This window comes from Flaviramulus multivorans, from assembly GCF_021728415.1.
In the GTDB taxonomy this organism is placed as follows: Bacteria; Bacteroidota; Bacteroidia; order Flavobacteriales; family Flavobacteriaceae; genus Sabulilitoribacter; species Sabulilitoribacter multivorans.
Map to the genome: position 1 here is coordinate 692055 of NZ_JAKKDV010000002.1, position 57671 is coordinate 749725.

The following is a 57671-nucleotide window of genomic DNA, read 5'->3' on the forward strand; positions in this document are numbered from 1 at the left end:
TAAAATAGCACAGTTTACCGCAATAAGTGGTAAGAATATACCAAGTGAATTGTATAATGAAGGTGAAAACTTCTCAACGACAATTTCTACCAATTGTACCATGGTTGCAATAGTTGCAATAAACATGATAAATGATAAGAAACTTAAATCGTAATCTGCATATTCAGCACCTAACCATGATAATGCTCCTGGTTGTAACAAATACTGGTCTAGTAACCAGTTTAAAGGTACTGTAATAGCCAATACGAAAATTACCGCAGCTCCTAAACCAACAGCAGTACTTACTTTTTTAGATACAGCAAGGTAAGAACACATTCCTAAGAATGTTGCAAACACCATGTTATCTATAAATATTGATTTGAAAAATAATTCTATATGTTCCATTTATTCTTTATTATAAATTCAGAAATCTGAATTATTAATGATCTTCAATTAATGCTTTGTTTCTACTACGTTGTACCCAAATAATAATACCTACTACTATAAGTGCCATTGGCGATAGTAACATAAACCCGTTATTTTCGTAACCTATAGCATACAATCCTGTTTTTTCAATAGGATCTCCTAAAACTTTAAATCCTAGTAAAGTTCCCGAACCTAATAACTCTCTAAAGAAACCAACAACAATAAGTATTGCGCCATACCCTGCTGCATTACCAATACCATCTAAAAATGAACGCCAAGGACCATTTCCTAAAGCAAACGCCTCAAAACGTCCCATGATGATACAGTTAGTAATAATTAAACCAACAAAAACGGATAAGGTTTTACTTAACTCGTATGCAAAAGCCTTTAATACAAGGTCTACAATAATTACTAGAGCAGCCACAACAACTAGCTGTACAATAATTCTAATTTTTGATGGAATAATGTTTCTCATTAAAGAAATAACCACGTTTCCTATGCCTAAAACAAATAATACTGAAACAGCCATTACAATAGAAGCTTTTAACTCTGCTGTAATTGCCAATGCAGAACAAATACCTAATACCTGAATAGTAATTGGGTTATTATCCGCTAATGGGTCTAATATTAATTTGCTGTCTTTTTTTGAAAGTAAGCCCATAAATTAATTGTTTTTTAATTTTTCAAAATAAGGTACATAAAGCTTTAAATCGCTTTTTATCATAGCTGTTACTCCATCACCTGTAATGGTTGCTCCCGCTATAGCATCTACCTCATTATCTGTTTTATTTGTATTCTTTGGATCTGCATTTCCTTTAGCCACCGTAACTCCTTTAAAAGTCCCGTTATCTTTTAAATGCTCACCAATAAAATCATCCATAAAGAAACGTTGCTTAATGTTAGCACCTAAACCTGGAGTTTCTCCTTTGTGGTCAAAATATGCGCCTTGTATTACCATATCTTCGTCCAAAGCAACATAAGCCCAAATGGCATCCCAAAGGCCTTTACCGTATATTGGTGCGATGTAATAGGTTTTACCATCTTTTTCTCCAACAAACAATGGTAATTTTCTAACCTTACCAGCTTTAGCATTTGCTTGTTCCTTCTTTACATCTATTAAATAGGCTTGATCATTTTCAGTAACATTATCTCCTTCAATCACTAATTGTTTTGTAATGTATTTATTAAACAATTCTGGGGCATCAGTTGTAGAAACAAAATTAGCGCTACTTTCATCATTTTCATTTACGCCCATAGCATAAAGAATATTCTGTTGCTTTTCTAATCTTTTATTCTCATCGATATTTGGTTTTAATGATGACGCCGCAAATGCTAATAAAGCACCAACAACTAACACCATCCCAACAGCAAATAATATAGTATATGAATTTTTATCTGTTCTATTTTCCATCGTTATGCAACTTTAGCTTTTAAACGTTTCATTCTTTTCTTCACGTTGGCTTGAACAACGTAATGATCGATAGTTGGTGCAAACACATTCATTAATAGAATTGCCAACATAACACCTTCTGGGTAGGCTGGATTAAACACACGAATTAATATTGATATAAAACCAACTAAAAACCCATAAATCCATTTTCCTTTATTGGTTTGCGATGCTGTTACAGGGTCTGTTGCCATAAACACAGTACCAAACGCAAAACCACCAATGATTAAATGTTCCCAATAAGGCGCACTCATTAATCCATAAAATTTGCTAGTATCTGTTATCCAACCTGAGGCCGTTACTTGATTAAAAATTAATCCCATAACAATAGCTCCTAAAACTGAGGACAACATGATTCTCCAACTTCCAATTTTAGTGAAGATTAAAAACAACCCTCCTAATAAAATTAATAAGGTAGATGTTTCACCAACCGAACCTGGTATAAACCCTAAGAACATTTCGGCAGTAGAATAAGCCATTTCTTTACCTTGTGCTAAACTTCCTAAAATAGTTTCTCCTGAAATCGCATCTAAATTTTGACCTGCTGCAATGGCCTGATCTCTATCAACGGCTCCATGAACCCAAACTTTATCACCACTCATCCATGTTGGATATGCAAAGAATAAAAAGGCTCTAATGGTTAATGCTGGATTTAAAATATTCATTCCTGTACCACCAAATACTTCCTTACCAATTACAACACCAAAAGCAACTGCTACAGCCAACATCCATAATGGAATATCAACAGGAACAATAAGTGGCACTAGCATACCAGTTACCAAGTAACCTTCTTCTACTTCATGTTTTTTAATTACGGCAAATAAAAACTCAATAGCTAAACCAACACCATAAGACACAATAACTAATGGTAATATTTTCCAAAAACCAACCATAAAGTTATCTAAGGTCCAAAATTCAGCGCTCAAAAATCCGCCTGAAACTGCCTGAATATTACCTACTGCTAAGTAATGTTGATACCCCGCATTGAACATTCCAAAAATCAAACATGGTACCATGGCCATAATAACGGTGTTCATGGTACGCTTTAAATCGTCCGCCGCTTTTATATGAGTACCGCCACGAGTTGTTTCATTTGGTAAATACAGAAAAGTATGAATCGCATTAAATGCTGGAGCCATTTTGGAACCTCTATACTTCCTTTTTAAGATATTTAATCTAGTCTTTAAATTCATTATCCTATCTCTTTAAGCATTAAATCTAAACCTTGTCTTATAATTTTTTGATGCGGTTGTTTAGACACACAAACAAATTCTGTTAGTGCAAAATCTTCGGGTGCCACTTCGTACATCCCTAAAGCTTCCATTTCATCAAGATCTTGATACATACAAGCTTTTAATATTTGCATTGGAAAGATATCTAAAGGAAATACTTCCTCGTAATTACCTGTTAACACAAAGGCTCTATGCTCACCGTTTGTGTTAGTATTTAATTCATATTTTTTGTTTGGGGTTAACCACGAAAAGGTTAAAGCTCTACTTGTAGAAATCTTATTAAAAACAGGTTTATTCCATCCAAATAACTCATAATCATCACCTTCTGGAATCACGGAAATTACATTACTGTAATAATCTAATGCACCATCTGGTTCAATTTCTTTTCCAGATAAAACATTCCCAGAAATAACACGGTCATGTAAACTATCTTTCTTAATGCCCTTATCATAAATTATGGTTGAAACTTCACTCCCAATTTTAGTTTTAAAATACCGTGGTTTATCAACCGAAGAGCCAACTAAAGCCACAATACGTTGTGCATTAAACTTCCCCGTTAAAAGCAACTCTCCAATAATAACTAAGTCTTGAGGATTAACAGTCCAAACTACTTCACCCTTATTTACAGGATCAATTTTATTAATTTGAGTACCTACATTCCCTGATGGATGTGGTCCAGAAACCTTATGAAGTGTAATTCCAGATAAACCAGCAAGTGGCGAATTAGAATTTTTACCTACAGATACATGTACTTTACCTGAAGTAAGCATACCAAGTACTGTTACAGCCGCTTGTAATTCTGCCTCTTTTCCTTGCAATGTAAAATCTAAATCTGCAGCCAATGGCGCCGTTGCATAAGCTGATATAAAAATCGCTTTTGGAGATTTATCAGGGTTTGCTATAACATCATATGGGCGCTGTTTTATAAACGGCCAACAACCTGATGCTAATAAATGTGCTTTTAAACTTTCCGCATCAGCTTTATCTAAATTAAAAGCTCCAAAATCTTCATAAGATTGTGTTTTATCAGCTTCAATTTTAATGGCATCTATGCGTCTTTTTGGTCCACGTAATACCTCAATCACTTTGCCTGAAACAGGTGAAGCAAATTTAACTGCTTCATGAGATTTATTGTAAAACAATGTACTTCCTGCTTTAACAGTAGTGCCTTCTTTTGCAACAAGTTTTGGTATGATACTATGGAAATCTTCTGGTCTTACGGTGCAGTAGTTACTAATAACTGCTTCTTCAACAGTTTTTTCAGCTTCACCTTTAAGTTTAATGTCCAGACCTTTTTTAATACGAATGTCGTTTGACATATTATTTTTATTGAAATTAGTTGTCTAAAAATCGTGGCAAAAATACAAATTAATACCTATATTATTCCTTTAATGCACGTTCAAATTTTTGCTTCTTATTTTATTTATATTTATTCTAAATAACTAAAAAAGTTTAGGCACAGATTTTGTTTATCTTTACATCTTAAAAGTAGTAAAAATGCCAATAAAGCTTAAACAAATTTTCCTTTTTGTTTTAACACCTTTTATTTGTTTTTCGCAAGTTGAAGAAGTTAATCCACCTGATTATATAAAAACAATTAACTTTAAAGGTAATACCCCAGAAACCCAATTACCTATTTTAAAATTAGGCGAATATTTGGTTTTAGAATTTGATGCTCTAAATGGCAAAGAGGAAGACTATTATTATAAAATTGATTATTTTAATTACGATTGGACGCCTTCAATTTTAATAAAATCGGAGTTTTTGGATGGTTTTGATAACCAACGCATCAGAAATTATGAGAACTCTTATAACACCTATCAAATTTACTCGAATTATAAATTAACCATCCCTAATCAATTCACAAAAGGATTGCGTGTTTCGGGCAATTATTTACTATCCGTTTATAATAATGATGACCAACTCGTTTTTTCAAGAAAATTCATGATTTATGAAGATAATGTTAGCGTTGGTGTTAATATCAAACGAGCTCGAGATATTCAGTTTATTGAAGAAAAACAACGCGTTGAAATAGTTATTGCCTCAAACAGTTTACAGCTTAACAATCCCAACCAAACGGTAAAAGCTGTAATTGTACAGAACAATAATTTAAAAACAGCCCTTACCAACATAAAACCACAATACACAGTTGGCAATCAGCTTATTTATAAATACGATAACGAAACCAGTTTTTATGGCGGAAACGAGTATTTCTACTTCGAAAATAAGGACATTCGAGCCGCCAATACGGGAATTCAATATATCGATTTACAAGACCTATATCATAATTATTTATATACCAATATTACAAGAGCCAATCGACCGTACACATACAACCCCGATATTAATGGCAACTATGTTATTTTAAATATTGATGCAGACGACCCGAGTATAGAAGCCGATTATGTATGGATGCATTTTTCGCTAGAAGTTACCGAAGCTACCGAAGCTATAAAAGGCAAAAATATTCACGTTTATGGCAACTTTAATAATTACACGATTGACGAAAGCACCAAAATGGATTATGATGAGCAAAACCAAGTGTATCGAAACAGCATGCTATTAAAACAAGGGTTTTATAATTACAAATATGTGCTTGTTAACAACGATAACACCATAAACGAAGGCGCCATAAGCGGCAATTTTTGGCAAACCGAAAACAATTACAAAGTGCTTGTGTATTATAGAGATTTAGGTGCACGTTATGACAAAATAATTGGTGTTGGCGAAGGTTCTTCGGTTAATATCTCGAATTAATAGCACCGTTTAACTAATTTTTCTTACTAAGACGTTAAAATTTAACCTCAACTGTTTTATATTTCTTATTTTAGCACCCGTAAACACATGGTTTATAATAGTTAACATGGTACAACAAGTTACAAGAGGCATAAAAATTTCGGTTGAAACTACTTACGAAGGTTCGTTTTATAAAAATTATAAAATACAATACGCCTTTGGTTATACGGTAACTATCGAAAATCAAAGCAAAGACTCCGTACAACTTAATGCGCGTCATTGGGAAATTTTAGATGCCTTAAATAATGTTGAAACTGTTTCGGGCGAAGGTGTTATTGGCAAAAAGCCTGTGTTAAAACCAGGCGAGTCTCACACTTATACATCGGGTTGTTTACTAACCTCACCTTTTGGCGCTATGCAAGGTCATTATAGTATGGTAAACTTTACTACTACCAAAAAGTTTAAAGTAACCATCCCTACGTTTAAGTTAAGCGCACCTTTTGCAATAAACTAGTTGTCACTTCAAGCGATTTTATTTTTTTATAAAAATTGTATCGGGAAGTGGGCGTTCCCTGTTTCCTGAAACAAGTTCAGGAAAAACAGGTCGGGCTTTCTGTTTTACACGGTAACTTGCTTCAATCCCTAACGTAAAATTTAAGTGTTTTTTGAAAGTTCGCTTATCAATTCTTAAATGGAAAGTTGCGAGTTTGTGCACAAAGATTTTCCGAATGAAAATCAGAAACTAGCAAATGAGCAACAAAATAGGTTAAACTAAATCTAGCGATTTTTTATACACTTTGATAGCGGTAATTTTTATTTTCCTACCATTCCTAATTCGCTTTTTATGTCAGTTCGCTCAGTTAGTTTTGTTGGGTTTATACTCCAATTTTCCGCAATTTTCATAACAAGTTCTTCATCCGCATAGTCCAAATCTTCCCTTTCCCAATATTCATCCATTTTAGCCTCTTCTGAAAGTGAATTGAACAGGTTTAGTTCTTTTTCAGGTATAGTCGGTGTTCCGTATACTTTTATGTTTTCCATACTTTCGCCAACGTATGAATAAATTCTTTCCATTTTTCCGTTCACTGATTTCATCCAGTTATGATATTCAACAACCCTGTGTGTTCCGTAAAAATGAGCTTCTCCGAATTCAGAACTTAATTTATTGAGGAGTTTCTCAAGTTTTGCAATACTTTCTTGACTATCTCCAAGAGGCAATCCCATTCCAACTGCTAAAGTCCAATCACCAACTTGTGGTGTTATAAACACACTATTGTTATACGCATTTTCAATTCCGCTTTTCCAATTAGAAGGTCTTAAATTCTTAAGCTCAAGTATTTTTGATAGTTTTGATTTATTATCTGTTTTTACAGCAATCCAAACAATTTTATACCCAAAGTCAATTGCTTTGTCTTGTTCGGTCAGAACTTTTTTCGGTTCAGATTTGTATTGCGTTGTTGCTCCATTTCTTTTTGCAGACCAAACAGAAAATGCAATAAATGCTACAATTCCAGATAATATCAATATTTTCATATAGTTCGTTTTTATCAGATTACCGCCAATAGTTAAAGATATGAATCGGTTTCAATCAGCTATATCGATATATAAACGAAGTTAGCCGAAATTATTTATAAATCAAACACAAAAGCTTCAATTTGTTTACTAAAACTCACTCTATTCTTTTAAACTTAAACACCTTTTCGTTTTGCTTTACATGGAAAAATTTGCAGTTGGAGTAATGTATAAATTCAAATTCTAAATCGTAGTTAAACGAGTCATCTTCAACAGTAAACACATCATGAATATCAATATTTCCATAAGGTGATACTCGCCTAAAATGATACTCTACATCATGTCCGATTTTGTGCAATTCAAACCACGCACCAGCAGCAATTCCAGACAGCCATTGTGCTTTGTCATGCAACCCTTCAACAGGCTTAGGGTGTTGTGTACCAACTAAATTAACCTCGTGATCTTTCAGTTTATCTAAAAAACAACGTACATTTTCACTTTTTTGTGAGCCTTCAAACTTTGAAATAACACCAGTTTCTGACACTTCATACACATGGTTTTCAGTATCAGACAACAACACATTACCAACAGTACTGGGTGTAAACCATTTTGATTTAATCAACTTCTTTTTAATCTTTAAATCAGTTACGGAAGCAATCAAACTATCGGTTACAAAACGTGCGCAATTACAAGCATCTTTTATAAAGGCTGCGTAACGTATAAAGTGTTTTTCTTGCATTTGGGTAATGTGAGTTCTGGCTTTTTTATAAACCACCGCGTTACATACTGATGCTATCAATTTACCATCACCATGTGTTAATTTGGGATGTGTTCCCAAAAACATTAAAATCTCTTCAAGGTTGATGATTTTATCGTTTTCAATATTGGCTTTTAATGGAAATCGTAATTCGTTGTCTGTATCAGCACCACGAACTCTCCCAGTTGGTTCCGGTGTAATGTAGCGTCCAAAATCATGATATTCTAGAATACCAGTTTCTTTATTTATTAAAACCAACGCAGCATGTCCTGCGCGCAAATAATTCTTTTTACCAACACCAATAAATCTTAAAAATGGTGAAAACCATTCTTTAGAAACCATAACAATAGTATCTGGATAAGCCAGCGTTAAAATAATACCTGTACTACTCATTTATTGTTTGAGGAAGGTTGAATGTTTCAGTTGAAACAAGGTTATTTCGAAGATTTTCGTAGCACATTTCAATGGCATCTTTTGTTTTTTCCACTTGGGTAATGCTTGTGGTTTTTACAAAACCCCGATTCATAATCACTCCATAATCATCATTTCCTTTCCCTGCAGTTTTATGAAAGCGTAAGATCGTATTGGCGCTTAGTTGATGCTCCTTTTTAAAATCTTTGAACCAGATTTGGCGTTCTTCTTTCATTGCTTTTGAAAACAATGTGGTAGACGACCATAACTTTGGTTCTAAAGGCAATTGGTTAACATGTTTACATTGCCCGTCCCAAACGAGTTCAAATAATTTAAGATTGGCATTCCAATCCGTTATCACCATGGTAAAGGGTTCAATATCTTCAAAATCATAAGTATCAACCAAAATCGAGATATCATCAGCCACTAAAAAATCTTTAGCAACAACACCCCTACTTTTCCTATAAATCGGTTTTCGTTCATGACGTTCAAAACCACCATTTAGCACACAAACAAGTCTATTTTTTTCACTTATACCAATCCAAGTTCCACCCGACAACTCATCTTTCGGAAAAAGTAATCTAGCACCATCAACATCATAAAATTCAGGAGGTAAAGAAATTCTATTAGGTGCTTCATCTCTATTTGAGGTCAAAATAAAATCGTTATTCCCTTTTGGAACAAAAGTTACTGTACACATAGATTTTCTAGTCTTAAAACTAGGATGCAACTTACAAAAATTAAATAAAATTTAACGTGCTTTTAAGTAATGTTCATCCTGATAAATCATTTAAAAATTCTTAAATTTGCGACCTATTTACTGAAAATTCAATAATAAAAAACAAAAAATCATGGGAAAAGGCTTTTTTAATGTACCAATTGCCGTAAACGAACCAGTAAAATCTTATGCTCCTGGAACACCAGAAAGAACCGCTGTGTTAGAAGCATACAAAGCAATGTTTAATAGCACTATTGATGTGCCTTTATATATTAATGGAAAAGACGTTACAACTGGAAATACCAGAACCATGTCGCCACCACATGATCATAAACATGTTGTTGGAACGTATCACTTAGCAGAAAAAAAACATGTTGAAGAAGCTATTGACACAGCTTTGGAAGCTAGAAAAAACTGGTCTCAAATGCCTTGGGAACAACGTGCTGGCATCTTTTTAAAAGCTGCTGAATTAATTGCTGGTCCGTACAGAGCTAAGATAAATGCTGCTACCATGATAGCGCAGTCTAAAACCATTCATCAAGCAGAGATTGACGCTGCGTGTGAATTGATAGATTTCTTGCGTTTTAATGTTCAGTTTATGACTGATATTTATATGGAACAACCAGAAAGCACAAGCGATGCTTGGAACCGTATTGAATACCGTCCGCTTGAAGGTTTCACTTATGCCGTAACCCCGTTTAACTTTACCGCTATAGCTGGAAATTTACCAGCTTGTATGGCATTAATGGGGAATGTTGTAGTATGGAAACCAAGTGACAGTCAGGTGTATTCTGCTAAAGTAATTATGGATGTATTTAAGGAAGCTGGAGTTCCTGATGGCGTAATTAATGTTGTTTTTGGTGACCCTGTGATGATTACAGAAACCGTATTAGCAAGTCCTGATTTTTCAGGTTTACACTTTACAGGTTCTACTCATATTTTTAAAGAACTTTGGAAACAAATTGGAAATAATATTCATAAGTATAAAACCTATCCAAGAATTGTAGGTGAAACTGGGGGAAAAGATTTTATCGTTGCTCATAAATCAGCAAATGCAAAACAAGTATCAACTGCTATTGTTCGTGGTGCTTTTGAATTTCAAGGACAAAAATGTAGTGCCGCATCTAGGGCTTACATTCCTAAAAGTTTGTGGGCAGATGTAAAAAAATATGTTGTTGAAGACGTAAAGTCCTTTAAAATGGGATCACCTGAGGATATGAGCAATTTTATAACGGCGGTAATTCATGAAGGTTCGTTTGATAAGTTGGCTAAATATATAGACCAAGCGAAAGCCGATAAAGACGCAGATATTATTGTTGGTGGCGGATATGATAAAAGTAAAGGCTATTTTATTGAGCCTACTGTTATTGTGGCAAAAGACCCAAAATACACGACTATGTGTACGGAGTTATTTGGACCTGTAATTACTATTTACGTTTATGAAGATGACGCTTATACAGAAACTTTAAAACTGGTTGATGAAACGAGCGAATATGCTTTAACGGGTGCTATTCTTTCAGCAGACAGATATGCTATTATACAAGCTACTGAGGCTTTACAAAATGCGGCTGGAAACTTCTATATTAATGATAAGCCAACTGGTGCTGTTGTGGGTCAACAACCATTTGGAGGTGCCAGAGCATCAGGGACTAACGACAAAGCTGGTAGTGCACAAAACTTATTGCGATGGGTATCTCCAAGAATGATAAAAGAGACTTTCGTAACTCCAACTGATTATCGTTATCCGTTTTTAGGTTAAGAGTTTTTAAATTATATATTTTAAAAAGCTATTTCAAATAAGAAATAGCTTTTTTGTTTTTGGTATTTACTAGAAGTAAGCTAAACTTCATCATCTCGATGTCCTTTAATATCATCAATACTATCTTTCCGAGATTGGTTTTTATTCTTTTTAATGTCCAGATATAAATACCTCTGTTCAATAATTAAACACAATCCAATTAATAAAAAAATGAGACAAAAAGCGTAAATAACTAAAGTTGCATTAGATATAGCTTCTTCATTAATTTTGTAAAAAGAATAACCCGTACTAATTGAGAAATAAATTAATAACAGTGAAAAAATAACATTTGATACCCAAATCGGTAAATCTATTGAATGTTGTTTTTCTTGCTCCTTGTTATAAAATTTCAAAGTCTTAAAATGATAAATAATGCTTAAAACTCCAGCAAAGCAATACGTAAGACTTACGTAAAACGCATAACTTAAGGTTGAATTCCTAATAGAAAGCGAAGTGTAAAGTCCTAAAATCATCAAACCTGTTATTACAATACTAGAAACTGAAAGCACTATTTTAAAAACCTTCTTTAACTTCCTGTGTTTCATGCAAATTTAGCATCAAATAGGTTAGAAAAATGCTTTAATAGTTTTTCTTTCACTTCGTTCTCATTAACCTCTTTTTTAGCCAACTCGACATTTAATGATGTTACGGCTTTACCACGAATACCACAGGGTATAATATTATCAAAATACCCCAAATTAGCATTCACATTAAGGGCAAAACCATGCATGGTTACCCAACGACTTGCACGAACACCCATTGCACAAATTTTTCGTGCAAACGGTGTACCAACATCCAACCAGACACCTGTTTCGCCCGGGCTTCTTGCCGCTTTTAAACCATATTCTGCTAAAGTGAGAATAATCATTTCTTCCAATAAGCGTAAATACTTATGAATGTCAGTAAAAAAATTTTCTAAATCTAAAATAGGATAGCCCACAATTTGTCCAGGACCATGATAGGTAATATCACCTCCACGATTTATCTTATAAAAGGTTGCACCTTTTTCGGTAAGTTGTTGCTCGTTTAAAAGTAGGTTCGATACATCGCCACTTTTACCCAAAGTATATACATGAGGATGCTCGACAAACAAAAAATAATTATGGGTTTTTAATCCAGCCTCTTCACGTCTATTTTTAATTTTAGTATCTACAATGCCTTTAAACAATTGTTCTTGGTAATCCCAAGTTTGTTTATAGTCTTTATAACCTAAATCTTGTATTTCAATGTTTTTATTCATTGACAAATTTTACGTCGAAATCCAAAATTTTTGGTTTTTTAATAAAATCTAACCACCTTACTTTATACGTTATTGTTTTCTTATCGCCCGAAAGCTCTGCTCCTTCAACGGAAAACGATTTTATCTTCTTTGGGAATGTATATTCTACAATATAATAAGCACTATTAAAATATTCGATAAACTCGTTGTCTGATTCTTCAAATGTGATTTCTTCTTCAGCGTCACTTACTGAGGTTTTTCTTGAAAAACTAGAATCAGTAAAAACATACTCTACATCGTTTTTTTCATCAAGCATAAACTTACCAAGTGGAGAGCCCGTTTTCATAGCACTTACTTGATCATTTTGTGCATTCAAACTTTTTGCTTTTTCAATTTTCTCCTGAATTCCTTTTAAATCACTAATTGATTTAAAATTAAGCCCAATACCAAAATCAAAAACACCTGTGCCTTCATCCATTTTCATTTTCATATACATATCCTTTACTGCCTCTAATGCAAGACGTTTATCTTCTGGAAGTGCAGCAACACTATCCTTAAAAGTTTCCATGATTTCACTAAAAACCATCATAGTATCAATTACCTTACTCTTTTTTTCTTCTGTAGAGTCAGTTGAATCTTCACCACCCATTGCTACTTTCATTTGTTCCATTGCACTTGCCATATCATAAGTCAACAAAAAATTACCGGAACCGTCTTCATTAAATACAATACTTTCTTTTACGGTACAACTTGTTAAGCTTAATACAAATAGTACCAAAATCCGTAACAGAATTTTGTTCATTTTTTTTAATTTAATATTACAGGGTAAAGATACGTTTTATGATAAAAAAATCCTGATAACTTTTAATGTTTTAGTGAAATTAGTTCTTAGGGTTATTCAGTATTACTAAGGCTGCGATAACACCAGGAACCCAGCCACATAGCCATAATAAGAAAACAATAAAAATGGAGCCGCAACCTTTATCGATAACAGCTAAAGGCGGGCAAATGATGGATAATAGAACTCTCCAGAAACTCATGTTTTGATTTTTTAATTGATGATTTACATATTTGACGTAAAAGCAGGTTGTTTGTTACACACCTACTGCGCTAAGCGCAGGCTTTTTGCGTTAGCGATTGAAGCAAACTACCATGTAGTGCGTAAAGCGCGACCTGATTCCTGAACTTGTTTCAGGACAAAGGTTACGCCCAAAAAAATCATAAATCTAAAATCGTAAATCGTAAATCAAATGTTTATCTTTGTGCCTTTAAAATTTACACAGTATTTAGACTATGTCGCAATTATCAGAACAAGAACTTGTTAGAAGAGAGAAGTTAGCAAAATTACGGGAGTTAGGAATTAATCCGTATCCCGCAGATTTATACCCAGTTAAAGACACATCAAAATCTATAAAGAATGACTTTAAAGAGGATAAAAAGGTGATTATAGCTGGTCGTTTAATGTCGCGACGCATACAAGGGAATGCTAGTTTTGCAGAATTACAAGATGCCGATGGACGCATACAAGTGTATTTTAATAGAGATGAAATTTGCAGTGGAGAAGATAAAAGTAAATACAACGATGTTTATAAAAAATTACTGGATATAGGTGATTTTATTGGTATAGAAGGGCATTTGTTTACAACGAAAGTTGGTGAAAAAACCGTAATGGTAAAAGATTTTACCCTATTAAGTAAAGCTTTAAGACCGCTGCCTTTACCAAAACTAGATGCTGAAGGTAATATACATGATAAGTTTGACGACCCCGAAGCGCGCTATCGCCAACGATATGCTGATTTAGTTGTCAACCCACACGTTAAAGAAGTGTTTGTAAAGCGTACCAAATTATTTAACGCCATGCGCCAGTTTTTTAATGATGCTGGTTATTTTGAGGTTGAAACACCTGTTTTACAGCCTATTCCTGGTGGTGCCGCAGCGCGTCCTTTTGTAACGCACCACAATGCTTTGGATATTCCGTTATACATGAGAATTGCAAACGAATTGTATTTAAAGCGACTAATTGTTGGTGGTTTTGATGGGGTTTATGAGTTTTCAAAAAACTTCCGTAACGAAGGTATGGATAGAACCCATAACCCTGAGTTTACAGCTATGGAAATTTATGTGGCTTACAAAGATTACAACTGGATGATGGATTTTTGCGAGCGTTTACTTGAGCACTGTGCTATAGCCGTTAATGGAAGTACTAAAGCAACATTTGGTAAACACGAGATAGATTTTAAAGCGCCTTATGCCAGAGTAACTATGGCAGATTCAATAAAACAATTTACTGGATTTGATATCACAGGAAAAACCGAAGAGGAGATTAGAGCTGCTGCCAAAGGTATGGGTATTGAAGTTGATGATACTATGGGCAAAGGCAAGCTTATTGATGAGATTTTTGGTGAAAAATGCGAAGGGAACTACATACAACCTACATTTATTACGGACTATCCAAAAGAGATGAGCCCTTTGTGTAAAGAGCATCGAACGAATCCTGAATTAACAGAGCGTTTTGAGTTGATGGTTTGTGGTAAAGAAATAGCTAATGCATATTCTGAGTTAAACGACCCAATAGACCAACGTGCTCGTTTTGAACATCAATTAAAACTGGCTGCTAAAGGCGATGATGAAGCTACTGGAACTATTGACTACGATTTTTTACGTGCTTTAGAATATGGTATGCCGCCAACATCTGGAATGGGTATAGGCATGGACCGGTTGATTATGTTTTTAACCAACAACCAATCTATACAAGAGGTATTGTTCTTTCCGCAAATGCGTCCAGAAAAGAAACCTTTAGCCATTAGTGATGATGCCAAAGCAGTTTTAGAAATTCTTAAAAAAGCAGAAAAATTAACGTTGAATGATTTAAAAGCGCAATCTGGTTTATCTAATAAAAAGTGGGACAAAACCATCAAGGAATTAACAAAAAATAATTTGGCCAAAGTTGAAAAAACGGATGATGGTTTATTTGTTGAAGTGGTATAAAAAGATTATAGTATTAATTTATAAAAGGAATTGCATAAGGCAGTTCCTTTTTTTAGTTTAAAATGTTATCAATTTCATCATGATAAGTTTCATAACTAATCAAATTATTATGACCACCGCCTTCAATAATTATAAAATTTGTTGAAGATTTTGGTGATACTTCAAATAGTTTTTTTGCAGAATCATAAGGTACAATCTGGTCGTTTGTACCATGAAGCATGGTTATTGGGCAACTTACTTTACCAATAAATTGATAAGTTGGAAATTTATATTTCAATAATAATTTTACAGGAACAATAGGGAATCTAGATTTTCCAACATTCACCATACTATAATAAGGCGTTTCTAAAACGAGTTGTTTGGGCTTGTTTTTTGATGCTAAATAAGTAGCCATACAAGTGCCTAAAGAACGTCCATAAAGCGTAATATCCTTTTCATTATAGTTTTGTAACAAATAGCTGTAAAAAAGATCTGCATCTGAATAAAACACAGCTTCACTCAATGCGCCTGTACTTTTTCCGTAGGTTCGATAATCCATAATCAGTACATCATATTGTTTTTCAACAAAATATTCAGCAATGGTTCCCCAACGAGATAAATTACCGGCGTTTCCATGAAAGTATAGAATAACACCTTTGGGGTTTTCACTTTTAAAATGAAGCGCATTTAGTTTGGCTCCATCTTCTGCCTTTAAATTAATTTCTTCAAAATTCTGCTTAAAGTTAAAGGCGTAATCTTGTTCTAAAACCGTAGGTAAAAACAATATTTTTTCCTGTAAAAAGTATAGCGATGCAGTAATCATAAGACAAATACTTAATAAAATTAAAACTAATTTTTTAAGCGTTGGTTTTAGTAGGTTTAGAGGTGTGTTTGACATGAATACTTGTGGTTGATAAATCGATATCTTGTGGCGTTGAATTAAGTATGTCGTGAATCATTTTATGATACGATTCAAAATTATTTAGGTTTTTATGTCCTCCGCCAATAACGGTATGTAATTTGGTGCGTTTAGGATTAATCTTAGATAATTTCACACTGGTTTTATAAGGTATGAGTGTATCATTAGTTCCATGAATTATATGAATAGGACATTGCACATACCTCAGCCACTTATAAGTTGGTAAAGGGTATTTAATTAACAACGACAATGGCATAAAAGGTGCGTAACGCGCCGTAACTTTTGTAAGGCTATAATAGGGAGCATCTAGAATCAGCATTCTAGGATTATTCATAGATGCCAATTTTGCTGCAAACCCGGAGCCTAAAGAACGCCCATAAAGTATAATTCTATCTTCAGTAGTGAGTTCTTTTATCTTATTATAAACTTCTTGCAAATCTCTTTTTATCGCTTTTTGTGAGCGTCTGCCAGTACTTTTCCCAAAGCCTCGGTAATCTACCATAAGCACGTTATAACCATGCCTACTAAAATCCACCGCAAACTTCCCCCAACCTTTTATACTTTTCGAGTTTCCTTTTAAATATAAAACAACGCCTTTGCTTTCTCCCTTAGGAAAAAAGCGAATGCCATTAATTACTGCACCGTCTCTAGTTTCTAAATTGTATTCCTTAAATTCCTGGTTTTCGTAATTAAATTGAAAATCTTTGGGAAGTTTTTCTGGTTTAAACAGCATATAATCTTGTAAATAGTATAAAGCTATGCTGATAACTATGTATACGACTAAAACTATAATAAGTGTATGTAACCAATATGGCATTGTAAAAACCTTGTTTGAATACTAATATACAACAAATAAAAAATTATTATATTGAATTTAAACTTTGCCTATTTTTGCTCAATGCTAAAAAAGTTATTCTGCATTCTTGCCTTTATTTGCGGGCCAATTATACTAGCACAGCAAAAAGACAGCTTGTCTTTTAAAAATGGTGTTGATAATCCAAGTCTTCTCTCAACTCATCATTTTGGTATTTTCAGTTCTAGAATTAACTCAAATTTTAAATTTCTTCCTCACAAAAAAACTGTTCTAACCATATCAACTGCTAGTGGCAATAATTTTCACCCCTTTGTTGAAGCCTATTTCCCTAAAGACCCAGAAGTAAGGCAACAATTAAGTCAAATTATTTGGCATGACCGTCCTTTTACTTTTATAAATCAAGAAACTACCCCGGCCGATTATATGAATATTGTAATTGATGCAGTGATAAAAGAGTTTAGAATAGGTGTAAACATCCCGATAAGCAAAAAACATGAGTTAGGTATTACACTTCGTAATTATTTAATTACAAAAGGAAAATACCCATTTTCGTTCTTTACAAGCGACGAAAGCTTAGAATGGTTTCATAGTCATGTAGCGGGTGGCGAAGACCCTTATGGGAGAAGATACTACGGACTTAATCAGGTTAATTTTGAATATTTAGACCGAAACGGGAATACCCTTAAACTAAACCAAAATGACTTTTTTATTGGCGGTTTAGAAATTAATCACTTTTATTATCCATCACTTCCTATCAATCAAACCAAAAATATTTATTTCAATTTTGGTAGCCATTTAGGAATTAATACTTCAAAATTTAATTCATCTATTGATGTTGGAGTTTCTACAAATGCTATCAAAAAAATAACTTTTAAAAACAATTATGAGTTCAGTTTCGCGGTTGGGGCCAATATACTTCGCAAAAACCTAATAAATTTTAAAGAGGTAATAGATTTAGGCAACAACAAGTTTTTAGCAACACTAGAATCTAATCTCGAAATAGTCAAATACACAAAAAAAGGAAACTTCAATGCCATTGGGCTTAACTACCAAATACAATCACGTTACAATAAAAAAGAAGAAGCTGATTATTATAAATTGCTTGGTAAATGGCGTGAAATAAATGGCGGTTGGCAACACGGGGTTTCTACGCTCTACAAAGCCCAATCCAATTGGAGCCTAATTTACACTTACGGCACACCAAACTGGCAGTTGTCAATTTACCTTAAAGAAGACTTCTTAGTTAACAATGCTCCCGACTTTCAAACTGGTATAGGTTTAAAAGTTCCTTTCTCACCATAATTTTTTGGGCGTTCCTTAAAACAATTTAAGGTCGGGCTTTCCATGCTACGCGGTAGCTTACTTCAATCCCTAACGCAACAACTCTCTTCTATTAATGTTAATATGTAGTTAAAATACTTACCTGCATTAAACCATTTAAAAGTTATCAAGTCAAAAGAGAAATTAAAACAACAAATCCCTAATAAAATGAAAAAACTTATAGTGATTGCAATCGCCTTAATATCAATTAAAGGTATTGCTCAAGATGAAAAAAAGAAAGCACCAAATCAGCATGAAAGAAGTCAAAAAATGGCAAACCTTACTGCTGAGGAAATAGCAACACTTCAAACAAAAAAAATGACATTGCATTTAGATTTAAACGAATCTCAGCAAGCAAAAATTCAGAAAATAAATTTAGACAATGCAACCAAAAGAAAAGCGATGATGGAAGAGCGCAAAGCTAAAAAGGAAAGTGGCGAGTTTAAAAAGCCAACGACTGAAGAGCGTTATAAAATGGAAAATGCAAAACTAGACCATCAAATTGCTATGAAAGCTAAAATGAAAGAGATACTAAATGAGGAGCAATATGCTAAATGGGAAAAGTCTCAAATGCGTATGGCAAAAAAAGGTAAAGAGAAAAAAGAAGGCATGAAAAAACGCATGCACGAAAAAAAACAAAATTAGATTGTTAGTTAGTTGATTGATTATAGTTAGTTAGTTTAAAACGCATCACGACATATAGTGATGCGTTTTTTTAGTTTTATAGTGTTTTAGCAACTACATTTACTGCTTGAATAGTAAAATCTAAATCCGCATAGGTTAAAGCATCTGTTATAAACCAAGTTTCAAAAGCACTTGGCGCAATGTAAACACCTTGGTTTAACATTCCATGAAAGAATTTTTTAAAAGTATCATTATTACCCTTTGTCGCAGTTTCAAAATCTACAACTTCACTTTCATCAAAATGCACCGAAATCATAGAACCCACTCTATTTATTGTATGCACAATGTTGTTTTCGTTTAAAACTCTGGCTATACCTTCGTGCAAATATTTGGTTTTATCCGCTAGTCTATTGAAAATTTCAACATCATTATTCAATTCATTTAACATGGCTAAACCTGCAGCCATTGCTAAGGGGTTTCCACTTAAAGTTCCCGCTTGATAAACAGGCCCTATGGGCGCTAAATAATTCATAATTTCATTTCTCGCTGCAAAAGCACCAACAGGCAAACCTCCACCAATTACTTTTCCAAAACAAACAATATCTGCTTTTATATTGTATAATTCTTGAGCACCGCCTTTTGCTAGACGGAAACCCGTCATAACCTCATCAAACACCAATAAAATATCATGAGCATCACATAAATCTCGTAACTCTTTTAAAAAGTCATTTTTAGGAGGAACACATCCCATATTACCTGCAACAGGCTCAATAATAATACTAGCTATGGCGCCTTTATTCGCTTCAATTAATTGCTTTACATTTTCAATATCATTATAATTAGCCAATAAGGTATCCTTTGCTGTACCCTGGGTAACACCAGGACTATTGGGTGTTCCAAAAGTACTTGCTCCACTACCCGCCTGTATTAAAAACGAATCAGAATGCCCATGATAACAACCTGCAAATTTTATAATTTTATCTTTTCCAGTAAAACCACGAGCTAATCTTACAGCACTCATACAAGCTTCGGTACCTGAATTTACAAACCTAATTTTATCAATATTTGGCACCATTGATACTGCTAACTCTGCAATTTGAGTTTCAATCTCTGTTGGCATTCCAAACGAAGTTCCTTTTTTAGCTTTTTCAATGACAGCATTAACAACGGGTTTGTAAGCATGACCCAAAATCATGGGCCCCCAAGAGTTTATATAATCAATTAATCGATTTCCATCTTCATCATATAAGTATGCTCCTTTAGCTTCTTTAACAAAAACAGGCATTCCGCCTACACCTTTGAACGCCCTAACAGGTGAGTTTACACCTCCTGGAATAACTTTTTCTGCTTGTGCAAACAATGCACTACTTCTTTTATAAATCATTAATTCAATTAATTTTCTGATGGTTTTACCACTAATATTTGCCCAATACTAAGGGTGGTATTGCTTAACCCATTTAAGTTTTGAAGTTCTTTTACTGTTATATTATAACGCCTAGAAATGGAATATAAAGTATCACCTTTAGAAACCGTGTAGGTTACAACATCTTCCGTTGGTTGTTCATAAGTAGTATAAGTATCCCCTAGCACTTCCTTATCAAATTCATGCAGATTGTAACGCTCAATTAAACTAATTAGCTTATCTGGATACTTTCTATCGGTAGCATAACCTGCAGCTCTCAATCCTTTTGCCCAACCTTTATAATCTTCTTTTTTTAAATCGAATAAATTGGAATAACGCTTTCTTTCAGTTAAAAATAAGGAGTGATCTCTAAACGAATATTTAGCATCAATATATTTTCTAAAACATTCTTGTTTAGCATCATCATCATGGTAAATTTTTGCTCCAGTCCATTCATGGCATTTAATTCCAAAATGATTATTAGCCTCCACAGAAAGACGACCATTTCCTGAACCGGATTCTAAAATACCTTGCGCTAACGTAATGCTCGCAGGAATACCATATAATTTCATCTCCTGTTTAGCTATTTCTTTAAACTCATCAATATACTGCTCAGTTTTACTTGCGTAAGTTTTTGGATTTTCAGGATTAGATTTGGTAGTTTCCTCGGTCTTAATTTCAACTTGTTCCACATTTTTACTCGGTTTTCTTTCAACAATAGCTTTTTTGGAGCGACAGCTAAAAAACAAACATCCAAAACATATTATTAATAGTATTCTCTTCATTAAATTACTTTATTAATGGTAAATTTTTCTTTTTTAAACTTACATTCATCCCTTCTATTCCTTGCAATCCTCCTGTGTGAATAGCAAGAATTTTAGAGTCTTTTGGAAAATAATTTTTATCAATTAAATTCATTATTCCAAACATCATTTTGCTGGTATAAATAGGATCTAATGGAATGCTATAATCATTTTTAAATTCGTTTATAAAACTGATTAAGTCTTCATTTATTTTAGCGTATCCTCCAAAATGATAATCAGTTATTAATTTCCAATTGGTTTTGGATACAAATTTACTAATATCTTCATTTAAAAAATCGCCTTTTAATGCAGGAAAACCCAAAACTTGTTGACTAGGTTTTGAACAATTGATAAGGCCCGAAATAGTACCACCCGTACCAACAGAGCAACAAATATAATCGAAGGTTTTATCTTGGTCGTTCAATATCTCCCCGCACCCTTTAATTGCCAACTCGTTCGTTCCGCCTTCTGGAATTAAATAAAATGCCCCAAATTCGGTTTTCAACATACTTAAAAAATCATTGGAATTTTTATCTTGATAAATTTCTCTTGAAATAAACTTAAACTGCATCCCGCATTGCTTTGCAAAGTTTAAGGTGGGGTTGTGTTCCATTTTATCAAACAACTCCTCTCCTCTTATAATACCAATCGTTTTAAAGCCTAAGTTTTGACCTGCAGATGCTACCGCAGCGATATGATTTGAATAGGCACCACCAAAGGTAAGCAAGGTTTCAATCCCTAATTTTTTAGCTTCAATCAGGTTGTATTTAAGCTTCCTGTATTTGTTCCCAGAAACAAATGGATGAATTTCATCCTCACGTTTTACAAATAACTCAACGCGCTTTTCTTTAGGTAAACTGATGTATTGGTTAATGCTATTTTGAGGCCTAAATATCATGGTTGCAAAGATACTTTAAAAAACTCCAAAATTTCCGCGTGGTTAAATAATCTAGGTTGGCTTCGTTTATGTATGCTTCGCGTTCAAACGAAATGTTTCTATAGGCTTTATTCCAATCTTTATATTGAAATAACCTTATTACAAATTCTGTTATATAAACCATGTAAAAAGGTAGAATAATCATCTCCAACTGTTGTTTTAGATGTATTTTTTCATGGTTTAGTAAAACCTTGTTTTTTTTCAATTGCTTTGATTTTAAAAATACAAACGGAAAAAAAGTAAAGCCATAGTAACCATTAGGAACTAAGTATTTCGATATAAAAATCATGATTATAGCAATTCAAAAATCAATCCAAATTACATTATCTTTGTGAAAGATGAAAAAAATTATCCCCATTGAAGAAGGAGACTTTTACCTTACTCCCGAAGGTTACCGATGTTTCACAGAACGGTATCACCTAAAAAGAGGGTATTGTTGTGAAAGTGGATGCAGACATTGCCCTTATGGGTATAATTTAAAAACTAATACCCAGAAAAAATAGAATCGTTATAATCAAAAAATTGCCATTTGTTGGTATGATTATTGATGCTTTAATAAAGAATTAAGATTGATTGGATGTTTTAAATTTCCAAACAGTCATTTTAATAATTAACTTTAAAAAATACAGCTATGAAAAAATTATTAAAAGTATTTCCTCTTCTAGCTTTGCTAATTATTGTATCGTCTTGTAGTTCTGTTAAAGTCGCAACAGACTATGACAAAAATGCGAAATTTAGTGAATACAAAACCTTTGCGTTTTTTAAAACAGGTATTGATAAAGCTGAAATTAGCGATTTAGATAAACGCCGAATTTTACGTGCTATCGAATCAGAACTTTTAGCAAAAGGCTTTACAAAATCTGAAAACCCTGATTTATTAGTTAGTCTTTTTACAAAATCTCAACAACGTGTTGACGTTTACAACAACTCTTGGGGTTATGGTGCCTGGGGTTGGGGCGGTTGGGGTGGCTTCGGACCCGGTTGGGGCTGGGGTTGGAATCAACCTAACGTTTCAACGAGTACACAAGGTTATTTGTATATAGACCTTATAGATGCCAAGAAAAAAGAGTTGGTTTGGCAAGGTATGGGTACTGGTTACCTAAGTAGAAATATGGAAAAGAAAGAAGCTCGCATTAAAGAATTTGTCTTTAAAATCATGGAAAAATATCCCCCGGGAGCCCAACAATAAATTTCTAAAAGCAACTCGGTGAGTTGCTTTTTTATTTAACAACAGTTTATAAAACGTTTTATACAGAATTCGTATTTTTACCTTAGAATACTTTAAAGGATAGTAATGCTCGACAATATTGAATCTAACGACATATTAAACCGTTTACCTAAACACTTAAAGCAATTTATAAAGCCGCAAAACTATGAAGATTATTCTGCCATAGATCAAGCGGTATGGCGCTATGTAATGCGTAAAAATGTCGATTTTTTAACTACCGTAGCGCATAAGTCGTATTTAGAAGGTTTGAAACTTACTGGAATTTCTATTGATAGTATCCCTAATATGTATGGGATGAATCGTATTTTAAAAGAAATTGGTTGGGCAGCAGTAGCAGTTGATGGTTTTATTCCACCCAATGCCTTTATGGAGTTTCAAGCCTATAATATTTTAGTTATTGCCAGTGATATCCGTCAGTTAGAACACATTGAGTACACACCAGCACCAGATATTATTCACGAAGGTGCAGGACATGCTCCTATTATTGCCAACCCTGAATATGCAGAGTATTTAAGACGCTTTGGTGAAATTGGTTGCAAAGCCATTTCATCTGCAAAAGATTATGAATTGTACGAAGCAGTAAGGCACTTATCTATTATAAAAGAGGCTCCTAATTCGTCTGAAGAAGACATTGCTTCTGCTGAGAAAAAAGTGGAAGAACTGCAGCAAAACATGGGAGAACCTAGTGAAATGGCTCTTATAAGAAATTTACACTGGTGGACCGTTGAGTATGGTTTAATTGGCACTCTTGAAAATCCTAAAATTTATGGTGCCGGATTGTTATCCTCTATTGGGGAGAGTGCTTGGTGTATGACAGATGCTGTTAAGAAATTACCTTATGATATTAACGCAACATACAAAGACTTTGATATTACAAAACCTCAACCACAACTATTTGTTACGCAAGATTTTGCTCGTTTAAGTTTGGTTTTAGAGGAATTTGCAAACACTATGGCATTGCGAAATGGTGGATTATCAGGTGTTAACAAACTTATAAATTCTAATGCTTTAGGGACTGTAGAGTTGAGTACAGGTATTCAAATTTCTGGAGTTTTTACTCAGGTTATTGAAGCCAATGGAAAACCCATTTATATTCAAGCAACTGGCGAATCAGCCTTGTCATATAGAGAAAAAGAGCTTGTTGGTCATGGTGTTAAAACACATCCAAAAGGGTTTGGATCACCCATTGGAAAACTAAAAGGCATCAATATTGCGATTGAAGATATGAGTCCTAGAGACTTAAGTGCTTATAATATTTATGAAGAAAAAACAATAACGCTTGAGTTTGAAGGTGGTATAAAAGTTTCTGGTGAAATTATTACTGGAAAACGAAATCTTCAAGGAAAAATAATCCTTATTAGTTTTAAAGATTGCACCGTTACGCATGGTAATACCACCTTGTTTAAACCCGAATGGGGTATTTATGATATGGCTGTTGGAAAAGAAATTGTTTCCGCTTTTTCAGGACCTGCTGATTTGAATAGTTTTGATTTAATAACCCACAAACCATCATCAGAGACCATTCATGTGAAAAAATCAAAAGAACGTTTAGAATTAGAAAGTTTTTACCAGCAAGTAAGAGATTATAGGGAAGGTAAAAACCGAACCATTTCAAGAACCAAAGTCTTGGAACAACTTATTGAAAAACATCCCAACGATTGGTTATTACCTATTGAACTTTATGAATTGGCTTTTAAAGGCCATGAGAAAACACTCTGTAATAGTATTTTACAACATTTAGAAACCATAAAACAAAACCGTCCCGAAGTTGGTAAGTTAATTGATGATGGGTTAGGAATTATAAAGCAAGAAGTAATCACGAAATAAGCTTTAGCAATTCTAAAGTTTCGATTATTATGAAAAATTTCAATTGTGCTCAGAAAAGTTTAAACAAAGGTTTTTAGCCGAACCTTTTTAGTGTCTTTTTAGTAAACTTACTTAACACTAATTTTCCGCTAATTTCGGCACGCTGTTCGAGTAATGTGTCCCAATGTTCCGTGTTTTCCCAAAAAACAGATTTCATTGCTTTTAAAGCTTCAGGATTATAACTGCTTAGTTTTTCAGCCAAAGTTTTAACTGCTTCATCTAACTCCTCAACGGAATTAAAAACATCACCATATAAACCTTTTTCCTTTGCATAACCTGGAGAATAAAATTCTTCAGCATTAATAGTCATTTGTGCCATTGCCGTTTTTCCTATTTTTCTTGAAACTGCAGGCTCAATAACAAATGGTCCAATACCAATACTTAACTCACTTAGTTTTATAGAAGCATATTTAGTTGCCAAACAATAATCAGTAGCTGCAGCTAAACCAACACCACCGCCAACGGCTTTTCCTTGGATACGACCAATAATAAGTTTTGGGCATTTACGCATGGCGTTAATCACATTGGCGAATCCTGAAAAAAACATCTTACCCTCATCTTCGTTTTCAATAGCTATCAACTCATTAAAACTTGCGCCTGCGCAAAAGGTTCGCTCACCTCCACTTTTAAGAACTATTACTTTAACAGCATCGCTATTTCCTGCTTCATAAATAATTTGGCTTAACTGCGATAAAACATCACTAGGCATTGAGTTTCTATTGGGATGAAAAAACTCAATATATCCAACTTTATTTTCAATTTTTAAGGTAACGTACGGATGTTCCATAGATTCTAAAAAAGTCTTTTACTTTATGATATGAAGATACGCAAAACTACAACTTTATATATTGTAATTCTTCGTTTTTTAAAATGGGGGTTTCGTTATACTTTAAAGTCCATCCTAACGAATTTGTTAGAATATAAAACTTTGAAAGCTCGCTAATCAATCTGTTTTTAGCATTCGTTTTTAAATCGGAAGCTTCAATCTTTCTAGTTAAAGAAGCCTTTACTATGTTTTTAATATCGTTATAATCTTTGGCCTCAAAAGGGTTTAAAAAATCTGCCTGAACATCATAATACTCCAAATCTGGATTAATTTTAATTTCTTCTTCTGGAATACTTAAAATAGTAAGTGTTTTGTTTGCTTGGTCTATTTCAAATTCAATTTTACTTAAATCGTAGGCAATAGTAACGTCTGCATTAACAACAACTAATGCTTTTTTTTCAGAAGTAAAAAAATCTCCAAAAATATCTTTTGAGTTTTTATAGTTGAAAACTTCACTAAAATGCCCTTCGGTTACAATAAGTTTTCCAACATTATTTATTTGTTCTTGAATAAGCGCTGAACTTTCTTGAAGTACAATTTTATCTTCTCTCTTTTCTCCACAATATTTAAAAGTGAATAAAACAATTAAAGTAACAATAACACCAAATAGAATTTTTCGCATATACGAATTTAAACAAAAAAACATTAGTTCCCTGCAATATGAAATCAATCGAAAAAATCAAAACGACAATTAAATTAAATTATTTCTCTGAGCTTTTTGCACAGCCTCTAACTTGTTGTGTACTTGTAGCTTTTTGTAGATGTTTTCAATATGTTTCCTAACGGTTCCCGACGACAAAATAAGGTTATCAGCAATTTTATTATAGTTCAACCCTTTACTTAATTGCTCTAAGACATCAATTTCTCTTGAAGTTAATTGAATGTCTTCTTTATCTTCTTTGTTCTGAATTGTTATTGGGTTTCGAAGTAACTTTAAAGTCTTTAAAGCGATGGAAGGATTCATAGCAGCACCGCCATTTATAGTGTCAATAATACCATCGTGTAAATCTTTTGCATTTATTTCTTTCAACAAATACCCATCAGCACCAGCTTTTATGGCATTAAAAATGTTTTCATCGTTATCAAAAACAGTAAGCATTATAATTTTAATATGTGGATACTTTTGTTTTACAACTTCTGTTGCTTCAATACCATTTAATATAGGCATTTCAATATCCATCAATATTAAATCGAGATTATGATTATCTTCCAACTTCCTTAATAAGTCTGAACCATTCGCTGCTGAAAATTTGAAACTTAAGCTTTTAAAAAAAGAAAGCTTTTCTTTTACGGCATTAATTAAAAAACTGTTGTCATCAGCTATAGCTATTTTAATATTCATACAATTAAACTTACTTTTGTACCACTATTAATATCACTTTCTAAATTAAACTTAGCGTTCATATCATTTGATCTTTTTTTCATATTATTCAATCCATTTCCATACGCAATTGAATCTTTATCAAACCCTTTACCATCATCATAAATTGAAAATTCGATATACTCATTTTTAGTTTTAATATCTATATTAATGGTTGAAGCCTCTGAATATTTAATAGCATTGTTAACAGCTTCTTGAATAATTCTATAAATATTCATGCCTTTTACAGATGCAAATTCTAAATCCTTAGAGAGTGCTTTATCAATATTAAAATTAAATTTAGCAGAGTTTGAGGAAATATTGGCTTTCTCAATAAAGTTTGAAATTCTAACCTGCAAATCTTCTAAAGTAATACTGTTTTTATTCATCGCCCAAATGGTGTCTCGCAATTCATAAATTGTATCTTTTGCAAAAGCACTAATATCTTGCAACTTATTGTTAAGCTTCTTGTTTGATATTTTAAAACCGAACTGTAAATTTTCAATTGAAGAAATAATAAAAGTCAATTGTGCTCCAATGTTATCATGTAAATCCCTCGAAATCCTAAGGCGTTGTTCGTGCAATCTATTTTGTGTTTCTATCTTAGTTAATGCTACTTTCAGCTCATTTTCCTTTTGTAATTGTGCGTTTTTCAATTTTTGTTGATTAAATAACAAATATCCTAAAATTGCTAGTACTGCGGCTAAAACACCCAGTCCAATAATTTGTGTGTTTTTATGATTAATGTGAAGTTCTTTTTCAGCTAAATTAGCTCTTTGAGAAAGAATTTCTTTCTCTTTTTTTTCGGTTTGATATCTTGTTTCCAACTCACTTGTAATATTTTGCATATTCTCTTGAGCCATTGTTTCTTGAGTTTTTACATATAAGTTTGTATAATAAGAAACACTGTCTGCTTTAGACTCGTAGGCATAAATTGGTATAAGTTGTAAATAAACCAACAAAAGCTTATCCGTAATCCCCTCTTTTTTAAACACTTTCAAGTTATCTAATAAAATAGGTTTCGATTTTTTAAATTCTCCCAGTTGATTATAAATACCTGCCAACGTTAGCTTAGAACTTTCTAATTCAGTTTTCAAATTTGTCTTTTCTCTAATTTGAATCGATTTAAGTATATATTTTTTTGCCTGCTGAAACTCTTTTTTATCATTATAAATTGTTCCTAAGTTATTGTAAGCTGAACCTAGAGTTGGAAACGCATTTACTTTTTCAGAAGCCTCAATGCCTTTTTTTAAATTATAAATTGCTTTAGTCGTGTCTTTTAAAAACAAATAAACACTAGCCTTATTTACTAATGCATTACCCAAAAACTCATGTTGGTTATTTTTTTCGAAAAACGCAATATTCGAATTAAAATATTCCAACGCCTTTGAGTAATTTTTCAAACTCATATAAATGGCTCCAATGTTACTTTTTAATGAGTTAGCAACAACTTCTACATTCTTTTTTTCATAAAAGTCAAGGGCTTTTAAATAGTAAACCATAGAAGTATCTAAAAGTGTTTTTTTATAAAAAATATTTCCTAATTTAAAATTTAGCGAAGCCATACCCGCAGAATCCTTTTGAAAAGTTCTGATTTTTAAAGATTCTCTAAAAAGCTTTTCAGAAGTAGTATAATCTCCTTTTAAATAGTAAACAACTCCGTTGTCGCTTATAGTTTGCGACAAAAACGAAGAATCTTTAAGTTTGTGTGCTAGTTTAAGTGCCTTTTTTCCATAAACTAAGGCTGAGTCTGTTGAGATAGAGCTGTAATACCATGTTAAATCACCAAATATTTTTGCTTTTAACTTATCATTTGTTGGTTTAGTTAGTTCTAATTTTAGACTGTCTATAATTTTAGTAGTATTTTGAGAATAACAACAAAAACTAGTTAGTAAAGCAATAAAATAGAGAATACTTTTTTTCATTTAAATCATGATTCCTTATTAAATATAAGTTTTTGTAATAATAGTATCTCTTCAGTAATTTTCAAAATACGATTAAATAGTATTTTATTAAATTCATCAATAAATAAATCTGTCTGAATATTTTTTACTTGCTTATTGTTTTCATTTACCAAGCTTTCTTTTAATAATGATAATTTATTTTTAGATAACTTTTTAACAATCTCAGTTTCAAAAACAACCTTAAAACAAAAACTTAACAATAGAAAAACTAGTAAAAAAATTAAGCAAGCTAATAGATTATCGAATATCATATTGTAAAGTATAAGTTACAAACTCTATAAAAATGGTCCACAAAAAAACACCAAATGCATTCCAAATTTATTGGTCTGACAATTGGTGTTTAAAATATGAACTGATTAATAGCATTTTAAAATTAATTTAAACTTTTTATCCTCAATTAATTTTTCGATTAAGTGTTATTAAAAAAGATTAAGCGCAATAATTCGGTTATTACGCCTAATCAAACAAACCTCAACAACAAGATTTAGTTTTGCAAATTGTAAGCGTAAATCGTTTTATCGTTAGCTTTGTAATATAAAACTCCTGAAATTTCATCTACCTGATATTCAGGTTTTTTATCTTTAAGTACTATTTCTTTTTCTATCTTCCCTGTATCTTTATTTACTTTAACTAATCCTGTACCTTCATCTAAACTAGTTAAAATAAATTGTGCATTCTCAGTAGCTGCTGTAGATTTAAAACGGGTAGCCAAATAAGCAAAAGATGCAGTGGCAATACCAGAAAACATATCTGCAGCTCTTTTGGCTTCTTTACCATAATCGTTATAGCTACTTAAATCGTTCATACTACCATAACCCGTACGATTTGCTCCTGCTCTAGCACTCATACCAACTGCCATTGCTGTTGATGCAACTGCCAAGGCTCCGCCAACTATTTTACCAAAAGTACTTCTTCCTGGTGATTTATGATACGCATGATAAACTTCATCTCCATCAAAATTTACCAAAGTCATATTTTGATCCGAAGATAAAAACACACCATCATTTCTAATTTCCATGCTACTTGGGTCTTCTTTTTCATCAAAATCACATTTTGCAAAATCGCTTACATTACCAGAATTAGCATCAATAGCCATAATTTTTCCATCGGCTGCAATTAAATATCGGTTATTAGAGCTATCAAAAGTAGAAGCTACCGAAGTTGCCCTTTTATACTTTAGCGGTTTGCTCCAAACCTGATCGCCGGTTTTTAAATCTACAATATTGGCATCTTCACTAGTTATGTAAATTAATCCTTGAGGAGATTCTGCCATTAACATAATATTTTCACCGGTTTTTAACGGTTTTTTGAACAGTGTTTTTCCGTCAAAAGAAATCTTATTAATTCCTCCTTGTTGAATACCAAACAGAATGCCATCATCTTGAACATAAAAATGCTGTACATAACCTTTTGTTTTTGGAGCTTTTTCCCATAAATCCTCGCCTGTTGAAGCGCTTAAAAATCCAATTTCCGATTCATCGCTAGCAGCAAATACACTAATACTTCCGCCAGAGCTTTTATCACTAACTACAGCTAAGCCTTGCGGTAAAATTTGAAAGTTTGATATGTTTCCTTGTACTTTTCTGTCATCTTTCCAAAGTTCAACACCATTGCTTCCAATCTTATGAATACGCGTGTTTTTTCCATTAGTTGTTGTTTCAAAACCGTAAATTTCTTTTTCAGTTTTATCGGCAACCATCCAATTGATGCCTTTTATTTTACATTCCCATAAATCTTCACCATTATGTTTTTTTGCAATTAGACCTTGTGCAGTTGGGATGATTAAAAAATCTTTCAACAGTAATGGTGTTCCCGTTACACTAAAATCTTTGCCTATTCCTACCCTACCGGGTTTATCTAAAAAGAAACTATAATCTAGCTTTTGAGTTTCTAGATCGTACACCGCTAATTTAGGAGTCATTTTTTCAAATTTATCACCTTCTTTTTGGATACCACTTACTATAAGTTTGTTTTGGGGTAATACCACGTTACAAGTAAAAATTTGATTCCAGTTATCAGTTTCAGAATTAAAAATAACTTTCCCATTAATATAATTTATAACCGCTCGCTTTGTTTTTGCCAATCCTGCAAATTTAGAATTTGCCCCTTGAGAAACTACAATATATGGGGAGTCTGGAATAAAGTCTGTTTCCTCGGGTTCTAGTTTTCCAAAATTGTTAAAAGTAAATATCGGTGCACTGTTTTTAGGATCAATTCCTACCAAGCCTTCATTAGTAGCGGCCACCAATATTCCGCCAACTGTTAAGGTCATCTCATTAATTTTTGCTCCTAATTCATACGTATTTTCTGGGGTTTGTGCTTTCTGTGCCGTACTATAATTAATTATTAAAACCCCTAATATTAATAGTATGGATTGATTAAATTTTCTCATTGTTGAATTTTTAGTGTTAATAACTGTTCAAAATTGCAATAGAATTGAAAAACAATCAATACGATGAATTACGTATATTTAAAATACAATATGAGGGAACTGAGTTTGAAGGGTTTTTACTTTAACTTGTAATTTTTGAAGAAATTCTCTTTGAGCATCAGAATTTGGATTGAAAGGTTTATGTTGAAGCCCTTTTTGAATGCAATCCACCTCATCCATAATTTTATTTACTGACTTTGAAATCCAAACATCTTTAAATTTCTCCCAAATATACTGTATGGCAGTTTCATTGGGATGAATCATATCTTCTTTATAAAAGCGATAATCACGAAGTTCATCCATCATAATTTCATACGACGGAAAATAGTAAATAGACTTGTTTGTGTTAACAACTTGATGAACTGCTGTAATTAGATGTGCTTTACTTTGTGTGTTTTCAATAAAGCCATCTTTTAGATGACGAACAGGAGACACGGTAAATAGTATAGATGCTTTCTTGTTAACGCTTCTGACTAACGTAATAATTGATTGTAATGATTCTACAACCTCATCAACAGACATCAATTCTTTTAAAAATTGCTTTTGTGGTACTTTATGGCAATTGGCCACAATTGTATTCGTTTCAAGATGTTTGTAAACCCAAGCAGTTCCTAACGTAATGATGATGTGAGATGAATTGTGAAGTTGTTTAGCTGTTAAACTGATTTGCTCTTTTAAGACATGTAACAATTCATTTTCTGAAGCATTACTTAGTTTAGAATGTGCATCATAACAATGCCATTGCTCATTAAGAAAAAATATACTGTCCTTAGTAAATTCCTTTTCATTTAAGGCATTGGTGATAAGCTTTTCAATTGCAAAAGTTTGAAATAAAATACCAAACGGATTTTGAAGATTCTGAAACTTAAAATAGTTTAATTTGCTACCAATATTTTCTACAAAACACGAACCCAATAACAAAACACTAGAGTTATAATCTATTTGATTATGCTGTTGCGGTTGAAGTGGTATTTTTGTTTGTAGTTTCATGGTGGATTCCGCATCAAGTGCAGAATGACAAGTTATTGAATGTATTTTTGAGCCTCAGCTAGAGCTTCACTAATTCCATCTGGATTTTTTCCTCCTGCTGTAGCAAAAAATGGTTGTCCGCCACCACCTCCATGAATGTATTTACCTAATTCGCGAACTACCTGACCAGCATTTAAGCCTTTCTCAGCTACTAACTCTTTAGAAATATAACAAGTCAACAACGCTTTACCGTCTGCCTCGGTAGCAAACAACAAGAATAGATTATTAAACTGACTTCCTAAATCAAAAGCAACATCCTTTAAACCAGTTGCATCTAAATCTAGCTTTTTAGCTAAAAACTGAACACCATTAACTTCGGTAAATTCATTAATTAAATCACCTTTTATGTTTTTAGCTTTATCTTTTAAAAGTTGTTCAATTTGCTTTTTTAAATTGGAATTTTCTTCTTGTAAGTTTTGCAATGCTTTTACTGGCTCTTTGGCATTGTTAAGCAAGTCCTTCATTTCAAAATAAGCTCTGTTATTTTCAAAATAAAAATCTTTAACCGCATCATTCGTTATAGCTTCAATTCTTCTTATTCCTGCAGCCACAGCTCCTTCGGAAACAATTTTAAAATGCCAAATATCAGCAGTGTTTTTAACGTGAGTACCACCACAAAGTTCAATAGACTGACCAAAACGGATAGAACGCACAGTATCTCCATATTTTTCACCAAACAAACTCATGGCGCCTTCGGCAAGCGCTTCCTCTTTCGGAATATTTCTTTTTTCTATTAAAGGTAATTTACCTTCAATTCTTGCATTTACAAAATTTTCGACATCTCTCAATTCTTCAACAGTAAGTTTAGCAAAATGAGAAAAATCAAAACGCAAGTATTTAGAATGTACGGCACTACCTTTTTGCTCAACATGATCACCTAAAACCTCTCGCAATGCTTGGTGTAACAAATGTGTAGCCGTATGATTAGACTCTGTTCTTCGGCGTTGCTTTTCATCTACAACCGCTTTAAACGTTTCATTTAAATGCTCAGGTAAGTTTTTGGCAAAATGAATAATCACATTATTCTCTTTCTTGGTATCTAAAATATAAACTACATCACCATGTATATCTTCCAGATAACCTTTATCACCCACTTGCCCGCCACCTTCAGGATAAAATGGGGTTAAATTAAATACTAATTGATACATTTCACCCTCTTTTTTTGTGGTTACTTTTCGGTATCTGGTAATTTTCACATTAGCTTCTAGAGTGTCATAACCTATAAATTCTTGCTCGGTATCTTCAACTAGTATCACCCAATCGTCAGTACTCATTTCACTTGCCGCTCGAGAACGATTTTTTTGCTTTTGAAGGGCTTCATTAAAACCTTTTTCATCCAGTTTCAATCCCTTTTCTGAAAGAATTAAAGCTGTTAAATCGATAGGAAAGCCATATGTGTCATATAATTCAAATGCTTTTTCACCTGAAACAGTTTCGCCCTTGGTTTCGCTAACGATGGTATCTAATAATATTAATCCTTTTTCTAAAGTGCGTAAAAAAGAGGCTTCTTCTTCTTTTATTACATTTTCAATAAGTTGTTTTTGTAATTTTAATTCTGGAAAAGCGGTTCCCATTTTCTTACTTAAAACCTCAACCAACCTATAAATAAATGGTTCTTTTTGGTCTAAAAACGTAAAACTATATCGAATAGCTCTTCGTAAAATTCTACGGATTACATAACCCGCACCCGTATTGCTTGGTAATTGTCCATCAGCAATAGAAAAAGCTACAGCACGAACATGGTCAGAAATCACACGAATAGCAACATCAACCTTTCCGTCTTTACCATAATCCTTATTAGCGATAGTTTCAATTTCTCGAATTATAGGTGTAAATACATCGGTATCATAATTACTTTGAACTCCTTGCAACACCATACACAAGCGCTCAAACCCCATACCCGTATCAATGTGCTTATTGGGTAAAGCTTCCAAGCTACCATTGGCTTTGCGATTGTATTGCATAAATACCAAATTCCAAATCTCAACAACTTGAGGGTGGTCAGCATTAACTAAAGTTTTTCCATCAGTTTTTGCTTTTTCTTCAGCCGAACGTATATCTACATGAATTTCGCTACATGGTCCACAAGGACCTTGGTCGCCCATTTCCCAAAAGTTATCTTTTTTGTTTCCTTTTAAAATCCGGTCTTCATTAATGTATTGTTTCCAAATATCAAAAGCTTCCACATCCATAGGAAGGTTATCACTTTTGTCGCCTTCAAAAACCGTTACATATAAAATATCTTTATTAATACCATAAACCTCAGTAAGCAATTCCCAAGCCCAAGCAATGGCTTCTTTTTTAAAGTAGTCACCAAAACTCCAATTCCCCAACATTTCAAAAAGTGTATGGTGGTATGTGTCGTAGCCAACCTCTTCCAAATCGTTATGCTTTCCTGAAACACGTAAGCATTTTTGGGTATCTGCAATCCTATTATTTTTAGGTTGAGCATTTCCTAAAAAATACTCTTTAAAAGGCGCCATACCAGAATTTACAAACATTAAAGTAGGATCGTCTTTTAACACCATTGGTGCAGATGGTACAATACTGTGCTTTTTATCTTCAAAAAAACTTAAAAATTTAGATCGAATATCTTGTGACTTCATTAAGGTATATAGTTACAGTGTTGTTAAATTATATTAATTGCAAAACAATTTTTATATTTACTCGTTTATTTAAAGTTTATTATAAGTTTTATTTGAATTGGTTTAATATAAAGTGCAAAAATAGTATAAATTAAGAAATGAGTAAGGTAAAATATTATTACGATGCAGAGTCGCTTTCTTATAAAAAAATAGAGCGTAAAAAACGTACGGCGTTTAAGTATGCTACTCTGTTCTTACTAGCTTCTGCGTTTTTTGCCATTATATTCGTTTTTATTGCCAGTCAATATGTTGAATCGCCTAAAGAACGTGCTTTAAAAAGAGAATTACAGAACGTACAATTGCAATTTGAATTGCTTAATAAAAAAATGGAACAAGCCGAAGCAGTTCTAGCTAATATTGCCGATAGAGATAACAACATTTACCGTGTTTATTTTGAAGCAAACCCAATACCTGAAGAACAGCGAAAAGCTGGATTTGGTGGTATTAACAGATATAAAAATTTAGAAGGCTTTGATAATTCTAAGTTAATTATTGAGAGCAATAAACGTTTAGACATACTTCAGAAGCAAATTGTTGTTCAGTCAAGGTCTTTAGATGAAATTGCAAAACTTGCCGAAGAAAAAGAAAAACTACTGGCTGCAATTCCTGCTATTCAACCAGTAAGCAATGAGGATTTAACAAGAATGGCATCTGGTTATGGTATGCGTTCCGACCCATTTACTAAAGTTAGAAAAATGCATTGGGGAATGGATTTTACTGCTCCAAGAGGCACACCAATTTACGCTTCAGGAGATGGCGTTGTAGAGCGCGCCGATAGTAATTCATCAGGATATGGAAAACACATAAGGATAGACCATGGTTATGGTTATACTAGCTTATACGCACATTTATACAAGTACAATGTTAGGAAAAACCAAAAAGTAAAACGTGGTGATTTAATAGGTTTTGTTGGTAGTACGGGGCGCTCTGAAGCACCGCATTTGCATTATGAAATCTTTAAAGACGGAGAGCGCATTAACCCAATAAACTTCTATTATGGAAGTTTAACGGCTGAAGAGTTTAGCAAAATGCTGGAGCATGCTTCATTAGAAAACCAATCATTAGATTAATGCATATAGATTTACCAGAAAAACGATATTATGGTATTGGCGAAGTAGCCAAGGCATTTGGTGTTAATACCTCTTTAATTCGTTTTTGGGAAAAAGAATTTGATGTACTTAAGCCTAAAAAAAATGCTAAAGGCAATCGCAAGTTTACTCCTGAAGATATTAAAAACCTTAAGTTTATTTATCATTTAGTTAAAGAACGTGGTTTTACACTCGAAGGCGCTAAAATTCATTTAAAAGAAGAAAAAAAGCAGGCTCTTAGCAATTTTGAGATTGTAAGTAAACTTGAGGATATTAAAACTCAGCTTATCAAAATAAAGCAACACCTTTAAAAGTATCATTCTATTTAACCATTACATTTATACTTAAGATTATTATAAAAAGACCTAAATCATGTAACTTTTTTACAAGTTTTGTGTCATATAAATAACTTTAAAAATCACTAACTAAACAATTTTAATTATGAAGAAATTTTTACCATGGATTATCGTTGCTATCGTAGTTATCGGAATCTATTCTTGGGCAAAAGGATTTAATAATACAGCTGTTGAATATGAAGCCGATGCAAAAACGGCATGGTCAAATGTTGAAAGTGCTTATCAGCGTCGTGCAGATTTAATACCTAATCTTGTTGCAACTGTAAAAGGCTACGCTGAACATGAAAAAGAAACCTTAGAAGGTGTTATAAAGGCACGTTCTGAAGCCACAAAAACTACTATTGATGTTAATGATTTAACACCGGAAAAAATGGCGCAATTTCAACAGGCACAACAAGGTTTAAGTGGCGCTTTGTCTAGACTTTTAGTAACTGTTGAGCGCTATCCAGATTTGAAGGCTGATAAAAGCTTTTTAGAATTACAATCTCAACTAGAAGGAACTGAAAACAGAATAAATGTAGAGCGCAATAGGTATAACGAAGCCGTAAATGTTTATGATAAATACACCACCAAGTTTCCTGGAAAATTATTAGCTGGGTTATTTGGTTTTGAAGAAATGCCTAGATACAAAAGTGCACCGGGTAGTGAAAACGCTCCTAAAGTAGAATTTTAATGTCAAAAATTGAAGATTTTCTTACTACTAAAGAAGAACAGGAAATTGTTGATGCTATTCGAGTTGCAGAGTTAAATACTTCTGGAGAAATTCGGGTCCATCTTGAAAAAACTTCTAATGGCGATGCTACAAATCGTGCTTTGGAGGTTTTTCATTTATTGAAAATGGACAATACCAAGCTTCAAAATGCTGTATTAATTTATGTAGCAGTAGAAGATAAAACCTTTGTTATTTATGGTGATGAAGGCATAAATAGGGTTGTTTCCAAAGATTTCTGGGATAGTACCAAAAACGTGATGCAATCCCATTTTAAATTAGGGCAATACAAGCAAGGCTTGGTAGAAGGTATTTTAAAATCAGGCGAACAGCTTAAAAAATATTTCCCTTATTCTGATTTAGACACTAACGAGCTTACCAACGAAATTTCTAAAGGCTAATGTTTAAATTCAAACACATTATTTTTTTATTTTTATTAAGCTTTGGTGTCAATCATATAGCGACCGCTCAATTTGAGATTCCTGAAAAGCCTACTAATCCGAATATAATTAAGAAAGATTATGTCGTTTATGATAAAGATGATTTCCTTCAGCCTTATGAAAAAGAACAATTAAGATTAAAACTAATTAGATATGCTGATACTACCTCAACTCAAATTGTTATAGCAATTATTCCTTCCACGAAAGGAGAAGAAATAAAATATTTAGGCGCAAAATGGGGTCATGCTTGGGGTATTGGAGGTAGCAAAGAAAATGATAATGGTATTTTTATATTATTAGCTCACAAAGACAGAAAAATAGCTATAAATACAGGTTATGGTGTAGAGCATTTGTTAACCGATGCCATGTCTAAACGCATTATAGAACGTGATATTATTCCTTATTTTAAACAAGGTGATTATTATGGTGGACTAAATAATGGAACGGATTCTATTTTTGAAGTTTTAAAAGGCGAATATCAAGGAACTCGAAAATCAAATGATGAATTCCCTATTGGAATTATATTCATACTTATCATCATATTTATTATCATACTAATATCCATTTCAAAAAGTAAGCGAGGTGGTGGCAATAGAGGTCACAGAAGTACAGGTTCAGATATTCTAGAAGCCATTATATTAAGCAATATGGGACGCGGTAATTACCGAAGAAGCTCCGGTGGCAGTTGGGGAGGAAGCTCTGGCGGTGGATGGTCGTCAGGAGGTGGTGGCTTTGGTGGTGGCTTTGGTGGTGGCGGCTTTGGTGGTGGTGGTGCTTCTGGTAGCTGGTAAAAAACTATCTATTAAAACGCCCTGTTACGTTGCCATCTACTATACGTAAAACCTCATCAACGGTTGTATAATTTACATCCCCAACATAAGTGTGTTTTAAGGCACATGCTGCACTTGCAAACTCCATAGATTTAGTGTCATCATAATGTTGTAACCCATAAATTAATCCTGCTGCAAAAGCATCTCCTGTTCCTATACGATCTACGATATGAGTTATATCAAAATCTGGAGTTTCTTTAAACTCTTTACCATTCCACATTCTAGCATGAATTTTATGCCATGACGAATTAATAGAGGTTCTAATTTTATCAAAAACCTTCTCAATTGAGGGGAACTTTTCAATAAGTTGTTTACTGGCTTCAATAAATTCGTCATTACTATATCCGAAATTAGCGTCTAAAACTTCATTCATTTCGTTAATTCCTCCAATAAATATTGTTGAGCAATGGAGTAACTCGGTTAAAGCTTCTTTAGCATCTACTCCGTATTTCCAAAGTCCGCTTCTATACGTTGGGTCTGCCGAAACTTGCATTCCTTTTTTCTTCGCCAATTTTAAGCCCTCTTTTAAAGTATCAAAGCTTCCTTGTGTTAATGCAGGAGTAATTCCAGTCCAGTGAAACCAACTACCATTTTCTAATGATTTTTCCCAATTAACCATACTGGGTTTAATTTCTGAAAAAGCAGAATGGGATCGATTATAAGAAATTGAACTAGGGCGCATTACTGCTCCCACCTCTAAAAAATAAACACCTAATGGTCTGTTAGACCGCACAATGGCTGTTGTATCTAAATCGAATTTATTAAGGTAAGCTAATGCAGTATTTCCAATAAAATCGCTAGAAAGACAAGTGATATGTTTTACATTTCCACCAAAGTTAGCAATAGAAATCCCTACGTTTAGTTCGGTGCCTCCAAAGAAAAATTCGACGGTATTCGACTGTATAAATTTTCGGTATCCACGAGGTGAAATTCGCATAAGAACCTCTCCAAAGGTTATTATCTGACTCATATTATTGATTATTTTAACCATTTAAAAATAATCAATAAATGTAATAATCAAGCTATGTTTTTAAAATGATTTCCTTTTTGGGATCATTTTTTTCGCATATAAACACTTACAGGAACACCAGTAAAGTCAAAATGTTCACGTAACTTATTCTCTAAAAACCTTTTATAAGGGTCTTTTACATATTGAGGTAAGTTACAGAAAAAAGCAAACTGCGGTTGTGGCGTTGGTAACTGCATAATGTATTTAATTTTCACAAATTTTGCTTTGTATGCTGGAGGTGGATAGTTTTCTATTATTGGTAATAAAACCTCATTAAGTTTACTCGTTTTTATTTTCTTAGTTCGGTTTTTGTAAACCTCAACTGCCGTTTCTATAGCTTTAAAAATTCGTTGTTTTGTTAGAACCGAAATAAATATAATTGGTACATCAGTAAATGGTTCCATTTCCTGGCGAATACTTTTTTCATATTCTTTAACTGATTTATGGTCCTTCTCCACTAAATCCCATTTATTAACCAAAACAACAATACCTTTTCTATTACGTTCGGCTAACCAGAATATATTTTGAACTTGTCCGTCAAATCCTCTAGTGGCATCCAATACCAATAAACAAACATCACAATGCTCTATGGCTCGAACACTACGCATTACAGAGTAAAATTCTAAATCTTCTTTTACTTTAGCTTTTCTTCTAATACCCGCTGTATCAACTAAATTAAATTCAAATCCAAAACGATTATATTTTGTATCAATGGCATCACGTGTTGTTCCCGCAATATCAGTAACTATATATCTATCCTCTCCTATAAGAGCATTTATAAATGATGACTTTCCTGCATTTGGGCGACCAACTACAGCAAAACGAGGTAATTCTTCTTCTACAACTCTTTCTTTTTCTGGAAGGGCTTCAACAAGCGCATCTAGTAATTCACCTGTACCACTCCCATTAATACTAGCAATGGTAAAATATTCTCCTAAACCTAACGAATAAAACTCAACAGCATCTTCAGAGCGTTTTGCATTATCAACCTTATTTACAACCAAAAAAACCGGCTTATTTACTTTTCGTAACAACTTAGCAACATCTTCATCCATTCCTGTTACCCCTGTTTCTACGTCAACCATAAAAATAATAGCGTCAGCTTCATCAATAGCTAACTCAACTTGTTTGTCAATTTCCGCTTCAAAAACATCATCACTTCCTAAAACATAACCACCAGTATCAATAAGTGAAAACTTTTTGCCATTCCAATCGCTTTTTCCATAATGACGATCTCTAGTAACGCCACTTACCGCATCAACAATAGCTTCTCGTCGTTGAATTAAACGATTAAAGAATGTTGATTTCCCTACATTTGGTCTTCCTACTATAGCTACTATATTGCCCATAAATAATTATTGTAAACAGCTTTTAACTGATAAAATATATTTCTACCCTGAAATATTTTGCAAAAATAGGAAATCTAGTTGACGCAAGGTTCTTTTTTGTAAAAGATTGAAACTATTTATTCTTTAGATAAAAATTAGTAATTTACTCTGCTTAAACCGAATATTTGATGCCACTAAGTAATGACATTGTTTTACGACCCCGTTTTAAAATTGAAGTACCTCGATATAATGAAGCGGTTTTGAGCGACTTTCAAAACGCTAAAGCTACCCAATCAGAGTTTGTTGTTATTAGGGTTGAAGAACATGTTTTTATAAGATTACCGAAAGACAAACAAAAGTTTTGGTCACCGCAACTACATCTTGAAATTAATGCAGTTGATGAAAATTCATGTGTGGTACGAGGTTTATTTGGTCCTAAACCCACCGTTTGGACACTTTTTATGTTTCTTCATTTTTTAGTCGCTGGTTTGTTTATCGCCTTTGGAATATGGACTTACAGCAATTGGACATTAGAACAAAATTTTACGATCCAAGCCAGTGTAACTATTTTAATGGTTTTACTATGGGTAACTTTATATTTTGTTGGAAGTTTTGGTAAAGCCTCGAGTATTAATGAAATGCGTGCTTTAAATAATTTTATGTATGAGGTTTTAAATCTAAAAACTAGCTAAACATTTCAATTAACTAATTATTGTAACCAAAACGTCTTAACTGGTTTTGATTACTGCGCCAGTTTTTGTTTACCTTAACATATAATTCTAAATGAATTTGTTTTCCAAAAAAGGTTTCTAAATCTTTTCTAGCCTCTACTCCAACTCGTTTTAAAGCACTGCCTTTATGACCAATTATAATGCCTTTTTGAGTTTCTCGTTCAACCATAATAACCGAACGTACTCTTATTATAGTTTCTTCTTCAAAAAATTCTTCGGTATCAACCTCAACAGCATAAGGGATTTCCTTTTTGTAATGAAACAATATTTTTTCTCTGATGGTTTCATTTATAAAAAAGCGTTCTGGCTTATCAGTTAACTGATCTTTAGGGTAAAATGGTGGTGATTCTGGGAGCAATTCAATAATCCGATTAAAAACTTCTTTAACATTGAAACCTTCTAAAGCAGAAATTGGAAAAATCTCTGCATTAGGAACTTTTTCTGCCCAATTTTGAACTTGTTCTTCCAATTGTTGTTGGTTAGACTTATCGATTTTATTCAACAATAATAAAACTGGTATTTGAGAATTGGTTATTTTATTAAAAAAAGCTTCGTCTTTCAATTCTTGCTCACCAATTTCTACCATATAAAGTAACACATCGGCATCTTCAAAGGCAGATTTTACAAAACCCATCATAGATTCTTGAAGCTCATATGCTGGCTTTATAATTCCAGGTGTGTCGCTTAAAACAACCTGAAAATCTTCGCCATTTACAATACCTAAAATCCGATGTCTCGTAGTTTGCGCTTTTGAGGTAATTATCGATAGTTTTTCACCTACAAAAGCATTCATCAAAGTAGACTTACCTACGTTTGGATTTCCAATTATATTTACAAAACCTGCTTTATGGTTCATTTTTATTTATCTAATAGAATGCAAAGTTACAACCTTGATTCGTTAATTCAATTATAATACATAATAAACAAAAAAACAGGAAGTAAAGCTTCCTGTTTTTTTGTTTATTTAAAAAGTTGAAATTAATTATTCAACTATTTCCAATAATTCTACATCAAAGATTAATGCTGAATTAGCTTTAATAGCACCTCCTGGTCTTGGGTTAGCTCCATATCCTAATTCGCTAGGAATAAATAATCTGTATTTAGATCCAACTGGCATTAATAATAAAGCTTCTGAAAAACCTCTTACAAACTGATTAGCTCCATGTACAATAGGCTCTCCTTTATCAACTGAACTATCAAATACAGTCCCATCAATTAAAGTACCGTGATAATGTAATTTAACTTTATTCGTTCCAACTGGCTTTGGTCCTGTTCCTTCTTTTAAAACAAGATATTGTAAACCGCTTTCAGTGGTTTGAACACCATCTTTAGATTTATTTTCTTCTAAAAACTTATCCCCATCCTCTTTATTTTTTCTGGCTTCTTCTTGTCTTTTAGCTAATTCTTCCTGTTGCTTTTTTTGGAAATAACCTCTAACTAACTCTTGCGCTTTTGTCGCATCCATTTTCAAATCAGTTGAATCTGTACCATTAACGAAGCCTTGAATAAATAATTCGTTATCAAAATCTTCGAAACTAAGCTTTACATTTTTAGCCACATCCATTCCAACGGCATAACTAACCGAATCTAATTCAGTTTTTAATGGTTTATTTGAAACACCATTTTTATTACAAGATACTACTAGTAAAACCATACTTACTAGACTTAAAAATTTCATTATTTTCATTTTAATTTTTATTTATTGGTTTTTAATGCGTTGCCAAAAGTAACAAATTTATAGTCAGTAAAAAAAGAAAACCCCAACTTAAACGTTGAGGTTTCTATTATAAACTAAGTACAAAATTTATTTATTTTCTAACCGATTTAATTATAGCAAGTGCATTTTTAACATCCTGCTCTAATTTAGCGTAATCTTTGTTTGCAATAATATCTTTTGAAATTAATTGAGATCCCATTCCAACACAAGTTACGCCAGCATCAAACCATCCTTTTAAGTTCTCTTCTGTTGGCGACACTCCACCTGTTGGCATTATACTCGTCCATGGTTGTGGACCTTTTATTCCTTTTACAAACTTAGGTCCGTATAAATCACCAGGGAATAATTTTACGATTTCACATCCTAACTCTTCAGCTCTTGCTATTTCAGTTAAGGAACCACAACCAGGAGACCAAAGTACTTTTTTACGGTTGCATGCAATTGCAATATCTTCCCTAAATACTGGAGTTACTACAAAATTAGCACCAATAGACATGTACAAAGAAGCTTGTCCTGCATCAGTAACCGAACCAACACCCATAATCATTCCTGGTAATTCCTTAATGGCGTATTTTGTTAATTCGCCAAAAACTTCATGAGCAAAATCACCACGTGCCGTAAACTCCATTAAACGCGCACCACCATCGTAGCAGGCTTTTAGTACTTTTTTACTTAATTCTATATCGCTGTGAAAAAATAAAGGAATCATTCCAGTTTCTTTCATTGCTTGTGCCACTTCTAATCTTGAAAATTGTGCCATTTTAATATTTTTTAATTTTTAGTTCCAATTTAATATTTTTTTAAAATCATATGCCTCAGGGTTTGACACATATTTTTTAGCTTGCTCATAATCTTTCTCTTGAATGTAGAAAAGATTATTAATAAATAACTGAGCCATATCCGAATTAATATCTACTAATCTTGGAGGAATTTTTCCGTTTTCGTCTTCAAAATCCTTAAGGAATAAAGGCGTGATATCTCCTCTAGAATTCGCACTTACTATACAACCTGAAATACCTTGATCGTAAAGTTTTTTAACACCTATTCCTAATAATGTACATAAGGTTAAATCGAATGCAATTGGGTTACAACATCTTAATTCGTAACCAAGTTCTACAGGTCTTGTTTTAACTGTCAGTCCTATTTCTTTCAATTTAACTTGTAAAAGATAATTAAAAATATGCGATTTACTTACATTTCCTAATTCTGGATGCCCATGATCATCATAAGTAAAATTAATACCAGAGTTTATAATTTCTTCTTCTTCCATAAAATGAAATACACCTTCACTAACTAAAGCAACACCATATTCAACACCTTTAATTTTACATTTCACAATAGAAGACACAATCATGTTGATTAACTTCTCGAAAGTAATAGTAGTTTTGTTGAACATTTCTGGAATTATCATCATTTGAAAATGACACGCAGAAGCAATACCAAATGCCAAATGACCCGCAGAACGACCCATTGCAGACATGACAAACCAATTTTCACTGGTTCTAGCATCTTCATAAACTGTATTTCCTATACGAACACCTTCGTCCTTAGCTGTATGAAAACCAAAGGTTGGATTTCGGTCTGGTAAAGGTAAGTCGTTATCGATTGTTTTTGGAACGTGAACGTGGGAAACCTTTAGATTTTGGGTTTGAAGATATTTGGTTAATCTATTGGCGGTAGAAGCTGTATCATCACCACCAATAGTTACCAATAATTTTACATTATGTTTTTTAAAAAAATCTGCTTTAAAATCACTGTCTTTTGGTTTAAATCTACTCATAATTAAAGTAGAGCCACCTCGACTAAAAATTCGATCAGCATGATGAAAATCAAAAATTTTTAATTCTGGATTTTCCGATAGCAATCCTTGATATCCATGATGAACACCGATTACCTCGTACCCGTCTTTCAAAAAGGTTTTAGCCACTGTACTAATAACAGTATTTATACCAGGGGCTGGACCGCCTCCACAAATAATTGCAATCGATTTTTTCATCTGTTAAAATTTAATTGATTTTGTCGGTCAGATGTAATTCGCCAATAATCATTTCGGTTGGTATAAACTTCTTGTTATGGCTCATTTCATATGACTTTAAAGGTTTATATATTAAATGCTTTTCAATGTAACTATTATCTAGCAACACGTCCAGAAGCATCACCACCCATAAGTTTATTTACCTCATCGACAGTTACTAAGTTAGCATCACCTTTAATTGTGTGCTTTAAACAAGAAGCAGCTACTGCAAAATCTAAGGCATTTTGGTCGTTATCTGGGTACGTTAACAATCCATAAATTAAACCTCCCATAAATGAATCGCCACCACCTACACGGTCAACAATATCAGTTATTTGATATTGACGTGTTTCAAACATTTTTTTACCATCATATAATACGCCAGCCCATGTGTTATGAGATGCAGAAATTGAACCTCTTAAAGTAGTAATTACTTTTTTAGCTCTAGGGAATTTTTCCATCATTTGTTTACAAACAGATAAGAAAGCTTCAGCTTTTACATCATGTCCTTGAGTTTGCACAGTAATACCTTCTGGTTTAATACCAAAGTGCATTTCGGCATCTTCTTCATTTCCTAAAACAACATCACAGTAAGATGTTAATTCAGTCATGATTTCTTCTCTTTTAGCATCATCACAGAATTTCCATAATTTAGCGCGATAATTCAAATCTGTAGAGATTGTAATACCTAATTTACTTGCTGCTTTTACGGCTTCTAAACAGGCATCCGCAGAACTTTGAGAAATCGCTGGTGTAATACCTGTCCAGTGAAACCACTCTACGCCTTCAAAAACTTCTTCCCAATTAATCATTCCTGGCTTAATAGTAGACATTGAAGAATATGCTCTATCATAAACCACTTTACTACCTCTTGATACTGCTCCTGTTTCAAGGAAATAAATTCCTAAACGCTCACCACCCCAAACAATTTTATCAACACCTACACCTCTTTTACGCATTTCCATCATAGCACATTCACCAATATCATTTTTTGGCAAACGTGTTACGAAATCACAAGAGATGCCATAATTTGCTAAAGATACAGCTACGTTAGACTCGCCACCACCATAAACAACGTCAAAATTGTTTGCTTGTGAAAATCTTAAAAATCCTTGTGGAGCTAATCTTAACATGATTTCTCCGAATGTTACTACTCTACTCATTTCTTATTAATTTAGTTATGTTTAAATTTTGGTTAATCGTTTAACCAAAAAATTAAAAATAAAATCAAAACCTTTATTTATATATGATTTTGATTAAAATAATTAATACACTACATTTGCTTAAACGATTAAGCAAATATATAAAAAAATTGAATACCAAAAAGAAAACTACCATAAAAGATATTGCCAATGTGTTAAATATTTCTACAGCGGCAGTGTCTAAAGCATTACATGACGACTCTCGAATCAGTAAAAAAACTAAAAAAGCAGTAAAACAAGTTGCTAAAAACTTAAACTACCAGCCTAATCATCTTGCTAGTGCTTTACGAAAAGGAAAAAGTAATTTAGTAGGTGTAATTGTGCCACGAACAAATAGCAACTTCTTTTCTTCAGTTATCGAAAATATTGAGGAGGTTTTAAATAAAAAAGGTTACAACATCATTATAACACAATCCAACGAATCCTATAAAAAAGAATGCAGTAATATTGACACATTATTATTTACTCAAGTTGATGGGATAATTGCTTCAATGGCTAACGAAACTATAGACTTAGAATATTATGAAAAAATAAAGGCTAAAGGGATACCTTTGATATTGTTTGACCGAGGTGAAAATGATTTAAATGTAGATTATATTGGTATTAATGATTATGAAAGTAGCCACGTAATTGTTGAGCATCTTGTTAGCCAAGGTCGAAAGCGAATTGCTCACATAGGAGGTTATAAACACACCCGAATTTTTAACAATAGAATTCGTGGATATGTTGATGCCTTAAAAAAGCACGGACTTCCTTTAGATAATGAATTACTCCTTGAAAGTAGCTTAACTACTGCGGATGGAAGAGCAAAAATGGCTGAATTATTAAAACTTAAAAACAGACCAGATGCTGTTTATATTGCTGGTGATTATGCTGCTTTAGGAGCATTGCAATTATTAAATGAATTGCACATAAAAGTTCCTGAAGATATTGCTTTAGTTGGCTTTGGTAACGAGCCATTTACCGCCATGGTTACCCCTACTATTACAAGCATCAATCAGCATAGCGCAGAAATTGGCAAACAGGCTGCACTAACTTTCTTAGAACACGCGAAAAAAGAAGTCATTAATCAGTCATTAAATAAAATAATTTTAGATGCTGAACTGATAGTAAGAGATTCTTCTAATTTGAAAGTTTAATTTTTATAGGTACTAAAAACCCTCTTAACTGCAAATTTATAGTTAAGAGGGTTTTTTATTTCCAAACTAATAGTCAAAAAATTCTAACTAAGGCTTTACATTAAATTCCTAATCCCTGTCCAGCACCAATCTGGATAGTTTCAGCTGTTATGAAAGAAGCGTCTTTACTCGCTAAAAATGAAACTACCGAAGCTACTTCTTCAGGTTGTCCTAATCTTCCTAACATAATGTTATTCTTCCAAGAAGCAAAAACCTCTGGTTTTGTTGATTTAATTTGCGTGTGAAATGGTGTATCAATAGTTCCTGGAGACACAGCATTTACTCTAATACCATATTCTGCTAAATCTTTAGCTAAAGCTCTCGTAATAGCATGAACTCCAGCCTTTGATGTGCCGTAAATTCCAGCTCCTGGTCCACCAGCATTCCACCCAGCGTTAGATGTATAGTTGATTATTGAAGGATAATCACTCTTTTTAAGAAACGGAATAGCAGCTCTTGACGCAAAGAATGTAGAATCAAGATTTAACGCCATTACAAATCGGTAAAATTCAGTTGTCATATCTTCAAATCTAGATCTTCCACCTAAACCTCCTGCATTATTCACAAGAACATCTATTTTACCATATTTATTTCCTATCTTATTTATGTTTGACGTTACAGCCTCTTCGTTTGTAACATCAAATCCATAGTATTCAGCAGTGATACCTTCATCGGTTAGTTCTTTAACTCTTTTAGCTCCAGCCTCATCCTCAATACCGTTTAAGATTACAGTAAATCCATCTTTTCCTAATCTTTTGGCAACTTCAAAACCAATACCTCCTGTAGCTCCTGTAATTACTGCAATTTTATTTTCTAACTTACTCATTTTATTAATATTTAAATTTATTTATACTTATTTTTCTACAGATTGAATATTTCTAGCAAAGTAATAAATTGCTCCAACACCTAGAGGAACAAATATTGCAATTGCTATAAAAATTGGGGTATATGAAAATTTATCAACGATTATTGGAACTAAAAAGTTCATAATAATTACTGAAAAGACACCCACCATACCTCCTAACCCTGCTAATGAGCCTACAGATTTTCCAGCAAAGAAATCGCTTGGTAGTGTTTGTACATTTCCAATAGCAAATTGAAAACCAAATAGTACTACAAATACAATGGCAACGAATTTCTCAGCGGTATCACCAAACAATATGGTTGCTATAAGACCTGCTACCATTAAAATACCACCTATTAATATTGTAGTTTTTCTTCCTTTATCAGTAGAACCCGTTTTTGAAATAATGATACCTGAAACATATCCTCCAGCTATACTTCCTAAAGCAGCTCCAACATAAGGTACCCATGCAAACATACCTACCTCTTTGACATTAAAACCATAAACGTCAAATAAATATATAGGCATCCAACCTACAAAAAGCCACCATATAGGTTCTAAGAAAAACCTACACACTACAATAGACCAAGATTCTTTAAATGAAAGGATTTCTTTTAAACTTTTTCCTTTTGTTTCTTCAGTAGCATTTTGATCAGCTTCACTCTGACCTGATAAAATATATTTTTGTTCTTCCGTTGTAATCCAAGGGTGTTTTTTTGGTCCTACTTTATTAATTATAACCCAGGGAATAACCCATAATAGTCCCATCGAACCAACAATAATAAATGTGATTTCCCATCCATAAGCAACAAATAATGTTGCTATTAAAAGTGGTGCAATTACCGACCCGATTGAAGCTCCTGCATTAAATAACCCTTGCGCTATGGCGCGTTCTTTAATTGGAAACCATTCGGCATTACTCTTTACTGCACCTGGCCAGTTTCCTGCCTCCGATAAACCAAGCGTAGTTCTAAAGAATGCTAAAGAATAAAAACCGCGAACGGTTGCATGTAATATGGTAGATAAACTCCAAATTCCAATACTTAATACATATCCTATTTTAGTACCAACTTTATCAAATATTTTACCAGAAAATAATTGACCTAAAGCATAGGCTACCATAAAAATATTCAGTATTAAGCCATAATCGTTTTTATCCATGCCTAATGAATTGGAAATGGACCCTTCAAGGTCTTCATTACCCCACATAATAGACAAAGCACTTCTATCAATATAATTAATAACTGTTGCTAAAAATATCAATCCTATAATCCACCAACGCAGTCCTTTTAATTTCATATTTTTTAATTTTAACAATTAATATTAGTCACGATTTAAAGCATCATGATTTACGCCTGTATTTACAAGTATGATTTATAAAGTTTTTAAATGAAGAAATAATACAAATAGAATTTCTCCCCTCCTAATATTCTTTTAAAAGAAGTTAAAAAGCGTGCATTTTTTAACTTCAGTAAACTATTTTATTTACTGTAACAGTATTGATATAAGACACTAAAATGGTCTTTCATTTTTTGCTTTGCCAATATGGGGTCTTGTTTTTTTATGGCTTCGTATATCTCTGTATGTTCATTTATTCCTAACACCGATAGCCTTTTATCGCAAACATGATATTTTTCGAAATTCATGATTATTTCTGGTGTTATGGTTAACATAAAAGTATTCATAGTACTATTCTTACTTGCTTTAGCTATAGCTAAATGAAATAACAAGTCTTCTTGAACTGCATCTTCTCCTGATAGTGCCTTTTCTTTGTAAGCATCTAAAGCATGTTTTATATTTTTTAAATCCTCTTCAGATCTTCTCAGAGCAGCTAACCTTACTGTTTTTAATTCAAATAAAATTCTGGTTTCAACTAATGATTTGAAATCAGGTTCTTCCAAACTCAAAATATCATCGATCATTCCGTTCATAGCAACAACGCCAATATTAGCTACAAAAGTTCCACTTTGAGGAATAGATTTCAGAATACCATAAAACTCTAATTTTTGAATAGCTTCTCGCACAACACTGCGACTTACATCAAACTTATCAGATAGCATTCTTTCAGAAGGTAATTTATCTCCAGGCTCTAAGTTTTTATAATTAATTAACTCTCTTATTTTATCAATTATAACACTTTTAGTGTCTTGATTATTTACTGTTAATGCTTCTAATTTCATTTGCTATAATTTAATGTTGGAAATTAAAATTTATTGTAAGTTATACAAGGATTCCTCTAACTATTGCCTTATTACATTTAAATTTTAATCTCATAAATTTTGAGTAATTATTATGCTAAAATTAAAAAAAACATTTAAGCTTTTAGATGCTTTTTTTACTTCTTCTATTTGCAGCTTATAAATTACCAAAATTTAATTAAATAAACTACAAATCTATTATTTCAAATACTATTTACCTATTAAGTAAATATAACATTAATGGCTAACCTCTAATTCGTAAAATCGAACTTTGGAAAAAGAGCCTTCATCCCTAGATTGAAAATAATTTCCAGCTTTGAAATAATTTTCAAAAACACCCCATCTTCTCATATGAATATTTTCATAAACTTTATATTCATTGCCGTTTAATATAACAACCATTTTGCCTTCAGATACTTTTACTTCAAGTGTAAACTTTCTAAAACCTACTTCTTGTTCAAAATTAAAGCCATCGTCATCACCCCATGCATCTTCATGGAGTATTTCGGTATCCGAAGCATTTAAATTTTTAAGAACTTTTGTTTTAACACGAACTTTACCTTTATCCCAATATATTTTTAATATGGGCGGCGCATTATTATCATCTTCACCAATTAAGTCGCGTTGTTCATTAGTTAACCTGCCGTGAATTTGCATAATAATAGTTCTATGATATTTACCATCGGAGTCCTTTGTTGTTTCATCCATGGCAAGTTTTGCCTTAAGATTACCACCTTGTGCAAAGGTCCAATTGACATTATTGTTTCCTGGTACCATTTGTTCTCTTAATTCCGATCTTGTATATTTTGTATTTCTAGTTTTTGATTCAGTAGGCATAGCATAAAACACAATGGCTCCTGCTGTTGAATCTATATACATATATGGCTTAGCAACTTCGTTAGATGCGAAATCTAGAATCTCGGGTGGATCAATTTCAATAGGCTTTCCATTTTCATCTGCAACTGGCAACGTTACTTTCCAGTGACTTAAATCGATATCAGGAAGCTTAAACTTCTTCTTTTTTTTCTTCTTTTTAGATTTTTTTTCGATTTTAGAATCCGATTCTGTAACGCTACTTTTCTTATTTTGAGAAGTAGCGTTAACAGATAGAAATATTGTTAAAACAATTAATAATAGTTCTTTTCGGAAATTTTTCATTTGTATTGAATTAATTATAATCTAGGATATACCTTAACATTATCAACATATAAGTCTACAGGAGTAACCGCCCATAACCAAATAGATACTAATCCAGAATCATTAGACGTAAAATCAACTTTAACTTGAGTAAATGTTGTTTTACCTTTTACTTCAGTTCCTACATGAGTTACAAGAGCTCCTCCAGCAATAGATTGATTATAAGCATCAACCCCATCGGTAAAATGACCATCAAGAATTTCGGCAACCATTCTTCTACCTCCAATTGGATCTGTAGCAATATCATCTTTAATAGCATATTCGAACTCTAAAGTATATTCCCAATTAGGAGATACCACAATAGCTTGATATGCATGTCTAGTATCAGGATTTGCCCACTCCGCAGCAGATCTTCTCATGTTCCATTTTGCACCTCTAGTTTTAGCTCCATTATCTGTTCCATCATATAATAACCAAGAACCATCACTACTAGATTCAAAACCAAAACGTGACCATCCATTTGAAAAATCAATTCTCCAATTATTACTACTATCTTCCATATCACCATTTAATACTTCAGGATTAATAGGTACAAATCTATCTACTACTTCTACTACAATAGTAGTAGTTGCCGACATCCCATTGTTATCACTTGCTGTTAACGTAACATTGTAGTCACCTTCTCCTCCAGCAAACTTATAAACAGGGTCTTTCTCTGTAGAGGTATCCCCTGTTCCAAAATCCCAAAGAAAGGTTGTAGATTCGGTTGCTAGATTAGTAAATTGAATAGTGTTAAAATCTCTCTCTCCAGGAGTATATGAAAAGTCTGCGGTAGGTAAAAAATTATCTACTTGTGACCCTGCATCTGGTAAATCATCTCTAAAAAGGCTGTCATCACAGCTAAAAATAAAACTAACTGCTACAATACTTAAAAGCAACAATGTTGTTTTACGGAAAAAAATTACTTTATTTTTCATAGTTAAATTATTTAAATATTAATATCCAGGATTTTGTGTTAAAAGTCCCCCGCTTAAATTAATTTCTCTTGCCGGAATAGGTAAGAGTAAGGCTCTTGAATTAAAAACATATCCCATTTCAACAGCATGGGCACTTAATACTGCATCAGCAACACCAAATCTAAGTAAATCAAACCAGCGTTGGTTTTCAAATGCTAATTCTACACGTCTTTCAAGTAATAGATCATCTTTAGTTACACTTGCTATAGCGTTAGGCGCTGTAGCAGGAAACGCTCGGTCTCTTATCCTTTGAAAAGAAGCTAAAGCACCGGCATCAACAGTTGCTGCACCACCAGCTAAAACTGCTTCTACATGCATTAGTAATACATCAGCAAATCGTATAGCAATATAATCATTTCCTGCATTACGTGCATTTGGACCATAATTGTCATTCACATCAAATCCATCAGGGAAAAACTTCGCTACTTCGTTTTCATCGTCATCAAGGTTTCCTCCTATGTTAGTAATAGAAACTGCTGTTCTGTCTCCACCAAAAGCATCTAAATCTGCTTTAAGATTTGCATTAACTATATTTTGACCATCTTCTCTTCCAGCACGGACAAAAGAAGTGAATTCAGATGAAAAACTTTGGCTTTCTTGAGAATTTCCAGATTGATATTGAATTGCAAAAATAATTTCATCATTCAACTCTGAATAAAACACATCATGAAAGTTAGGCTCTAAATCAAAGTCACCACTATTAATTATGGCTTCACATAATTGTTGTGCCCCTGAATAATTACGGTTAGACTGTGTTAAATAAACTTTAGCCAATACTGCTTGTGCCGCTGCTCTTGATGCTCTTGCTTTATACGTGTTATCTAAAACACTAACAGCTTCTTGTAAATCTTCTACAATTTGTGCATAGATATCTGCCGCTGGAACTCTAGTGAAAAGTGGTGTCTTATCGTCGGCAGGACCAATAACTGTAGTAACTAAAGGCACATCGCCATACAATCTAACCAATTTAAAGTACGCATAAGCTCTTAAAAATTTAGCCTCAGCAGTATATTTTGCTTGATTACTTGCATCAGCAATTTCTATAAAGTTTAAAACATTATTTGCTCTGAAAATAACTTCATACATAGATTGCCAATAATCTTCAGATTCCACATTGTTGGCGTTAACTATGTATCTGTGAAAATCAGACTTAGAACCTTCTAAAGTTGCATTTCTTGTATTATCAGTACGATGTTCTGTTAAAAGGTGTTCAAATTGAACTCCTCTGTTAAAGTTACCAATATTTGTTTCAGTATTCTCATTTACACCTTGAAGGGCGTCATAAATTCCTATTACTCCAGCCAACACATCTGAATCAGATTGAAAAAAGGCATCTACTGCAACAGCAGTATCTGGTAACGGATTTAAAAACTCATCACCACAGGAAGTATAAATAAATCCTGCTATGGTTAAGATTAAATATTTTATATGTTTCATAATTAGTATTTTTTAATATTAAAAGTCAACGTTCAGACCGAATGTTACGGTTTTATATATTGGTGTACCAGCTCTTTGAGATCCATAGGCTCTTGGGTTATTTCCATCAACATGTTCAGGGTTAAAACCATGGTAATCATCAGCAGTTATATATATCAAGTTTTGAGCAGTAGCATAAAGTCTTATTCCTGATACTCCTATTTTTGATGTAACATCATCTGAAAAATTGTAACCAAGATTTACATTTCGTAATGAGAAGTAGTCTGCACTTGCTATAACTTCACTTGTTAAAACCTTTTCTTGAATAAAAGATTCATGAGGTACAAGACCATCAGCTACAGCTTGCGCTTCACCACCACTTCTTGTTCTGTTACCAAACCAGTTATAAAAATATTGATCTCCGATATTATTTACCTGAGCACCTAAACTTCCTTGTACCATAAAAGAGAAGTCAAAGTTTCCAAATTTAAATTCGTTAGTAAAACTATATACTAAATCTGGATATGGGTCTCCTAAAATTGTTTTATCGTCATCGGTAATAATCCCATCACCATTTAAATCTTTTACGATAGTGTCATCTGCTTGCCCATTAATTCTGTTCCAAGGATTATCAACGTAAGTCGTTCTAAATTGTGTATCATCATAAGATTCATCAACAACAAACCCCCAGAACGATGATATAGGCTCACCAATTCTGTTAATCCATTGTGAATTTCTACCGTATGTATCTTCAATTAATGCATTGTTAGAATCACCAAAACTTAATAATTCATTTTGGTTGGTAGATGCAATTAATGTAGAATTCCAAGAAAATTTCTCACTAGTGATATTTTTTGTTCTGAACTCCAATTCCCATCCTCTATTTTGAACTTCTCCCAAGTTTACAATACCTCCTGTAAATCCAGTTACATAAGAAACAGGGTTAAATAACAGTAATTGATCACTATTTCTTCGGTAATAATCTAAAGTTCCAGATATTCTGTTATTGAAGAATCCGAAATCTACCGCAGGGTTAAATTCTTCCGATGCCTCCCACTGTAATAATCCGTTTGCAATGTTAAGTGGAGAAACACCTGCAACAACATTACCATCTACAACATAATTTGAGTTTTGTAACAGTGCCAAATATGGCCATGCATTTACAACATCGCTACCTACATTAAAGTTCTCAGCTCCTGTGAAACCATAACTAACTCTAAACTTTAAATTGCTAACAAAGTCGCTATCTCTTAAGAAATTCTCTTTTGCAGCATTCCATCCAATAGAAATTGCAGGGAAGTTACCCCATTTAGAATCTCTACCAAAAACCGAACTACCGTCACGTCTAAAAGAAGCAGATAATAAGTATTTATCAGCATAAGCATAATTAATTCTACCAAAATAACCAACTTTTTTTAGTTCAGTATTTGTTTCAACATATTCACCAATTGCTGTTGCACCCTGTAGATTTTTTAGTAAATCATTTGAGTATCCATTACCAGTAACCTGGCTTTCTTCACTTTTTCTTTGTTGTATTGTCATACCTGCTAATACATCAAATTCATGGTTACCAAAATCTTTACTATAAGATAACGTATTATCAGAAATTAATCTAGTACGGAATCTATTTTGTAAATTGTATTGAGCTCTACTGTTACCTGATGCATGATGTAATGTACCATCCCATCTCGTTCTCTTTCTTTGTTCTATAGTAACACCCAACGATGTTTTTGCTGTAAGCCCGTCTAAAATATCAACACTTAAAAAAGTAGAACCATATAACTTCGTATTATACTCATAATGCTCTCTTTCAACATATTGTGCATATGGATTTGAATCTCCAGAAGTACGAGGTCTTTCACCACTACCATCATTGTCTAAATCTAAATTAACCAAGTGGTTTTCATAAAAGTAATCTCCTACTCCAACATCTGGATAAGCACCTCTATTAATAAATTGAAGCGTTTCCGCTGTATGGTAAATAGGCAACCAAGGTGATTGACGTATTGGGTTATGAATAGATGTAGGTAAACTTCTTTGCTTAGTGTAAGATGGCGTTGCGTTTAGTCCAAATTTAACTTTTTTACCTAATTTTGAATCTACTTTTAAACTCGCCGTATATAATTTATAATCATCCGTAATTACAACACCTTCGTCATGAAGATATCTTAAAGAGGTACTAAACTTAGTAGTCTCAGAACCTCCACGTGCAGCAAAAGAATGACTTGTAATAGTTCCCCCGTTAAAAAATACATCTTGCCAATCTCTGTCAACCCCCGTTGTAGCAACTAATAATTGTGCATATAGAGTTTCGCCAGAAAGTGTACCTGTTGCTGCTTGCTCTACTTTAGCCCAATCTGCTACACTTTTTCTGTAATCATCACTACCATGAGCACTTTTATAACCCGTATAGGTCTCATAACTAAATTTTGTTTTTCCTTCTTTACCACTTTTTGTAGTAATCATGATTACACCATTAGAACCTTCACTACCATAGATAGCAGCAGATGCCGCATCTTTTAAAACTTCAAAAGATTCTACATCATTCATGTTAAGGTTTCCTAGAAAATCTGCACTTACTACAATTCCATCAACAACAACAGCTGGTCCAGAGTCAGCATTAATAGACCCAACACCTCTAATAGTAATGGTTGGAGCTCCACCTGCCTCGGCATTTGTTGCTTGAATATTAACACCAGATACTTGACCAATAAGGGCATCATCTACCCTAGCTACTGCTATTTGATCCAAGTCTTCATTAACAACTTTGGAAATAGCTCCTGTAAGGTGAGATTTTTTCTGAGTACCATATCCCACAACCACTACTTCATCTAGTTGCGCTAAATCTTCAACAAGCGCGACATTAATAGTGGTTTGATCAGTCACAATCTGAACTTTAGTAACATATCCTAGATATGAGAATTGTAACGCTTCACCACTACTCACTTGAATTTGATAGTTACCATCAAAATCAGTTGTTGTACCACGCGATGTATTTAAAACAATAACGTTTACACCAGCAATTGGCATATTATCCGTTTGTGAGACTACTGTACCTTTTACAACAATCCCGCCTTGAGCAAATAAT

General features: G+C 33.2%; 55 protein-coding genes (2 of these 55 cut by a window edge). 16 read left to right on the forward strand and 39 right to left on the reverse strand.

Annotated features, from left to right (window positions below; genetic code table 11):
* The 5 genes in view from nqrE to L3X39_RS07975 are tightly spaced (at most 34 nt apart) and all read right to left on the reverse strand, a layout consistent with a single transcriptional unit that may run on beyond the window.
* On the reverse strand, positions 1-384 hold the 5' portion of the coding sequence (nqrE, locus tag L3X39_RS07955) for an NADH:ubiquinone reductase (Na(+)-transporting) subunit E (RefSeq protein WP_237231244.1). The gene continues 360 nt to the left of window position 1, outside the view; the window shows 384 of its 744 coding nt (coding positions 1-384); it begins with the start codon at positions 382-384; the stop codon falls past the left edge of the window.
* 34 nt (positions 385-418) lie between these two features.
* Positions 419-1066: an NADH:ubiquinone reductase (Na(+)-transporting) subunit D gene (locus L3X39_RS07960; protein WP_237231245.1), complete on the reverse strand. Its 648-nt coding sequence runs from the start codon at positions 1064-1066 to the stop codon at positions 419-421.
* Between the two features lie 3 nt (positions 1067-1069).
* Entirely contained in the window at positions 1070-1816 is a 747-nt protein-coding gene (locus L3X39_RS07965; RefSeq protein WP_237231246.1) for a Na(+)-translocating NADH-quinone reductase subunit C, read from the reverse strand.
* 2 nt (positions 1817-1818) lie between these two features.
* Positions 1819-3045 (reverse strand): NADH:ubiquinone reductase (Na(+)-transporting) subunit B, encoded by a 1227-nt coding sequence (locus L3X39_RS07970; RefSeq protein WP_237231247.1) that lies wholly within the window; start codon positions 3043-3045, stop codon positions 1819-1821.
* Positions 3045-4403 carry a Na(+)-translocating NADH-quinone reductase subunit A gene (locus tag L3X39_RS07975; protein ID WP_237231248.1) on the reverse strand — a complete coding sequence of 453 codons (1359 nt, stop codon included), beginning with the start codon at positions 4401-4403 and terminating at the stop codon, positions 3045-3047. The genes L3X39_RS07970 and L3X39_RS07975 overlap by 1 nt, the downstream gene beginning before the upstream one ends.
* Before the next feature lie 178 nt (positions 4404-4581).
* Here L3X39_RS07975 and L3X39_RS07980 point away from each other — a divergent pair, with 178 nt between their 5' ends.
* Both L3X39_RS07980 and apaG read left to right on the forward strand, forming a co-directional pair.
* Positions 4582-5841 (forward strand): type IX secretion system plug protein, encoded by a 1260-nt coding sequence (locus tag L3X39_RS07980; RefSeq protein ID WP_237231249.1) that lies wholly within the window; start codon positions 4582-4584, stop codon positions 5839-5841.
* Positions 5842-5947: 106 nt separating this feature from the next.
* Positions 5948-6334 (forward strand): Co2+/Mg2+ efflux facilitator ApaG/CorD, encoded by a 387-nt coding sequence (apaG, locus tag L3X39_RS07985; RefSeq protein ID WP_237231250.1) that lies wholly within the window; start codon positions 5948-5950, stop codon positions 6332-6334.
* Positions 6335-6633: 299 nt separating this feature from the next.
* Here the strand turns inward: apaG and L3X39_RS07990 are convergent, their stop codons facing one another.
* The 3 genes from L3X39_RS07990 to L3X39_RS08000 all read right to left on the reverse strand — a co-directional run bounded on the left by L3X39_RS07990 (position 6634) and on the right by L3X39_RS08000 (position 9200).
* Positions 6634-7353: a hypothetical protein gene (locus tag L3X39_RS07990; protein ID WP_237231251.1), complete on the reverse strand. Its 720-nt coding sequence runs from the start codon at positions 7351-7353 to the stop codon at positions 6634-6636.
* 136 nt (positions 7354-7489) lie between these two features.
* Positions 7490-8482, reverse strand: a complete 993-nt coding sequence (locus tag L3X39_RS07995; RefSeq protein WP_237231252.1) for a DUF6695 family protein — start codon at positions 8480-8482, stop codon at positions 7490-7492.
* Positions 8475-9200 carry an NRDE family protein gene (locus L3X39_RS08000; RefSeq protein ID WP_237231253.1) on the reverse strand — a complete coding sequence of 242 codons (726 nt, stop codon included), beginning with the start codon at positions 9198-9200 and terminating at the stop codon, positions 8475-8477. Before L3X39_RS08000 ends, L3X39_RS07995 begins: the two co-directional genes overlap by 8 nt.
* Positions 9201-9351: 151 nt before the next feature.
* Between L3X39_RS08000 and pruA the strand changes: the two genes are divergently transcribed.
* The gene (pruA, locus tag L3X39_RS08005) at positions 9352-10977 is read left to right on the forward strand and encodes an L-glutamate gamma-semialdehyde dehydrogenase (RefSeq protein WP_237231254.1); all 1626 of its coding nucleotides are present in this window, start codon (positions 9352-9354) and stop codon (positions 10975-10977) included.
* Between the two features lie 80 nt (positions 10978-11057).
* Here the strand turns inward: pruA and L3X39_RS08010 are convergent, their stop codons facing one another.
* The 4 genes from L3X39_RS08010 to L3X39_RS08025 all read right to left on the reverse strand — a co-directional run bounded on the left by L3X39_RS08010 (position 11058) and on the right by L3X39_RS08025 (position 13275).
* Positions 11058-11561 (reverse strand): hypothetical protein, encoded by a 504-nt coding sequence (locus L3X39_RS08010; protein WP_237231255.1) that lies wholly within the window; start codon positions 11559-11561, stop codon positions 11058-11060.
* Complete coding sequence (gene lipB, locus L3X39_RS08015; protein WP_237231256.1) at positions 11558-12256, reverse strand: lipoyl(octanoyl) transferase LipB; 699 nt, start codon at positions 12254-12256, stop codon at positions 11558-11560. Before lipB ends, L3X39_RS08010 begins: the two co-directional genes overlap by 4 nt.
* Positions 12249-13037 (reverse strand): hypothetical protein, encoded by a 789-nt coding sequence (locus tag L3X39_RS08020; protein ID WP_237231257.1) that lies wholly within the window; start codon positions 13035-13037, stop codon positions 12249-12251. The genes lipB and L3X39_RS08020 overlap by 8 nt, the downstream gene beginning before the upstream one ends.
* A gap of 79 nt (positions 13038-13116) precedes the next feature.
* The gene (locus tag L3X39_RS08025; RefSeq protein ID WP_209653349.1) at positions 13117-13275 is read right to left on the reverse strand and encodes a YqaE/Pmp3 family membrane protein; all 159 of its coding nucleotides are present in this window, start codon (positions 13273-13275) and stop codon (positions 13117-13119) included.
* A 253-nt stretch (positions 13276-13528) separates the two neighbouring features.
* Between L3X39_RS08025 and lysS the strand changes: the two genes are divergently transcribed.
* Positions 13529-15223, forward strand: coding sequence for a lysine--tRNA ligase (gene lysS / locus L3X39_RS08030; protein WP_237231258.1), 1695 nt, complete (start codon positions 13529-13531; stop codon positions 15221-15223).
* A 52-nt stretch (positions 15224-15275) separates the two neighbouring features.
* Here lysS and L3X39_RS08035 read toward each other — a convergent pair whose 3' ends face one another.
* A complete protein-coding gene (locus L3X39_RS08035; protein WP_237231259.1) occupies positions 15276-16100 on the reverse strand; it encodes an alpha/beta hydrolase in 825 nt (274 codons plus the stop codon).
* Positions 16060-16938, reverse strand: a complete 879-nt coding sequence (locus L3X39_RS08040; RefSeq protein ID WP_237231260.1) for an alpha/beta hydrolase — start codon at positions 16936-16938, stop codon at positions 16060-16062. The genes L3X39_RS08035 and L3X39_RS08040 overlap by 41 nt, the downstream gene beginning before the upstream one ends.
* Positions 16939-17019: 81 nt before the next feature.
* Between L3X39_RS08040 and L3X39_RS08045 the strand changes: the two genes are divergently transcribed.
* A complete protein-coding gene (locus L3X39_RS08045) occupies positions 17020-18237 on the forward strand; it encodes a hypothetical protein (RefSeq protein ID WP_237231261.1) in 1218 nt (405 codons plus the stop codon).
* A 186-nt stretch (positions 18238-18423) separates the two neighbouring features.
* A complete protein-coding gene (locus L3X39_RS08050; RefSeq protein ID WP_237231262.1) occupies positions 18424-18900 on the forward strand; it encodes a DUF4890 domain-containing protein in 477 nt (158 codons plus the stop codon).
* A 76-nt stretch (positions 18901-18976) separates the two neighbouring features.
* Here the strand turns inward: L3X39_RS08050 and hemL are convergent, their stop codons facing one another.
* The 4 genes from hemL to L3X39_RS08070 are packed head-to-tail and all read right to left on the reverse strand — an operon-like array spanning position 18977 to position 22226.
* Entirely contained in the window at positions 18977-20263 is a 1287-nt protein-coding gene (hemL, locus tag L3X39_RS08055; protein WP_237231263.1) for a glutamate-1-semialdehyde 2,1-aminomutase, read from the reverse strand.
* An 8-nt stretch (positions 20264-20271) separates the two neighbouring features.
* Positions 20272-21066: a glucosaminidase domain-containing protein gene (locus L3X39_RS08060; RefSeq protein WP_237231264.1), complete on the reverse strand. Its 795-nt coding sequence runs from the start codon at positions 21064-21066 to the stop codon at positions 20272-20274.
* 4 nt (positions 21067-21070) lie between these two features.
* Positions 21071-21982: a 1-aminocyclopropane-1-carboxylate deaminase/D-cysteine desulfhydrase gene (locus L3X39_RS08065; protein ID WP_237231265.1), complete on the reverse strand. Its 912-nt coding sequence runs from the start codon at positions 21980-21982 to the stop codon at positions 21071-21073.
* Positions 21972-22226, reverse strand: coding sequence for a hypothetical protein (locus L3X39_RS08070; protein WP_369411626.1), 255 nt, complete (start codon positions 22224-22226; stop codon positions 21972-21974). Before L3X39_RS08070 ends, L3X39_RS08065 begins: the two co-directional genes overlap by 11 nt.
* 133 nt (positions 22227-22359) lie before the next feature.
* Here L3X39_RS08070 and L3X39_RS08075 point away from each other — a divergent pair, with 133 nt between their 5' ends.
* The 3 genes from L3X39_RS08075 (at position 22360) to L3X39_RS08085 (ending at position 25076) form a co-directional block, all read left to right on the forward strand.
* Complete coding sequence (locus L3X39_RS08075) at positions 22360-22524, forward strand: C1orf53 family protein (protein WP_237231267.1); 165 nt, start codon at positions 22360-22362, stop codon at positions 22522-22524.
* Between the two features lie 128 nt (positions 22525-22652).
* Positions 22653-23210, forward strand: a complete 558-nt coding sequence (locus tag L3X39_RS08080; protein ID WP_237231268.1) for a DUF4136 domain-containing protein — start codon at positions 22653-22655, stop codon at positions 23208-23210.
* A gap of 105 nt (positions 23211-23315) precedes the next feature.
* Positions 23316-25076 (forward strand): aromatic amino acid hydroxylase, encoded by a 1761-nt coding sequence (locus L3X39_RS08085; protein ID WP_237231269.1) that lies wholly within the window; start codon positions 23316-23318, stop codon positions 25074-25076.
* A gap of 73 nt (positions 25077-25149) precedes the next feature.
* Here the strand turns inward: L3X39_RS08085 and L3X39_RS08090 are convergent, their stop codons facing one another.
* From L3X39_RS08090 to alaS, 7 genes are all read right to left on the reverse strand, one after another.
* On the reverse strand, positions 25150-25902 hold the full coding sequence (locus L3X39_RS08090; protein WP_237231270.1) for an enoyl-CoA hydratase/isomerase family protein: 753 nt from the start codon (positions 25900-25902) through the stop codon (positions 25150-25152).
* A 46-nt stretch (positions 25903-25948) separates the two neighbouring features.
* Positions 25949-26563, reverse strand: coding sequence for a DUF4230 domain-containing protein (locus L3X39_RS08095; RefSeq protein WP_237231271.1), 615 nt, complete (start codon positions 26561-26563; stop codon positions 25949-25951).
* 69 nt (positions 26564-26632) lie between these two features.
* A complete protein-coding gene (locus tag L3X39_RS08100; RefSeq protein ID WP_237231272.1) occupies positions 26633-27283 on the reverse strand; it encodes a response regulator in 651 nt (216 codons plus the stop codon).
* Positions 27280-29226, reverse strand: a complete 1947-nt coding sequence (locus L3X39_RS08105) for a tetratricopeptide repeat-containing sensor histidine kinase (protein ID WP_237231273.1) — start codon at positions 29224-29226, stop codon at positions 27280-27282. Before L3X39_RS08105 ends, L3X39_RS08100 begins: the two co-directional genes overlap by 4 nt.
* 523 nt (positions 29227-29749) lie before the next feature.
* Complete coding sequence (locus L3X39_RS08110) at positions 29750-31657, reverse strand: outer membrane protein assembly factor BamB family protein (RefSeq protein ID WP_237231274.1); 1908 nt, start codon at positions 31655-31657, stop codon at positions 29750-29752.
* A 78-nt stretch (positions 31658-31735) separates the two neighbouring features.
* The gene (locus tag L3X39_RS08115; protein ID WP_237231275.1) at positions 31736-32686 is read right to left on the reverse strand and encodes a GSCFA domain-containing protein; all 951 of its coding nucleotides are present in this window, start codon (positions 32684-32686) and stop codon (positions 31736-31738) included.
* A 32-nt stretch (positions 32687-32718) separates the two neighbouring features.
* Positions 32719-35331 (reverse strand): alanine--tRNA ligase, encoded by a 2613-nt coding sequence (gene alaS / locus L3X39_RS08120; RefSeq protein ID WP_237231276.1) that lies wholly within the window; start codon positions 35329-35331, stop codon positions 32719-32721.
* Positions 35332-35468: 137 nt separating this feature from the next.
* Here alaS and L3X39_RS08125 point away from each other — a divergent pair, with 137 nt between their 5' ends.
* The 5 genes from L3X39_RS08125 (at position 35469) to L3X39_RS08145 (ending at position 38754) form a co-directional block, all read left to right on the forward strand.
* Positions 35469-36440, forward strand: a complete 972-nt coding sequence (locus L3X39_RS08125; RefSeq protein WP_237231277.1) for a M23 family metallopeptidase — start codon at positions 35469-35471, stop codon at positions 36438-36440.
* On the forward strand, positions 36440-36769 hold the full coding sequence (locus L3X39_RS08130) for a MerR family transcriptional regulator (RefSeq protein WP_237231278.1): 330 nt from the start codon (positions 36440-36442) through the stop codon (positions 36767-36769). Before L3X39_RS08125 ends, L3X39_RS08130 begins: the two co-directional genes overlap by 1 nt.
* A gap of 130 nt (positions 36770-36899) precedes the next feature.
* Positions 36900-37487 (forward strand): LemA family protein, encoded by a 588-nt coding sequence (locus tag L3X39_RS08135; RefSeq protein WP_237231279.1) that lies wholly within the window; start codon positions 36900-36902, stop codon positions 37485-37487.
* A complete protein-coding gene (locus L3X39_RS08140; RefSeq protein WP_237231280.1) occupies positions 37487-37924 on the forward strand; it encodes a TPM domain-containing protein in 438 nt (145 codons plus the stop codon). Before L3X39_RS08135 ends, L3X39_RS08140 begins: the two co-directional genes overlap by 1 nt.
* On the forward strand, positions 37924-38754 hold the full coding sequence (locus L3X39_RS08145; RefSeq protein WP_237231281.1) for a TPM domain-containing protein: 831 nt from the start codon (positions 37924-37926) through the stop codon (positions 38752-38754). Before L3X39_RS08140 ends, L3X39_RS08145 begins: the two co-directional genes overlap by 1 nt.
* 4 nt (positions 38755-38758) lie before the next feature.
* Here the strand turns inward: L3X39_RS08145 and L3X39_RS08150 are convergent, their stop codons facing one another.
* Positions 38759-39763 carry a sugar kinase gene (locus tag L3X39_RS08150; protein WP_237231282.1) on the reverse strand — a complete coding sequence of 335 codons (1005 nt, stop codon included), beginning with the start codon at positions 39761-39763 and terminating at the stop codon, positions 38759-38761.
* Between the two features lie 83 nt (positions 39764-39846).
* Positions 39847-41151 (reverse strand): ribosome biogenesis GTPase Der, encoded by a 1305-nt coding sequence (der, locus tag L3X39_RS08155; protein WP_237231283.1) that lies wholly within the window; start codon positions 41149-41151, stop codon positions 39847-39849.
* Positions 41152-41318: 167 nt separating this feature from the next.
* Between der and L3X39_RS08160 the strand changes: the two genes are divergently transcribed.
* A complete protein-coding gene (locus L3X39_RS08160) occupies positions 41319-41822 on the forward strand; it encodes a GTP-binding protein (RefSeq protein WP_237231284.1) in 504 nt (167 codons plus the stop codon).
* 13 nt (positions 41823-41835) lie between these two features.
* Here the strand turns inward: L3X39_RS08160 and era are convergent, their stop codons facing one another.
* The 5 genes from era to L3X39_RS08185 form a co-directional block, all read right to left on the reverse strand.
* A complete protein-coding gene (gene era, locus L3X39_RS08165) occupies positions 41836-42717 on the reverse strand; it encodes a GTPase Era (RefSeq protein WP_237231285.1) in 882 nt (293 codons plus the stop codon).
* A gap of 126 nt (positions 42718-42843) precedes the next feature.
* Entirely contained in the window at positions 42844-43539 is a 696-nt protein-coding gene (locus L3X39_RS08170; RefSeq protein WP_237231286.1) for an FKBP-type peptidyl-prolyl cis-trans isomerase N-terminal domain-containing protein, read from the reverse strand.
* A gap of 130 nt (positions 43540-43669) precedes the next feature.
* Positions 43670-44338, reverse strand: a complete 669-nt coding sequence (locus tag L3X39_RS08175; protein ID WP_237231287.1) for a bifunctional 4-hydroxy-2-oxoglutarate aldolase/2-dehydro-3-deoxy-phosphogluconate aldolase — start codon at positions 44336-44338, stop codon at positions 43670-43672.
* A gap of 18 nt (positions 44339-44356) precedes the next feature.
* A complete protein-coding gene (locus tag L3X39_RS08180) occupies positions 44357-45574 on the reverse strand; it encodes a 6-phosphofructokinase (RefSeq protein ID WP_237231288.1) in 1218 nt (405 codons plus the stop codon).
* Positions 45575-45708: 134 nt separating this feature from the next.
* Positions 45709-46755: a sugar kinase gene (locus L3X39_RS08185; RefSeq protein ID WP_237231289.1), complete on the reverse strand. Its 1047-nt coding sequence runs from the start codon at positions 46753-46755 to the stop codon at positions 45709-45711.
* A gap of 149 nt (positions 46756-46904) precedes the next feature.
* On the opposite strand from L3X39_RS08185, the gene L3X39_RS08190 reads away from it, so the two are divergent.
* Complete coding sequence (locus L3X39_RS08190) at positions 46905-47933, forward strand: LacI family DNA-binding transcriptional regulator (RefSeq protein WP_237231290.1); 1029 nt, start codon at positions 46905-46907, stop codon at positions 47931-47933.
* A gap of 100 nt (positions 47934-48033) precedes the next feature.
* Here the strand turns inward: L3X39_RS08190 and L3X39_RS08195 are convergent, their stop codons facing one another.
* From L3X39_RS08195 to L3X39_RS08225, 7 genes are all read right to left on the reverse strand, one after another.
* Positions 48034-48798, reverse strand: a complete 765-nt coding sequence (locus tag L3X39_RS08195) for an SDR family NAD(P)-dependent oxidoreductase (RefSeq protein ID WP_237231291.1) — start codon at positions 48796-48798, stop codon at positions 48034-48036.
* 27 nt (positions 48799-48825) lie between these two features.
* Entirely contained in the window at positions 48826-50115 is a 1290-nt protein-coding gene (locus L3X39_RS08200; protein ID WP_237231292.1) for an MFS transporter, read from the reverse strand.
* Between the two features lie 182 nt (positions 50116-50297).
* Positions 50298-50996: a FadR/GntR family transcriptional regulator gene (locus L3X39_RS08205; protein WP_237231293.1), complete on the reverse strand. Its 699-nt coding sequence runs from the start codon at positions 50994-50996 to the stop codon at positions 50298-50300.
* Between the two features lie 255 nt (positions 50997-51251).
* Entirely contained in the window at positions 51252-52172 is a 921-nt protein-coding gene (locus tag L3X39_RS08210; protein ID WP_237231294.1) for a polysaccharide lyase family 7 protein, read from the reverse strand.
* 14 nt (positions 52173-52186) lie between these two features.
* Positions 52187-53128 (reverse strand): PKD domain-containing protein, encoded by a 942-nt coding sequence (locus tag L3X39_RS08215; protein WP_237231295.1) that lies wholly within the window; start codon positions 53126-53128, stop codon positions 52187-52189.
* An 18-nt stretch (positions 53129-53146) separates the two neighbouring features.
* Positions 53147-54604: a RagB/SusD family nutrient uptake outer membrane protein gene (locus tag L3X39_RS08220; RefSeq protein ID WP_237231296.1), complete on the reverse strand. Its 1458-nt coding sequence runs from the start codon at positions 54602-54604 to the stop codon at positions 53147-53149.
* A gap of 18 nt (positions 54605-54622) precedes the next feature.
* Positions 54623-57671, reverse strand: the 3' portion of a protein-coding gene (locus L3X39_RS08225; protein ID WP_237231297.1) for a SusC/RagA family TonB-linked outer membrane protein. 68 nt of this gene lie beyond the right edge of the window; the window shows 3049 of its 3117 coding nt (coding positions 69-3117); its start codon lies off the right edge, out of view; it ends in the stop codon at positions 54623-54625.

Bases quoted from the DNA above. Each gene is read 5' to 3' on its own strand.
- L3X39_RS07960 (WP_237231245.1), bottom strand. From the start codon at position 1,066: ATGGGCTTACTTTCAAAAAAAGACAGCAAATTAATATTAGACCCATTA.
- L3X39_RS07965 (WP_237231246.1), bottom strand. From the start codon at position 1,816: ATGGAAAATAGAACAGATAAAAATTCATATACTATATTATTTGCTGTT.
- L3X39_RS07970 (WP_237231247.1), bottom strand. From the start codon at position 3,045: ATGAATTTAAAGACTAGATTAAATATCTTAAAAAGGAAGTATAGAGGT.
- L3X39_RS07975 (WP_237231248.1), bottom strand. From the start codon at position 4,403: ATGTCAAACGACATTCGTATTAAAAAAGGTCTGGACATTAAACTTAAA.
- L3X39_RS07980 (WP_237231249.1), top strand. From the start codon at position 4,582: ATGCCAATAAAGCTTAAACAAATTTTCCTTTTTGTTTTAACACCTTTT.
- apaG (WP_237231250.1), top strand. From the start codon at position 5,948: ATGGTACAACAAGTTACAAGAGGCATAAAAATTTCGGTTGAAACTACT.
- L3X39_RS07990 (WP_237231251.1), bottom strand. From the start codon at position 7,353: ATGAAAATATTGATATTATCTGGAATTGTAGCATTTATTGCATTTTCT.
- L3X39_RS07995 (WP_237231252.1), bottom strand. From the start codon at position 8,482: ATGAGTAGTACAGGTATTATTTTAACGCTGGCTTATCCAGATACTATT.
- L3X39_RS08000 (WP_237231253.1), bottom strand. From the start codon at position 9,200: ATGTGTACAGTAACTTTTGTTCCAAAAGGGAATAACGATTTTATTTTG.
- pruA (WP_237231254.1), top strand. From the start codon at position 9,352: ATGGGAAAAGGCTTTTTTAATGTACCAATTGCCGTAAACGAACCAGTA.
- L3X39_RS08010 (WP_237231255.1), bottom strand. From the start codon at position 11,561: ATGAAACACAGGAAGTTAAAGAAGGTTTTTAAAATAGTGCTTTCAGTT.
- lipB (WP_237231256.1), bottom strand. From the start codon at position 12,256: ATGAATAAAAACATTGAAATACAAGATTTAGGTTATAAAGACTATAAA.
- L3X39_RS08020 (WP_237231257.1), bottom strand. From the start codon at position 13,037: ATGAACAAAATTCTGTTACGGATTTTGGTACTATTTGTATTAAGCTTA.
- L3X39_RS08025 (WP_209653349.1), bottom strand. From the start codon at position 13,275: ATGAGTTTCTGGAGAGTTCTATTATCCATCATTTGCCCGCCTTTAGCT.
- lysS (WP_237231258.1), top strand. From the start codon at position 13,529: ATGTCGCAATTATCAGAACAAGAACTTGTTAGAAGAGAGAAGTTAGCA.
- L3X39_RS08035 (WP_237231259.1), bottom strand. From the start codon at position 16,100: ATGTCAAACACACCTCTAAACCTACTAAAACCAACGCTTAAAAAATTA.
- L3X39_RS08040 (WP_237231260.1), bottom strand. From the start codon at position 16,938: ATGCCATATTGGTTACATACACTTATTATAGTTTTAGTCGTATACATA.
- L3X39_RS08045 (WP_237231261.1), top strand. From the start codon at position 17,020: ATGCTAAAAAAGTTATTCTGCATTCTTGCCTTTATTTGCGGGCCAATT.
- L3X39_RS08050 (WP_237231262.1), top strand. From the start codon at position 18,424: ATGAAAAAACTTATAGTGATTGCAATCGCCTTAATATCAATTAAAGGT.
- hemL (WP_237231263.1), bottom strand. From the start codon at position 20,263: ATGATTTATAAAAGAAGTAGTGCATTGTTTGCACAAGCAGAAAAAGTT.
- L3X39_RS08060 (WP_237231264.1), bottom strand. From the start codon at position 21,066: ATGAAGAGAATACTATTAATAATATGTTTTGGATGTTTGTTTTTTAGC.
- L3X39_RS08065 (WP_237231265.1), bottom strand. From the start codon at position 21,982: ATGATATTTAGGCCTCAAAATAGCATTAACCAATACATCAGTTTACCT.
- L3X39_RS08075 (WP_237231267.1), top strand. From the start codon at position 22,360: ATGAAAAAAATTATCCCCATTGAAGAAGGAGACTTTTACCTTACTCCC.
- L3X39_RS08080 (WP_237231268.1), top strand. From the start codon at position 22,653: ATGAAAAAATTATTAAAAGTATTTCCTCTTCTAGCTTTGCTAATTATT.
- L3X39_RS08085 (WP_237231269.1), top strand. From the start codon at position 23,316: ATGCTCGACAATATTGAATCTAACGACATATTAAACCGTTTACCTAAA.
- L3X39_RS08090 (WP_237231270.1), bottom strand. From the start codon at position 25,902: ATGGAACATCCGTACGTTACCTTAAAAATTGAAAATAAAGTTGGATAT.
- L3X39_RS08095 (WP_237231271.1), bottom strand. From the start codon at position 26,563: ATGCGAAAAATTCTATTTGGTGTTATTGTTACTTTAATTGTTTTATTC.
- L3X39_RS08100 (WP_237231272.1), bottom strand. From the start codon at position 27,283: ATGAATATTAAAATAGCTATAGCTGATGACAACAGTTTTTTAATTAAT.
- L3X39_RS08105 (WP_237231273.1), bottom strand. From the start codon at position 29,226: ATGAAAAAAAGTATTCTCTATTTTATTGCTTTACTAACTAGTTTTTGT.
- L3X39_RS08110 (WP_237231274.1), bottom strand. From the start codon at position 31,657: ATGAGAAAATTTAATCAATCCATACTATTAATATTAGGGGTTTTAATA.
- L3X39_RS08115 (WP_237231275.1), bottom strand. From the start codon at position 32,686: ATGAAACTACAAACAAAAATACCACTTCAACCGCAACAGCATAATCAA.
- alaS (WP_237231276.1), bottom strand. From the start codon at position 35,331: ATGAAGTCACAAGATATTCGATCTAAATTTTTAAGTTTTTTTGAAGAT.
- L3X39_RS08125 (WP_237231277.1), top strand. From the start codon at position 35,469: ATGAGTAAGGTAAAATATTATTACGATGCAGAGTCGCTTTCTTATAAA.
- L3X39_RS08130 (WP_237231278.1), top strand. From the start codon at position 36,440: ATGCATATAGATTTACCAGAAAAACGATATTATGGTATTGGCGAAGTA.
- L3X39_RS08135 (WP_237231279.1), top strand. From the start codon at position 36,900: ATGAAGAAATTTTTACCATGGATTATCGTTGCTATCGTAGTTATCGGA.
- L3X39_RS08140 (WP_237231280.1), top strand. From the start codon at position 37,487: ATGTCAAAAATTGAAGATTTTCTTACTACTAAAGAAGAACAGGAAATT.
- L3X39_RS08145 (WP_237231281.1), top strand. From the start codon at position 37,924: ATGTTTAAATTCAAACACATTATTTTTTTATTTTTATTAAGCTTTGGT.
- L3X39_RS08150 (WP_237231282.1), bottom strand. From the start codon at position 39,763: ATGAGTCAGATAATAACCTTTGGAGAGGTTCTTATGCGAATTTCACCT.
- der (WP_237231283.1), bottom strand. From the start codon at position 41,151: ATGGGCAATATAGTAGCTATAGTAGGAAGACCAAATGTAGGGAAATCA.
- L3X39_RS08160 (WP_237231284.1), top strand. From the start codon at position 41,319: ATGCCACTAAGTAATGACATTGTTTTACGACCCCGTTTTAAAATTGAA.
- era (WP_237231285.1), bottom strand. From the start codon at position 42,717: ATGAACCATAAAGCAGGTTTTGTAAATATAATTGGAAATCCAAACGTA.
- L3X39_RS08170 (WP_237231286.1), bottom strand. From the start codon at position 43,539: ATGAAATTTTTAAGTCTAGTAAGTATGGTTTTACTAGTAGTATCTTGT.
- L3X39_RS08175 (WP_237231287.1), bottom strand. From the start codon at position 44,338: ATGGCACAATTTTCAAGATTAGAAGTGGCACAAGCAATGAAAGAAACT.
- L3X39_RS08180 (WP_237231288.1), bottom strand. From the start codon at position 45,574: ATGAAAAAATCGATTGCAATTATTTGTGGAGGCGGTCCAGCCCCTGGT.
- L3X39_RS08185 (WP_237231289.1), bottom strand. From the start codon at position 46,755: ATGAGTAGAGTAGTAACATTCGGAGAAATCATGTTAAGATTAGCTCCA.
- L3X39_RS08195 (WP_237231291.1), bottom strand. From the start codon at position 48,798: ATGAGTAAGTTAGAAAATAAAATTGCAGTAATTACAGGAGCTACAGGA.
- L3X39_RS08200 (WP_237231292.1), bottom strand. From the start codon at position 50,115: ATGAAATTAAAAGGACTGCGTTGGTGGATTATAGGATTGATATTTTTA.
- L3X39_RS08205 (WP_237231293.1), bottom strand. From the start codon at position 50,996: ATGAAATTAGAAGCATTAACAGTAAATAATCAAGACACTAAAAGTGTT.
- L3X39_RS08210 (WP_237231294.1), bottom strand. From the start codon at position 52,172: ATGAAAAATTTCCGAAAAGAACTATTATTAATTGTTTTAACAATATTT.
- L3X39_RS08215 (WP_237231295.1), bottom strand. From the start codon at position 53,128: ATGAAAAATAAAGTAATTTTTTTCCGTAAAACAACATTGTTGCTTTTA.
- L3X39_RS08220 (WP_237231296.1), bottom strand. From the start codon at position 54,604: ATGAAACATATAAAATATTTAATCTTAACCATAGCAGGATTTATTTAT.